The following is a 56,200-nucleotide window of genomic DNA, read 5'->3' as shown; positions in this document are numbered from 1 at the left end:
TCCGGATGGACACCACCAACCACGGACGGGGTGACGGAGTCGAGCGGCAGGCGGCCGAGTTCGTGGCCGAACGGCTCGCCGAGGCCGGTCTGGAGCCGGCCCTGCTGGAGAAGGCCCCGGACCGTACGAACGTCGTGGCGCGTATCTCGGGCACCGACTCGAGCGCCGACGCGCTGCTGGTGCACGGCCACCTCGACGTCGTCCCGGCCGACCCCAGCGAGTGGACCGTGCACCCGTTCTCCGGCGAGGTGCGGGATGGCGTGGTGTGGGGACGCGGCGCCATTGACATGAAGAACGCCGACGCGATGGTGCTTTCCGTGGTCCGGGCCTGGGCCCGGGCCGGGGTGCGGCCCCGGCGGGACATCGTGCTGGCGTTCACGGCGGACGAGGAGGACAGCGCCGACTACGGCTCCGGCTTCCTCACTGAGGAGCACGCCGACTTCTTCGAAGGCTGCACCGAGGGCATCAGCGAGTCGGGCGCGTTCACCTTCCACACCGACGAGGGGCTCCGGCTCTATCCGCTGGCCGCCGGGGAGCGCGGCACTGGCTGGCTGCGACTCACCGCGCGGGGCAGGGCGGGTCACGGTTCCAAGGTGAACCGCGCGAACGCCGTGAGTCGGCTCGCCGGCGCCGTCACCCGGATCAGCGAGCACGAGTGGCCGGTCCGCCTCACCCCGACCGTACGGGCCGCCCTCACCGAACTATCCGCGCTGCGGGGCCTGGAGCCCCCGAAGCTGGACGCCCCGGACTTCGACGTCGACGCGCTGCTGGTCAGGCTGGGGAGCGCGGCGGCGTTGGTCGAGCCGACAGTGCGGAACAGCGCGAACCCGACCATGCTGGACGCTGGATACAAGGTCAACGTCATTCCGGGCACCGCCACTGGTTTCGTCGACGGTCGGATGTTGCCCGGCGGCGAGGGGGAGTTCCGGGAGACCCTGGACCAACTGACCGGCCCGGACGTGGACTGGGACTTCCACCACCAGGAGGTCGCGCTCCAGTCGCCGGTGGACTCCCCGGCCTATGCCGCGATGCGGGAGGCCCTGGAGCACTTCGACCCGACCGCGCACGTCGTGCCGTACTGCATGTCCGGCGGCACCGACGCCAAACAGTTCTCCCGGCTGGGGATCAAGGGATACGGCTTCTCGCCACTCCAACTCCCCGCTGGATTCGACTACCAGGCCCTCTTCCACGGTGTGGACGAGCGGGTGCCGGTGGAAGCCCTCCATTTCGGCGTCCGTGTGCTGGATCGGGCGCTGCTCGCCCTGTAGTGCCACGCGCACCGGTTCCCGTCCTGGTCGCTTCGGCGACGCACCCCTCGAGGGGCGGGGTGGCGGCACGTCGCGGAGCGCCACCGACGACGACGGTACCGCGACCGGTATCCGCCGTGCGAGTTCGGCGGACACGACACAGGGACACAGGGACACAGGGACACGGCGACACGGCGACACGACGATGTAGCGACACGGCGACGCGAGAATCCGACACCAGCACCCCCACCCACACCTGACATCCGGCACCGGGAGGAACCCAGCCCATGGCGAACACCGAGGCTCCGTACGGCACCTGGCACTCACCCGTCGATGCGGCACTCGTCGCCGCACACGACGGCAGCCCGGAGTATCTGGGCGCGGTCGGCGCCGAGGTGTGGTGGACCGAGCCCCGGCCGCAGGAGGGCGGCCGGCGTGCGCTGATGCGGCTGCGGGAGGACCGTGAGCAACCGGCCGAGTCGGTGCTGCCCGCCCCGTGGAACGTCCGCAACCGGATGATCGAGTATGGCGGATTGCCGTGGGCCGGCGTCGAACGTCCCACGGGAGGACCGTTGGTGGTCTTCACACACTTCGCCGACCAGCGGCTCTACGCCTTCGCTCCGGACGACCCGGCGACCGAGCCCTGGCCACTGACCCCGCTCTCCGCCGTGGGGGAGGGGCTGCGCTGGTGCGACCCGGTCGTGCGGCCTGAGCAGGGTGACGTGACCTGCGTGCTGGAGGAGTTCACCGGCGAGGGCCCGACGGAGCTGCGCCGGCTCCCGGTGTCGGTGCCGCTGGACGGCTCGGCGGCCGAGGACCGCGGTGGTGTCCGTGAACTGACCCCGGCGACGCACCGGTTCCTCACCGGCCCGCGATTCTCGCCGGACGGTCGACAGGCGGCCTGGCTGGCCTGGGACCACCCCTCAATGCCCTGGGACGGCACACTGCTTCGACTCGCCGAGGTCGACGCGGACGGCGGTTTCCTTCGGGTGCGTACGGTGGCCGGCGGCACGGAGGAGTCCGTGGCGCAGGTGGAGTGGGCCGCGGACGGCTCGTTGCTGTTCGCCTCCGACCGCACGGGCTGGTGGAACCTGCACCGTCTCGAACCGGACGGTGACACGGCCGTCAATCTGTGCCCGTGTGCCGAGGAGTTCGCCGGCGGCCTGTGGCGGATCGGTTACCGCTGGTTCGTGCCGCTCCTCAGCGGTCTGGTCGCGGTGCTGCACGGCCAGGGCGGGATGGTCCTCGGAGTACTGGACCCGGACGGCGGCGAGGTCGTGGACATGCCCGGTCCCTGGACCGAGTGGTCCGCGTCCCTGGCGGTGTCCGGCAGCAGAGTCGTCGGAATCGCCGCCGGAGCGCAGCGCGGCCACGAGATCGTCGAGTTGGACACCAGGGACGGCCACGGTCGGGTGATCGCGCGCCCGCACCAGGACGCCGTGCACCCCGACTACTATCCGCAGCCGCAGGTCCGTGTCTTCCGCGGGCCGGACGGGCGGGAGGTGCACGGTAACCTCTACCCGCCCCGGCACCCGGAGCTTGTGGCGCCCGAGGGCGAGCTCCCGCCGTACGCCGTGTGGGTCCACGGTGGCCCGACCAGCCGTTCGCCGCTCGTACTCGACCTGGAGATCGCCTACTTCACCTCCCGCGGCATCGGCGTCGTCGAGGTGAACTACGGCGGCTCCACCGGGTACGGCCGGGAGTACCGCAACCGGCTGCGGGAACAGTGGGGAGTGGTGGACGTGATGGACTGCGCCACCGCGGCCCGTGCCCTGGCGGCCGAGGGTGTCGCCGACCCGGAGCGAATCGCGATCCGCGGCGGCAGCGCGGGCGGCTGGACCAGCGCTGCCTCCCTCACCTCCCCCGACACCGAGGGTGTGTACGCCTGCGGCACCATCTCCTACCCGATCCTCGACCTGGAGGGATGGGCGGAGGGCGAGACCCACGACTTCGAGTCCCAGTATCTGGAGTCCCTCGTCGGGCCGCTCGCCGAGCAGCGTGCGCGTTACCGTGACCGCTCACCCGCCGCACACGCGGAGCGGGTCAGTGTCCCGTTCCTCCTGTTGCAGGGGCTCGATGACGTCATCTGCCCGCCGGTCCAGTGCGAACGCTTCCTCGACAAGGTCACCACGGGCAGCGGTGCTCCGCACGCCTATCTGACCTTCGAGGGCGAAGGACACGGCTTCCGGCGGGCGGACAGCATCGTCCGCGCCGTGGAAGCGGAACTCGCGCTGTATGACAGGGTGTTCGGACTGAACCGGCAGGACGTACCAGCGTTGGAGCTGACGGAATGAGCACGCAGCCCCGGGACCTGCCAAGCTACGACCTCGCTGACCCCAAAGATCTGCTGGCCGCTCAGCTCGACTACTACCGCGCGACCCTGAGGGCGAAGACCGAGGGGCCGCCGGAGTCGGAGCTGCGCCGCAGCAGACTGCCCTCGCGCTGGTCGCCACTGGAGCTGGTGTGGCATCTGACGCACGTGGAGCGACGCTGGCTGGAGTGGGGCTTTGAGGCACGTCCCCTCACCGACCCGTGGGCGGACCACGGCCCTGACGGTCGTTGGCAGGTCCCGGCCGCGCTGTCCGTCCAGGAGGTGCTGGACCGCTTCGAGGCCCGGTGTGCCCGCTCCCGCACCATCGTGAACGGGGCGGAGTTGCTGGACCGGGCCGCGTGTGGTGGCCGGTTCCCCCCGGACCAGCAGCCGCCCACCCTCGGCTGGATTCTTTGTCACCTGCTACAGGAGTACGCACGCCATGTCGGCCAACTCGATGTCGTACGCGAGTTGGCCGACGGGGCGACAGGCGAGTGACGCTCGTCTGGGCGGAGGCCAACACTGCCGTGCATCGCCGAGCGGCAGCCGACGGTCAGGCGTACACCCCTTCCATGAAGCGGGCGCGTTGCTGATCGGACAGGTGCTGGGCGAGGTCGGCCTCGCTGATGATGCCCACCAGACGCTTGTTCTCGATCACCGGAAGTCGCCGAATCCGGTGGGTCTGCATCTCCTCTAGTACGGTGCCCACGTCGGCGGTGCTCTCGATCCACCGTGGGGTGCCCTTGGACAGGTCACCCGCGGTCATGTGGGACGGATCGTGTCCGTGCGCCACACAGCCGACCACGATGTCCCGGTCGGTGAGCATGCCGCACAGTCGCTCATCGCTGTCACTCACGGGCAGTGCCCCCACGTCGAGTCGTCGCATGAGCTGGGCGGCACGGTCCAGCGTCTCGGTGGCGGGTATCCACCGTGCGCCGGTGTGCATGATTTCTGCGGCCGTGGTCATGACGTACCTCCTGGTACGGGTGTGCTCTCAGGCCTGACACCATCGTCCCGCGCTGGTACGAGCCCGCAACCGGAGGACTGCCGCCCCGCCGCCGCGCGCGGCCGGATCAGAGCCCGGCGACGTCCGCCAGCACCCGGGACTGCCGCATCAGCGAGATGCTCCGGCGCATGTCGTCGTCCTCGACCACGGACCACAGGGCATGTTCCAGGTGCCGGACGACCGTCCAGGCGCGTAGCCGCGACACGTCCTGCCCGAGGAGTTCCGCCAGCATCGCAGTGCGTCGGAGCAGCACCCCGCGCGGCTCCGGGTAGGCGAACGGGGCGTCCACCTGCTCGATCAGCGGCCACGGGTCGAAGGCCGGGTCGCCGGTCATCGGCTTCGGGTCGATGGCCAGCCAGGGGCTGCGCCGCGCGGCCAGTACGTTTCCGGGATTGAAGTCGCCGTGCAACAGGACGGTGTGCTCCGCGGACTCCGGCAGCTTCCGCATGAGTTCGGCGGCCAGGGCGAACAGTCCGGGGTCGATTCCATCGGGCCAGACCCGGTGCGCTCGTTCTTCCGCGATGTCCGCCCACTCCGCGGTGATCCGGGCCAACGGCGGCACGCCGTACGGCGCGGTTGCCGGGGGCGCGGCTGTCGTACCTGGCGCGGCCGTTCTGCATGCCGCGCTCGTCGCGGCGGGAGTTGGCACCTCGGTGTACGTGTCCGCGCGCCCAGTCCCCGGCGGGAGGACGCTCCACAGGGTCCGTAGCACGTCGGCCGCGCAGGCCAGCCGCTCCTCGGCGGGCGTTCCATGGGTGCGTGCGAGGGGCGTACCAGGAGTGCAGCGCTCCAGCAGCAGGGCGTACCGCTCGGCGTCGTGCGCGAGTACGCGTACGGCACCGCGGCCCGACCAGTTCCGCAGGCTCATGCCCTCGCTCGTGGCCTCCGGATGCGGCCAGGTGATCTTGAACACCAGCGGTTCGGCCTCGTCGCGCCGCCAGGCCGGTGCCGCCCAGGAACAGCTCCCGCCGTGGAAGGGGAGACCCAGCCGCAGCTCCCAGCGCTCCACGAAGTCGGAGATCATCGCCGGCAGTTCGGCCAGCCACGCCCGGCCGCTGGCGTGCCGCCGCATGGTGGTCGCCACGGGGAGCGAGGCTGGTATCCGATCGTGCGCCATGCCGGTCATCCTGCCAGCTCGACGACCGTTCGGGTAATGGACTCGGACCTTTGTGTGATCGGCCTGCCGGGCTGTCCACAGGCTCTGTTCAACCAGCCGGCGACCGTGTTCCATGGTCATCGGGGACACCGGGCGGCGGTGGCCCGTGTGAGAGAGCGAGGCACCGTGGGCAGCACGACCGTACGCAGCAGCAGCCTGACCCTGCCCGGCGCGCCGGTGGGGCCGGAGAGTCCCCTTCCGCCCCTGCTTCCGTTGGACGAGATGCACACCATCGAGGACAGCGAACGCGCCCAGCTGCCGCGCGACATGGCGCGGCAGGTGGGATACGCACCGGTGCGGTCGGTGCTGCCCACCCGCCTCCAGGACGGGTACGGTCGGCAGCGTGCCGCCATGGAGCTGCCCACGCTGATCGTGGAGAGCGATCGCCTGCGCGTCACCGTGTTGCCTGGTCTCGGTGGCCGCGTCCACTCGCTCTACCACAAGCCCACCGAGCGGGAACTCCTCTATACGAACCCGGTGTTCCAGCCGGCGAACTTCGCCTTGAACGACGCCTGGTTCTCCGGCGGTATCGAGTGGAACATCGGCGCCACCGGACACACCACCCTCTCCTGCGCGCCCGTGCACGCCGCCGTGGTGCCCGCGCCAGACGGTGGCGAGATGCTGCGGCTGTGGGAGTGGGAGCGGCTCCGCGACACCCCGTTCCAGGTCGACCTGTGGTTGCCCGAGGGCTCCGACTTCCTCCATGTCGGTGCCCGGATTCGTAACCCGCACGATCACACCGTCCCGGTGTACTGGTGGTCGAACATCGCCGTCCCGGAACGGGAGACCACCCGCGTGCTGGTGCCGGCGGAGGAGACCTGGCACTTCGGCTACGAGCGCAGTCTGAGCCGGATCCCCGTGCCCTACTGGCGTGGCGCGGACCGCAGTTACCCGCTGCGCAGTGAGTATCCGGCCGACTACTTCTACGAGGTGCCGTTCGAGTCCCGCAAGTGGATCGCCTCGCTCGACGAACACGGTGAGGGTCTCGTGCAGACCTCGACCGACCTGCTGCGCGGGCGCAAGCTGTTCGTGTGGGGCCACGGCCCCGGGGGCCGTCGGTGGCAGCAATGGCTCACCGCGCCCGACACCGAGGGATACGCCGAGATTCAGGCGGGCCTCGCCCGCACCCAGCTCGAACACGTCCCCTTGGACGCGGGGGAGGAGTTCGCCTGGCTGGAGGCCTACGGTCCGCTGCGTGCCGATCCGGACGCGGTGCACGGAGACGACTGGAGCGCGGCCAGCACCCATGTCGCCGACCGACTCCAACGGGCACTGCCACGCGCCGATGTGCAGGCGGCGTACGACGCTTGGCTCTCGTGCGCGGACACCGGGCCGGGACCGCTCCTGGCCACGGGCTCCGGCTGGGGTGCCCTCGAAGCGGCACGGGGCGGCTATCAGTTGCCGGGCACGCCCTTCGGAGAGGAACTCCTGGGAGCGGAGCAGGAATCCTGGCTCACGCTTCTGACGACCGGACGGTTGCCGGTCGGTGACGCCGTGGGCTCCGTCCCACCGGGCCCCACCCTGGTTTCCGCCGCCTGGCGGGACCAGTTGGAGTGCGCGCCCTCCGGCACGCTGACCGACTATCACCTCGGAGTCGCCCAATGGCACGCTGGTGATCACGCCCAGGCGGTGCGCAGTTGGGAGCGCTCCTGTGCCGCCGGTGAGAACCCCTGGGCGCTGCGCTGTCTGGCTTTGGCGGACGCGTACGACGCGGCGACCGGCTTGTACCCACAGCGTGCCGCCGACCGGATCCTGGCCGCGCTGCGGTTGGTGAGCGACGGAGGGGCACGGGCCGCGATGGTGCGGGAGGCCGTGCCGATACTGCTCGCGGCGGAGCGTCCCGCCGAAGCACGGGAAGCCCTCGATCTGCTTCCCGCTGAGGAACGCTCCCGGGGGCGCTGCCGACTGTTGGACGCGCGGGTGCTGATAGCGGAGGGCGAGCCGCAGGCCGCACGGGCCGTTTTCGACGAGGGCTTCGAGGTGGATGACCTCCGGGAGGGCGACGAGATTCTGAACACCACCTGGGCGGAGCTGACCTCCGAACCGATACCGGAGCAGTACGAGTTTCGGATGCGTCCGGCCTGACTCAGGAGACTGGCCGGAGTATCAGACCGTCCGGCTTGGGCTGGCTCGGCTCGTACCGGCCAGGGCCTGGACCCGGCGCGGGACTGTGCTCCGGCGCGTGGACGATCCACTTCGGGCTGGGCCGGATCGGATGGTTCGGGGCCTCGTCCGTCAGGCAGCTGTACAGGTCAGAGGACCTACGTGCTCGGAGTTCGGCGGTTGGCCAGGTATCGGTCCTGCCAGCAGCCCGCTCCCCGCGTCGGTGACCGCTGACAGCGTGGCGGTCACCGAACGGTCATGCACCGGTCCGAAACGGGCCTCGGCGCCCCTCCGCGAAATCCTTCTCACCGCTATCAACTGCTTCCCTGGGGAGCCCGTGAACGGGCCCAACCGGGCACGATCAGTGGGCCCACGAGCCTATTCGCGGTGTTCCTCTGGATGTACAACTCTCCACACGGGCCCGTTCGGGCAAATCGGTGCCCGTACGGCAAGGAGGCGAGGCGGAGAATGAGCGCCGAGGAACGGCAGCGGGAGATCGTCAGCACGGCCCGTCGGGAAGGTACGGTCGACGTCAGCGAGCTTGCCGTCGAGCTGGGTGTCGCCCGGGAGACGGTCCGCCGCGATCTGCGGGTCCTGGAATCACACGGGCTGCTGCGGCGCACACACGGCGGTGCCTACCCGGTGGAGAGCGCCGGATTCGAGACCACGCTGGCGTTTCGTACGACCATGCACGTCCCGGAGAAACGTCGGATCGCGGCGGCCGCGGTAGGCCTCCTGGGAGAGGCCGAGACGGTGTTCATCGACGAGGGCTACACCCCACAGCTCATCGCGGAGGCACTACCGCGCGACCGCCAACTGACCATCGTGACCACCTCGCTGACCGCGGCGGGCGCGCTCGCGGAGACCGATGGTTTCACCGTGCTGCTGCTCGGCGGCCGGGTCCGGGGCGGGACGCTGGCTACCGTGGACCACTGGACCACCAAGATGCTCGCCGGGTTCGTCATCGATCTGGCCTTCATCGGAGCCAACGGCATCTCCCGGGAACACGGGCTGACGACCCCGGACCCGGCCGTGAGCGAGGTCAAGTCCCAGGCGCTACGGGCCGCGCGGCGCCGGGTGTTCGCCGGCATGCACACCAAGTTCGCCGCGGTGAGCTTCTGCCGGTTCGCTGACGTGGGGGACTTCGACGCGCTGGTGACCTCCACCGGGCTGCCCGCCACCGAAGCACACCGTTACTCGCTCCGCGGACCGCAGGTCATCCGGGCCTGAGCGGGCCGAGGTTCCCGGTCGTCGCCTACCTGACACCACACAGCCGGAGACGCCGCCGACATGGCCGAAGCGGTGCCGTAGCCGCACCGACCCCGCCCCGTTGACGCGCCGCACGCCCTCTCGTACCGAACACGAACATCCGAAAGATCACGAGCATTTCGAATATCCCGAACATTCGCAGTCCGACGTTGTCACACCGCACCTCATCCGCACACCACCCACGCTCAGCGCTTCGTTCCACGCACGACCTTCCCCTACCACACCGGGAGCGGCAGATGCCCCCTCAGAGCAGACATCCGACCCGCGCACTGATCGCGGTCGCCACGGTCGGCACCCTCCTGTCCGGGTGTGCCGGATTCGGCGGGGCCGGATCGGACAGTAACGCGATCAACGTACTCATGGTGAACAACCCTCAGATGGTCGATCTGCAGAAGTTGACCGCCCGGCACTTCACCAAGGAAACCGGAATCAAGGTGAACTTCACAGTGCTCCCGGAGAACGAGGTCCGGGACAAGATCAGCCAGGACTTCTCCAACCAGGCCGGACAGTACGACGTCGCCACGCTCAGCAACTACGAAACGCCGATCTACGCGGACAACGACTGGCTCCGGAAGCTGGACCCGCACATGGAGAAGGACAAGAAGTTCGACCAGCAGGACATACTTCAGCCCATCCGGCAGTCGCTGAAAGGCGGAGACGGCGGCACGTACGCCACCCCCTTCTACGGCGAGTCCTCCTTCCTGATGTATCGCAAGGACATCTTCCGCAAGCTCGGTCTGCGAATGCCCGAGAACCCGACCTGGCAGGAGGTCGCCGAGCTGGCCAAGAAGGCGGAGGGCGCGCGGAAGGGTATGGCCGGCATCTGCCTGCGCGGGCTGCCTGGTTGGGGCGAACTGATCGCGCCGTTGACGAGCATGGTGAACACCATGGGCGGCACCTGGTTCGACCAGAACTGGGAAGCCAGGCTGGATTCCGGCGGATTCGCCAAGGCCACCAAGTTCTACGTCAATCTGGTGCGTAAACACGGGGAGTCCGGTGCGGCACAGTCCGGATACGCCGAGTGCCTCAACAACATGACCCAGGGGAAGGCCGCGATGTGGTACGACGCGACGGCCGGGGCGGGGTCACTGGAGGCGGCGAAGTCGCCCGTCAAGGGCAAGATCGGCTATGTCCCCGCGCCCGTTGACAAGACCGAGAGTTCCGGCTGGCTGTACACCTGGGCCTGGGCCATGCAGAAGGCCTCCGACAAGTCGGACAAGGCGTGGAAGTTCATCTCCTGGGCGTCCGGAAAGGAATACGAGAAGCTGGTCGGTCAGAAGATGGGCTGGTCCAACGTGCCTGCCGGGAAGCGCGAGTCCACCTATCGGAATCCCGAATACCAGCAGGCGGCAAGTGCCTTTCACGAGGTGACCCACGAAGCGATCGACAACACCAAGCCGGATGACCCGGGCATACAGAAGAGGCCCGCCCCCGGCATTCAGTTCGTCGGTATCCCGGAGTTCACCGAACTCGGCTTGGAGGTGTCCCAGGAGATCAGTGCCGCGATCGCGGGACAGCAGTCGGTCGACGACGCGCTGGAGACCTCGCAGAAGCTGGCCGAGGAAGTGGCGGAGGAGTACCAGAAATGACGAGTACCCCGGACTCCACGACCCCAGAGCCCAGCACTCCGGACGCCCAGACCACGTCCACCACCACGAGCCGGCCGCCCGCCCCACGGTCGGCCGGCACGGACCAGACTGACCGTCCGGCACCGGCACGGAAGCCAGGGACCGAACCGGGAGCCAAAGAGCGGGGTCTCAAAGCGTGGGCCACCCGGGCCCCGCTGCTGCCCGCGCTGGTCTTCCTGATCGTCGTCACCCAACTGCCGTTCGCCGCGACGCTGGTGACCTCTCTCTTCGACTGGAACTCGCTGCACCCGGACAACCGTGCCTTCAGCGGCCTCGGCAACTACGCCACGGTGCTCGGTGATCCCGACGTACGCGAGTCGGTGGTGACAACCGCCGTGCTCACCGCGGCCGTCGTCCTCACCAGCCTGCTGCTCGGCCTGCTGCTGGCACTGCTGCTCGACCGCACCTTCCGGGGTCGCGGGATCGTACGCACCATGCTCATCGCGCCGTTCCTGATCGTGCCCGTCGCCGCCGCGTTGTTGTGGAAACACGCCCTCTTCAACCCCGAGTACGGCCTGTTCAACGGTCTTCTCAACTGGTTCGGCAGCCTGTTCGGCATCGCGGACCCGGCGCAGCCCGAGTGGACCTCGGAGATGCCGCTGCTGGCGGTGGAGGCGGCGTTGATCTGGCAGTGGACGCCGTTCATGATGCTGATCGTGCTCGCCGGGCTGCAGAGCCGCCCGCTCGAGCTGATCGAGGCGGCACACCTCGACGGTGCCAACAACTGGCAGGTCTTCCGCTACCTCACCCTGCCGCACCTGCGCCGCTACCTGGAACTCGGCGCGCTGCTCGGCTCCATCTACATCGTGCAGAACTTCGACGCGGTGTTCACCATCACCAAGGGCGGCCTTGGCACCGCCAACCTGCCGTACACCATCTACGAGACCTTCTACAAGGCGCACGAGTACGGCGAGGCATCCGCCACGGGCGTGCTCGTCGTGCTCGGGTCGATCGTCATAGCCACCTTCGTCCTCCGCGTCGTCTCGTCTCTCTTCAGTGAGGAGGTGTCGCGAGGATGACCGCGGCCCAGGTCCCCGATCCGAAACCCTCGTCCGCGACACGGACCGCCAGCAGTCCGGCCGCCACCACACGCCGCGCGTCCCGGCAGGCCGCGCCACCCCCGCCCCCGCTGCGCCGGGCCCGTCGCCGGAACGCCGCGCTGGGCCTGCTGGCGTGGCTGCTGGGGGTGCTCTTCTTCCTCCCCGTGGCGTGGATGGTCCTCACCTCACTGCACTCCGAACCGGACGCCGCCACGAACCCGCCCTCCCTGGGGGCGCCACTCACCCTGGACAGCTACCGCACGTTCTTCGGCGCGGACGGCGGCGCCAGCCCGTGGCCGTCGCTGGCCAACTCGATGTCCGCGTCCGTGCTCTCCACGGTGTTCGTGCTGTTGCTGGCCTTCCCGGCGGCGTACGCGCTGTCGATCCGGCCGGTCGCCAGGTGGCGGGACGTGCTTTTCTTCTTCCTGTCCACGAAGATGCTGCCGGTGGTGGCCGGCCTGTTGCCGGTCTACCTCTTCGCGAAGAACGTCGGCATGCTCGACAACATCTGGCTGCTGATCATCCTCTACACCTCGATGAACCTGCCGATCGCGGTGTGGATGCTGCAGTCCTTCCTCGCCGAGATACCGGTCTCGCTCATCGAGGCCGCGCAACTCGACGGCGCCCGGCTTCCGACCATCCTGCTTCGGGTGATCGCGCCGATCGCCGGCCCCGGCGTGGCCGCGACCGCGTTGATCTGTTTCATCTTCAGCTGGAACGAGATGCTTTTCGCGAAAGTTCTCACCGGTGTCGTCGCGCAGACCGCTCCGGTCTTCCTCACCGGATTCATCACCAGCCAGGGCCTGTTCCTGGCCAAGGTGTGCGCCGCCTCGCTCGCCATTTCCCTGCCGGTGCTCGCCGCCGGCTTCGCCGCCCAGGACAAACTCGTCCAGGGCCTGTCGCTAGGAGCAGTCAAATGAAGGCCGCACTCGTGGAATCGCCCGGCACGGTCGGCATCACCACCGTGCCGGACCCCTCACCCGGCCCACGCGAGGTCGTCGTCGATGTGGCGGCCTGCGGGCTGTGTGGTACGGACCTGCACATCCTGCAGGGCGAGTTCGCGCCCTCGCTGCCTCTGGTCCCCGGGCACGAGTTCGCCGGTGAGGTCGTCGGGATCGGTAGCGAGGTCACCGAACTGGCGGTGGGCGACCAGGTGGCTGTCGACCCCTCGCTGTACTGCTTCGAGTGCCGTTACTGCCGCACCGGGCACAACAACCTGTGCGACCGCTGGTCGGCGATCGGCGTCACCACCCAGGGCGGGGCGGCGGAGTACGCCGTGGCCCCGGTCGCCAACTGCGTGCGGCTGCCGGAGCACGTACGCACCCAGGACGCCGCGCTCATCGAGCCGCTGTCCTGCGCGGTGCGGGGTTACGACGTGCTCAACAGCCAACTCGGCGCGCACGTGCTGATCTACGGTTCCGGCACCATGGGCCTGATGATGCTCGAGCTGGCCAAGCGCACCGGCGCCGCGGCCGTCGACATGCTGGACCTCAACGCGGACCGTCTCGCCACCGCTCGCACGCTCGGCTGCTCCGCCGCGGCGGCCAGCGCGGACGAGCTGGACCGTCCGAAGGGCTGGGACCTGGTGGTGGACGCCACCGGTAACGCCGCCGCCATCCAGGACGGCCTCGGTCGGGTCGCGAAGGCGGGCACCTTCCTGCAGTTCGGGGTGTCCGACTACGCGACCCGGGCCACCATCGAGCCGTACAAGATCTATAACCAGGAGATCACCATCACCGGCTCCATGGCGGTCCTGCACAGCTACGAACGCGCCGCGGACCTCTTCGCGGCCGGCGTGCTCGATCCGGACGTCTTCATCAGTGACCGGATGCCACTGCAGAGTTACCCGGCCGCGTTGGAGCGCTTCGCGGCCGGGGAGGGGCGAAAGATCGTAGTGGTGCCGTGATCCTGCCCAGGGATCCGTCCGCGGCCTGAGGGTGTGGGGAGCACGACCGGCCGCTGGTCCTGTACCCCGCACCCACGGACGTACGACCGGGGCGTTGGTATCCGGCGCCCAGCTCGGACTGACGCTCCGGTCGTCCCCGTCCCCGTCCCGGTCCCCGTCCACCGGTCCGGCGGAATGTCCCGGCCCCGGCCGCACCAGCCGCTTGAGAAACCCCGTTCCTCAGGCCATCCCGCTCGCCCGGTCCAGGATCGTGGCCAGCTCGACGTCGGTCGGCAGCGTCCCGAACGCCCCGCCCCAGTCACCGCCGAGCCGGGAGGCGCAGAAGGCGTCCGCGACCGCGGGCGTGCTGTGCCGTACGAGCAACGCGCCCTGGAAGACCAGGGTGATCCGTTCGGCCAGCCGGCGCGCCCACAACTGCCCCGCCACCGGATCGGACAGCATCGTCACCTCCTTGCGCAGCGACGCCACCGCCGAGTCCAGCCGCCGGTCGGCGCCGGAGGCGCTCTCCACCTCGGCCCAGAACGCGTCCAGCAGCCCCGGGTCCTTCGCCAGCGCGCGCAGTACGTCCAGGGCGGCGACGTTCCCCGAGCCCTCCCAGATCGACAGCAGCGGCGCCTCCCGGAAAAGGCGCGGCATCCCGGACTCCTCCACGTAGCCGTTGCCGCCCAGGCACTCCAGCGCCTCGGCGGCGTGCGCGCTGCCCCGCTTGCACACCCAGTACTTGCCGGCCGCCAGCCCCAACCGACGCAGCGCCGCCTCCTGCTGGTCGCCGGCCTGCGCCCGGTCCAGCGCGGTGGCCAGACGCAGGCCCAGCGCGGTCGCGGCCTCCGACTCCAGCGCCAGATCCGCCAGTACGTTCCGCATCAGTGGCTGTTCACGGAGCACCGCGCCGAACGCCTCGCGATGGTTGGTGTGCTGAAGCGCGTGCCGCAGCCCGGCCCGCATCCCGGCGGCCGAACCGAGTACGCAGTCCAGCCTTGTCATGTTGACCATCTCGACGATGGTGCGTACCCCCCGCCCCGGCTCGCCGACCCGCCAACCCAGCGCGCCCTCGTACTCCAACTCGGCGGAGGCGTTGGAACGGTTGCCCAGCTTCTCCTTGAGCCGTTGCAGTCGCAGGCCGTTCCGGGCCCCGTCCGGCAACACCCGGGGGAGAAGGAAGCAGGTCGGCCCCTCTTCCAGGTTCGCCAGGGTGAGGAAGACGTCGCTCATCGGCGCGGAGGTGAACCACTTGTGGCCGGTGATCCGGTACGTGCCGTCGGCGTCCCCGACGGACACCGCGCGGGTGGTGTTGGCGCGTACGTCCGAGCCGCCCTGCTTCTCCGTCATCGACATGCCCGCGATCAGCCCGGACTTCGCCAGGGGCGGGCGCAGCCCGAAGTCGTAGCTGCGGGAGGCGAGCAGCGGTTCGTACGCCGCGGCCAGCTCGGGCTGGGCACGCAGGGCCGGCACGGCCGCGTACGTCATGGAGATCGGGCAGCCGTGGCCCGCCTCCGCCTGGGACCAGACGTAGAACCGGGCTGCCCGCAGCAGGTGGGCGCTCGGTCGTTGGTCCGTCCACGGTGCGGCGTGCAGACCGGCCCCGACCGCCGCGGTCATCAACTGGTGCCAGGCAGGGTGGAACTCCACCTCGTCGATACGGTGACCGAACCGGTCGTGCGTGCGCAGCCGCGGCGGGTTCTCCTCCGCCAGCCGGGCCTGTTCCAGCACCTCCGGGGAACCGGCACGCGCGCCCAGCTCGAGCAGTCGCCCCTCACCGTGGCCGGCACCGCCGTGGCGCACCGACTCGAGCAGGGCGAGATCGTCCGCCGCGGCGTTGTAGCCGGTCAGCGGTGGTGCCTGGTTGAAGACTTCGTGGGTGGTGGCCATACGGGAGACGGTACGCCCGTACTGCCCGTGCTGAGGAGAGCCGATCCCGCCCCCGGCGGTCACCGCGACGCGCGGGCCGGCGTCCGGCAGCGCACCCGACAGCGGCCGGACCGCCGCGGACTCTGCCAGAGCGCCGGACGTACCGTCGTGGCTCTCAGGTGCTTCGGAGGCTCAGCTCCCGGCACCCTGCCGGTCGACGTACTCGAACACCGAGCCGTCCGGGTGCCGGGCGACCAGGTTCCGGCCGGCGGGAGTCGGTTTGGGGCCGGCGATGATGTCGGCGCCGACGGCCTTCAGATCGGCGAGCGCCTCGTCCACGTCCTGCACCGCCAACGTGGCCGCGATCTTCCGCAGCACGTCGAGGTGTTCCTGTGGGCCGCTCATCAGGAAGAACGGTCCGACCGCGGCGACCGAGACAGGTCCGCTCTCGAAGCGTGCCGCTTCCGCGTCCGCCAGTTTCTCGTACACCGGCACGGCGGCGTCCAGATCGTCGACGCAGACCCGCAGCGAAGTCCCCAGAATGTCCATGTGGCGCAGCCTAGTTGACAGTTGTGGCGAGGTCAGCGCCGCGTTGGAAGTGGCTCGGCCGGCGCCTGTCGTGGCGGGCCGGGAGCGAAGTCACGGCGGCTCGGTCGCGGAGGTCGCGGTGTCTGGCATGAGGAGCCGCAGGAGCCCGGAACGCAGGGCCTGCTGCGCCTCCGCGGCGGGCATGCGGTCGGCGCGGACCTCCTCTCCGGTGGCGTGGCTGAGCGCGATGACGGCCGCGACCTGCCAGGAGAGCGGCGGTGTCGGGTCGAAGACGCCGTCGTCCCGGCCGCGCTGGAGCACCTGTGCGATGCGGTCGGCGATCGGCTGGTGGCGGGTCCGGTCCCGCTCGGTCAGTGTCGGATGGTCCCCGAGCTGGATCAGGGCCGGGTATGCCTCGGAGACGCGCCACGTCGCGTCCAGCAGTCGGAACAGCGCGTCCGGTGCCGGCCCTGCGTCGGCAGCAACGGCGTCCATCGCCTGGACCACCTTCTCCGTCATGTGGTCGACGACCGCCGTGACCAGGTCGTCCCGGGAGGAGAAGTGCGCGTAGACCGTCTGGCGGGTGACCCCGGCCGCGGCGGCGACGGCGGCCATTCCCGCGCTGGGGCGCTCGCCGAGAAGGTGGAGGGCCGCGTCGAGCACGGCGATTCGACTGCGTTCGGCGTCGGCGCGGCGGGCCGGAGGAGGAGTCAACTCTTACACCTTGTCAGTGTTGTCTGGCGGATATATCTTACAGAATGTAAGAGTTAGCGGAGTGGTGCCGCTCGGCCCGCTCCGATCGCAGCCTCCGGAGGGAGTGCCATGAGGTCACTGGTGCAGAGCACCCCTGAGCAGTTCATGACGAAATTCTTCACCACCTACCACGAGGAGGTGGTGCGGGGCTCCGGCGACCCGGCACCGGCGATGGCCCGCTTCTACACCCCGGACATCGTGATGATCAGCGACGGCGTCCGACTCAACTGGGACAAACTCGTCGCCCACATCCACCCCGTACGCAAGCACCTGGCCGAGGACGACGAGGCCCGCTTCGAGGTGCACGAGGCCCTCGCGGACGGCAACCGCATCGCGGCACGGCTCACCATCCACGCGGCGATGCGGAAGAAGCTGATCTCCACGGAGGTCATGCAGTTCTGCGAGTTCACGCCGGATGGCCGCATGCACCGCTCCTGCGGATTCACCCGCACGCTCAACGGTGGCTCTCATGAGTGAGACCGCGGGGACGTCCACCTATCAGGTCGTCGGCATGGCCTGCCGCAGCTGCGCGAGCACGGTCACGGAGGAGGTCGAACTCGTCGACGGGGTCACCTCGGCGGCCGTCGATGTCGCGAGCGGCTCGTTGACGGTGAACAGCGACCGGGACCTTCCACCGACGGCCGTGCGTGCCGCGGTGGAGGCGGCGGGCTACGATCTCGCCTCGCCCTAATTCACACTGACTCGCCCTGACCGGCGACCGAGCGCCCGGCACCGCCAGCGCCCGCCAGCCGCCCGCCCGCCACGGCGGCAGACCGCCAGGTGAACGACCCGGCCTACGCCCGCGGGTGGTGCCCGAGAGCGACCACGACCTCCTGCACGGTGCGGTACTCCTCCCCACCGTGCGGCAGTGTCCGTACGGTGTCCACCAAGTCGTCCGGGGCCTGGGTGGCGAGCAGCGTGCGCACCAGGGTCCGCCGGTCCGCGGGGAACGCCGTACGGCCGAGATGCCGCGCCAGATCCGACCGCAACTCCTCCGCCTCCGTCTCCGCTTCGCCACTCTCCGAGTCCCGGCCGCTGCCGGCCGACTGCGGGCGTTCGGCCAGCCAGGAGTCGTCGTCCGCGCCCGGCTCCGGGTCCTTCTCCTGCTGGGCGCGGGTCGGGTGCCCCGAGTGCAGTCGCCCGTGCATCTCCTTCTTGATCTCGTCGTCCAGATGGACGTTCACGCGATCACTGCCGCGCTGCATGTCCGCCATCGCGGCCGCCTCCTTCCCTGCGGTGAGTCGTCTCCGGGGCCGCGCCGTACGGCCAGCGAAGCAGCGCCCCGAGTCCCCCGGACGGCAGCCCGTCCGGGGTGCCCGGGGCCAACTCGTACGGGCGTACGCACAACACCTCCGCGCCGGAGGTGGCGGCCGAACGCACCAGCGCGTCGTCGGCACGGGCGGTCGCCGGCTGCTGGCCACCGAGCAGTTGGGCGTCGGTGGGCCGCACGGCCAACTGCTCCGGGTCCTGGCCGACCCACACCTCCCGATGCAGGTCGACGCCCTCCGGCCGCACGATCAGCGAGCCGATACGGTGCTGCCGCGCGGCGTCTATCAGCGCGGGCACGCCCTCGGCGGCGGCGATCCGCCCGTCGTCCGTCGGCAGCCGTCCGGACAGGAAGCACTCCATGGTGCTACGGGCGTGCCGGCGGCCGTGCGTGGCGCGGATCCGCGCGACCTCGGGGGCGATCGGGTCGGTCGTGCCACCCCGTTCGCCCGCCACCTGCGGCGGGCCGTCCGCCGTGCCGGTCCGCTCGTCGGCGTGCACGGTCCGGGAACGCAGCCCGGCCGGCAACCGCTCGAGCACGGCCATGCGTACGGCGCGGTCTCCGGCGAGTATCACCAGTTCGGGCCTGGTACGCGCGGCGCAGTTCCGGATACCGTCGGCCACCAACTCGGCGCCGCGGGTGTCGTCGTCCGGCTCGGTTGGGCGGAAGTGGCACACCGACCAGTCCGCCGGGCTGCTGCGGTGCACCGGCCAGTCGCCGCGCACCCGGCCCGCGTCGAGCACGCCGTACGGACCGTGCAGCTCGAACGTCGCCCCGTCCGGACGGACGCGGGCCACCACACAGGCCGGGTTCGTCTCGGCGAGCTCCAACAGTGGTCCGGTGTGCGGGAGGGCCTCCCAACAGGCGTGCGGCCCCCCGTCGGGTGCCGTGGCCAGCGGCGGCGCCAGCACCACCGTGCCGTCCGTGGCGAAGATCGCCCGGCCCGGCGGCGCGGGTGGTTCCGCTGGTGTCGTCATGGCCTCGTACACCGCCCGGCAGGTGCGTGGGTCGGCGCCCTGCCCGCGCAGCCGAGCGCAGGCGGCGTGAGCGGCGCGTTCCGCTCGCGGATGAGGGTCCGGACTGAGCGCCGTAGTGTCGAGATACACCGAGGCCCAGGGGCCGGGGCGGTCGAAGAGCGGACTGAGGAAGCCGACTTCCATGAGTTTCTCCTTGGCTCGCCAGGATCGGGTACCCAGACAGCGAGGAGCGACACGAGGAGGGCATGGGATGGGCATCGACCCGCGGGATCTGTCCGACGCACAGCTTGTCAAGGAACTGCAGACGATTCACCGCACCCGACACGACACCCTGCTGCACGGATCGAACGACGCGTTGGGAAGGCACAACGCTCGCATGGCGGAGCTGGAGGGCGAGTACCTCCGCCGGCATCCCCGACGCCCGGTGGCGCCGGGGCGTACGCGGGCGGGCGCGCGGGCGCGCGGTGCCTGACGCCGGGTGGCGGGCGCCGTCACTCAGGCTCCAGGCGGCGCGTGCCGGACGGTCCCCGTCACGAGACGGAAAACCGGGTGCCCGATCGAGGTCCGGTGCAGCACGCTGGTCGCATGGACGCGATGCTGACGGCCGGCGAGCCCGTGACGGTGATCCTCCGCAAGCACGGGCGGGCCGATGTGCGCTATCCGGCGACCGCGCTGGACGACGACGGCACACGGGCGGCCGTACGGGCGCCGTGGGCGGGCCCGCCCGTCCGGGACTTCGGTTTCGTGCGTTTCGAGCACGGCGACGTGTTCACCGAGCACTACTGGCGAGACCGCTGGTACGCCGTCAAGGAGGTACGGGCGGCCGACGGACGGCGTAAGGGCTGGTACTGCGACATGGCGCGGCCGGCGTGCGTCCGGGACGGCGAACTGACCAGCGTCGACCTGGAGCTGGACCTGTGGGTACCGGCCGACGGGAGCGCGGCGCTCCGGCTGGACGAGGACGAGTTCCTGGCCAGCGGTCTGCCCGAAACGGATCCGGAGGCCGCGGGACAGGCCCGTCAGGCACTGGACGAACTCGCCGCGCGCGCTCGCGCGGGCACCTTCACCGAACTGACCGCGGTGCCCTGACCTGACGCATCCCGTGGCCGGCGGGTCGCGCGGCTCCAGTGGCTTCCAGGGTTCCGAGTGCCACTCGGATACGCATCCGCTGGACAGCCGAGGTGCCGGGGCAGAGAGTGGACGCACGGGTCGCCGTGCGAGCGCGCGCGACGCGGTTCCGTCGCGACGTCGGTCAGGCGTGGGCAGTGACTGGTCGGGCGGTCGGGCACGGTTCGCGGGAGGCGGATACGGATGCGGCAGTCGGACACGGTGACGGCGGCTTGCGGCTACTGGCGTCGACGGGGTCTGAGCACCGAGCCGGAGCAGGTGGTCGCCGCTCCCGGTGCCGCGTTGCTGCTGCTGGCGCTACTGGCCGCGGTAGGAGACGGGACCCGGGATCAGGCCGATCCGGCGGACTCGGCGGACGCTCCGGCCACGCTCGGTCTCGCCGCACGCCACCCCCGAGTGCCCGCGCGTGGCGACGTGTTGCTGCCCTGCCCCACCGCCGACTGGCACGCGGCGCAGGCCGGGCTGCTCTCCCGGCAGGCGCACCCGGTTTCGGTGCCCGCCGAGTGCGGCGGAATTCCCGATCCGGTCGCACTGCGGGAGACCGTGCGCCGGGTCCGTGCCGGCGGCGGCGCTCCCCGGGTGCTGCTGCTCTCCGTGGCCGACGATCCCACGGGGACGATCGCCAGTCCCGAGCTCCTGCACGAGGTCTGCGAGGCCGCCGTGGACGAGGGCCTGTTGATCATCAGCGACGAGAGCTGGCGGGACACCGCCCATGACCCGCGGGAGACCGTGGTCGTCAGCCCGGCGGAGATGTTGGGCCACGGTGGACGTGACTCCGTGGTCGTGCTCGCGGGGCTTGAGGTGTCGTTGCTGCCCGATGGTCCGCAGGCGGGCATCGCGCGCTTTCCGGCCAGCCCGTACGGGCATCGGCTGAGCGCTCGGGTGCGCGAGATCCTGGAGACCCTGCACGCGGGCCCGCACGGCGCGGACGACGCGGCGATCGCCGCGGCGCTGACGGAGCCGGCGGCCGTACGGAAGCGGCTGGCCGCCGAGTCCGCGGTGTACGGCGCGCGTGCCGCGGCGCTGCACACCGTCCTGACGGAGGCGGGCGCGCTGTGTCGGCCACCGAGGGTGGGCTGGTTCCTGTACGCGGACCTGGAGCAGTGGCGCTCGCGGCTCGCGGCTCGCGGGGTGACGGACGCTCCGGGGCTGGAGGCGGAACTCGTACGCCGGCTGGGTCCGTATGTCAGCGGCGGTCACCGCTTCGGCGACGAACCGGGCGGGCTGCGGGTGCGGTTGTCGGCGGACGTGCTGGGTACGGAGCGTGCGGCAGGGCCAGAGCAGGTGCCGGAGCAGGTGCCGGAGGAGGCGGCGGTGCGCCGGGTGCGTACGGAGCTGGCCGAGCTGCTGGGAGACGGTGCCGGAACGGCGTGACCGGGCGGGATCGGACCGGTCGGAACGACCTGACCAGCGCGGGGTCAGCGCACCGTGTCCCGGTTCGTCCGCCGCAGGCGCCGCCCGATCGACGGAGCGGCGCTGACCAACACCGTCAGCGCGACCACCGCGACCAGGCCCTGCCAGGGCTGGGGGAAGAGCGAACCGCCGGTGACCCCGATCAACTGGTAGGTCGCCGTCCACGCCAGACAGGCCAGCGCGTCCGCCCGTACGAATCCGGTCAGCGGCATCCGGGCCAGCAGACAGGCCAGCATCACCGGAATCCGTCCCGCCGGCACCAGCCGGGACACCACCAGCACCGCCACACCGTGATCCGCCAGCTTCTCCCGCGCTTGCGCCAGCCGCTCGGGAGCGGCACGGGCCCGCAGTTGCTCCAGCCAGCGGGAGCCGTTCTGGGAGCGCAGCCCGCGCTGGCCGAGCCAGTACAGGCTCACATCGCCCAGGAAGGCGGCCAGCGCGGCCACCACGAAGACGGCCAGCAGGGACAGCGCCGGCGCGCTGTGATGCACCGCCACCACCGCCGCCCCGCTGACCAGCGCACCCGTGGGCACCACCGGCAGTAGCGCACCGAAGATCACCAGCAGGAACAGCGACGGATAGCCGAGCGCCGGCTGTGTCGACCCGGGCGGCAACAACCCCAGCACGGCGAGGAACTCCGGCGCCTGGGCGGTGCCGGCGTCGTACTGCCCCATGCCGCTGCTCATCGTCCCTCAGCCCAGCCGTAGCGTCTCGCCGTGCCCCAGCCGGCGCACCTCGACCCCCGGCGCCAGCTGGGCGGACAGCCGCACGAACTCGTCGCCGGGCGCGTGGAACTCGTGCGGGCGCACGGCGTCCATCCCGATCGGCCAGTACGTGCCGTAGTGCACCGGCACCGCCCAGCGCGGCGTCAGGCAGCGCAGCGCACGCGCCGCACGTCCGGCGTCCAGGTGCCCGTGGCCCAGGTACGGCCCCCAGCCGCCGACCGGCAGCAGCGCCGTATCGACCGGGCCGACCGCCCGCGCCATGCCGTCGAACAAGCCGGTGTCGCCGGCGAAGTACGTCCGGGCCTCGCCCTCCACCACGTAGCCCAACGCCGGAGCCTGCTGCGGCCCGTACGGCAGCCGCCGCCCGTCGTGCGCGGCCGGCACCGCGTGCACCCGCAACGCGCCGACCCGTAGGACATCGCCCGGTAGCACCTCGCGCAGCGCGAGGAACCTCCGCAATCGGCGCAGCCCCGGCACCGCCCTCGACGCCCCCTTCGGCAGCACCACCGGAGTGCCCGGCGCGAGCCGGGCGAGCGAGCCCAGGTGCAGGTGGTCGGCGTGCAGATGGGACACCAGCACCACGTCGGCCGCTGCCGCCGCCGAGGCGGGCGGCAGCGCGCCCCGCCGCCTGCGCAGGTGCGCCAGGCGGCGTACGAACAGCGGGTCGGTGAGCACGCTGAGGCCCGAGTCGCGCACTGTCGCGGTGGCGTGTCCCCACCAGGTGACCTGCACCGGCACACGTGCTCCTCTCCCGCGTGGGCGTCCGGCAACCGCGCTCGGCCGCGCCCCGCACGGGCCGGTCCGCGGGACCCCGCCCGGGCGAGCGCCGCTGCCTCGAGCGTACGGCGTGTGCCCGCCCCCGGGGGCCGACCGGGCAGCGCGTCACGCACGGTGTCCGGCGCTGTGCAAGAGTGGAGAGGGTCCGCGCGGCGGCACCGGCCGGTCTTCGCCGACACGAGTGACGCCGGGGGACGGACGCGGGGACGGACGCGGGTGAGGAGAACCAGGCGTGCGACTGCGAGTGCCCTCCTGGCGAGGTCTGGGCTCGGCGGTGCTCCGACTGCTCACGGTGTGGACGGTCAGCACCGTCACGATGCTGCTGCTGGCCGGCGGACTGCCGGAGTTCCGGCTGCAGTCGGCCGACGGGGACAGCGCCACCCGGCTCGCCTTCACCGCGGCCCTGTGCGCCGGCGGGTTCGGCCTGCTGAGCACGCTGGTGTGGCCGCTGATCGTACGGGCACTCCTGCTGGTCCCGGCGCTGGTGCTCGGGCTGTTGGTTTTCTTCCTGAACGGCTCGTTGCTCTGGTTCGCGCTGCTCATCGTCCCCGGCCCGGGCGAGGTGGACCCGCGGACCGCGGTCGTGGTGGCGGCGGTGATGTCCGCCGCGTCCTCGGCGGCGTACACCTTCCTCACGGTGTGGGACGACGGTGCCTACCGGCGCCGGTTCGCACGGCTCGCGGGACGTGGCCGCCGTCGTACGTACGGGGGCGCGAACTCCGAGGTCGAGGCGACGGGCCTGGTGTTCGTGCAACTCGACGGGGTCGGATACGACGTGCTCCGGGAGGCGACGGAGGGCGAGCGCCCGTTGATGCCGACCGTGGCCGCGCTCCGCGCCAGCACACACAGGCTCACCCGCTGGCGTACCGACTGGTCCAGCCAGACCGGGGCGAGTCAACTCGGCATCCTGCACGGCAGCAACGCCGACGTGCCGGCCTTCCGCTGGTACGAGAAGGAACGCGGCGCCGTGCTGGTGACCAACCGTCCCAGTGGCGCCGCCGAGCTGGAGCGGCGGGCCGTCGCCCGTACGGGCCCGCACGGGCTGCTGGGCCCGCACGGCGCCAGCCGGGGGAACCTCTTCAGCGGCGGCGCGCGCCAACTCGCCCTGGTGCTCTCGGTCTCGGCGCGGCGCGGCCGGGAGACACGGTCCCGCGCCGGGTACTTCGCCTACTTCTCCGACCCGGCGAACGCCACCCGCACGGCCGTCTCGTACCTCGCCGAGGTGGGCCGCGAGATCGGCCAGTCCTCCCGCGCTCTGCTGCGACGGGACACCCCGCGGGTGCGGCGCGGCGGGCTGTACCCCTTCCTGCGCGCCTTCGCCACCGTGGTGCAGCGTGACGTGGTGGTCGCCGCGGTGATCGGCGACCTGCTGGCCGGTCGTACCGCCGTCTACGCCGACCTGGTGGCTTACGACGAGGTGGCGCACCATTCCGGCCCGCGTTCCCGGGACACCCATCAGGTGCTGCGTGGCCTGGATCGGGCCATCCGGCTGATCAGCAAGGCCGCCGAGCACGCGCCGCGCCCGTACCGCCTGGTGCTGCTGTCCGACCACGGCCAGAGCGAGGGACAGACCTTCGCCGGACGGTACGGGCTGACCCTGGAGGACCTCGTACGCGCCGGGTCCGGGCTGCCCGTGTCCCGGCGAGCCCGGCGCTCCCGCAGTGGGGCGGAGGCGCGGGAGGCGGCGCGGGCGGCGCTGCGCCGGCCGGAGGAGCGAAGCAGCGATCCGCCGCCGGAGAAGGTCACGGACGGTACCGAGCCGGTGGTGCTGGCCTCCGGGAACCTCGCCCTGGTGTCCTTCCCGGACGTACCCGGGCGGATGTCACGCGAGGAGATCGAGGCACGGCATCCCGCGCTGCTTCGGGCCCTCGCCAACCATCCGGGCGTGGGTTTCCTGCTGGTGTGGAGCGAGAAGCACGGTTCGGTGGTGCTGGGCCCGGAGGCCAGCGAGCACCGGCTGGATTCCGGGGAGACGACCGGGGACCGCGATCCGCTCGCTCCGTTCGGTCCGGGCGCGGTGGCGACCGTACGGCGGGCCGCGGCGTTCCGGAACCACCTCGCCGACATCATGGTCAACTCCAGCGTCTGCCCGGAGACCGGCGCGGTACACGCCTTCGAGGAGCAGATCGGTTCGCACGGCGGGCTCGGTGGGGAGCAGAGCGCGGCGTTCCTGCTGTCGCCGCTGCGGCTGTCCGCGCCGGTGGACGACGGCGGCCCGGAGAGCTTGGAGGGCTCCGAGGGCGTGACGGGCGCAGGAGCCGGGGCGGGCTCCGAGGAGTACGAACTCATCGGAGCCGAGCAGGTCCACCGGGTGCTGCGGCGTTGGCTGCGGGAGATCGCGAGCCCGCCGACGACCGTACGGCACGGCTCGGCGCGTACCGGCGGCTGAGTCCGGGCCGGCCCTCAGCCGCCACCCGGGCTCACCCGCCGGTGTGCGGGACGGCTCAGCCCTCCGCCGGAGCGTTGCGGATCGGCACGCCCACCTCGTGCAGGTGCGACAGCGCCTCCCGCCAGGATTCGATCAGCCCCGTCTCGTGGTACGGGATGTCCAGCTCCGCGCAGTACTCGCGGACGATCTTCTGGGCGCGCGCCAGGTGCGGCGAGGGCATGTTCGGGAAGAGGTGGTGCTCGATCTGGAAGTTCAGGCCGCCCATGACGGTGTTGATCAGCCAACCGCCGCGTACGTTCCGCGAGGTGAGTACCTGCTTGCGCAGGAAGTCCGGCTTGGTGTCGCCGTTCAGCATCGGCATGCCCTTGTGGTTGGGCGCGAACACCGAGCCCAGGTACACGCCGAAGACCGCCTGGTGGACGAGCAGGAAGGCGAGGGCCATGCCGACCGGCAGCACGAGGAACAGCGCCACCAGGTAGCCGACGAAGTGCCCGTACAGCAGTACGCCCTCCAGCCAGCGCCGCTTCATGTGCGGCTCGCGGAGCGCCCGCGCGCTGGCGACGTGCAGGTTGAAGCCCTCGAGGGTGAGCAGCGGGAAGAACAGCCCCGCCTGGTGCCGACCCATGAAGCGCGGCAGCCCCTTCGCCTCGCGGGCCTGGTCCTGGGACCAGACGAGGATGTCGGGGGAGACGTCCGGGTCCAACTCCTCGTGGTTCGGGTTCGCGTGGTGGCGGGTGTGCTTGTTCATCCACCAGCCGTAGGACATGCCGATGCCGAGGTTCCCGACTATCCGACCGCCGACCTCGCTGGCCCGCCGCTTGCGGAACACCTGCCGGTGCGCGAGGTCGTGCGCGACCAGGGCGCACTGGCCGAAGACCAGCCCCATCGCCACCGCCAGTGCCAGTTGCCACCAGCTGTCACCGAGCAGGACGAACCCGGTCCAGGTCGCCGCCAGCGAGAGCCCGACCAGGGTGAAACGCACGGTGTAGTAGGCGGGCTTCCGTGCGAGCAGGCCGGCTTCGGTGATCCTGCGGGAGAGTCGGGCGAAGTCGCTGCCCTGCTGCGCCGGGACGGTTGTGGGCCCCGGTGGTGCCTCGGTCGGTGTCGTCATGGCGGACAGTCTGACCGCTGCGGAGTAGCAGGTGAAAGCCGTGTAGCCGCACTCTTCGGGCTGCGGACTGCCGCAGGGGAAATAGGGGTGCTGGCTACACCGTCGCAGGCCGGCCCGGTTGGGTAGACTCGCTGGCTTTCCCACGAAAAGAGAACGCTTGTTCGATAAAACGCCTCCGTTGGCCGCTACACCGTACGTAACCACGGGAACCGGTTCCGAAATTCCCACCGCTCAGGACGGTAGCCGCAAAGGGAGGCGTCATCGGCCCGGGGCGCCGGGGCGCCACGCGCGCTCGCCGGCACGCGGCCAGCCAGTGATCGACAACGCTCAACTCGTGTGCTGCGTGTTCTGCGTCACAGTGAAGAAGCCGCCGTCCGGATCGCGGAGCACCGCGGAGTGCCCGAACGGGGTGTCGCCGGGCTCGGTCGCGATACTGCCCCCCGCCGACGTCGCGGCCCGCACGGTCTCCGCCACATCGGCGACGGGGAACGCCACGTGCCAACGAGGCTGGATGCGTGGGTCCGGAGCCGCCTCCACCGCCCCGCCCCGCAGTGTCGCCACGACGTGTTCACCCACGAGTACGGTCACCGCGCCGTGCTCGTAGGCGACGTCGCAGCGCTGCTGGTCACCGGAGGCCCACTCGAAGACCTCGGCGTAGAAGATCGCCATCGCGAAGGCGTCCCGGGTGCGCAGTTCCAGCTGCGGTGCCGTGTCGCCCCTCGTGGGCCGTCCGCTCGGGAGCTCACCCTCCCAGAAGCCGAACGTCGCCCCGGCCGGATCGGACGCGAGAGAGGCACGCCCGGTGGCGAGCGTCAGCGGACCGACGGCCACGGTGGCGCTCCGCTCAGCGACCCGGGCGGCCGTCGTGTCCGCGCTGGGCACGAGGAAGTACGGAGTCCAGGCGACCGGCATGCCGAGGGTGGCCTGCATGGTGCCGATCCCGGCGACCGGCTCGTCGCCGACCATGGCGACGGAGAACTCCGGCCCCAACTCGCTCGTGGCGAACCGCCACCCGAGCGTCGCCGCGTAGAAGTCCTGGGCGGAGTCCAGATCGCGCGCCGCGAGGTGTACCCAGCACGGCGCGCCGTAGACCGGAGGCGTTGCGGACGACACTCGGCTTCGCCTCGCTTCCTGGCGCAGGGGGTCCCGATCCGTGGCGTGTCGACTTCCGGGCACCGCGTGAGCCCGCCGAGCACCTCGCTCACTCTGCCATGCCCGACCAGGCCCTGCCCGCTGGGACACGGCCGAAACGGGGCCGGCGTGACAGGGTGGCCGAGCGAGCGCTCACACCCCCGGTCCGGCCCAGGCCGGTCCAGTAGAAGGAGGTCCGCATGGCCCCCGAACCGTTGTCCGCACAGCAGACCGACGAAGCACTCAGCGAACTTCCCGGTTGGCGCGCCGAGGACGGCCGTCTCGCCCGGGACTACGCCTTCCGCGGCCACCTGCCGGCCGCCGCCATGGTCATCCATGTCGCCGCGATTCAGGAGGAGCTGGGGCACCACTCGGACCTGACCCTGAGCTACAACACCCTCTCCGTCACGGTGAACACCCACAGCGTGGGTGGCAGGATCACCGAACTCGATGTCGCGCTGGCCCGCCGTATCGAGGAGATCGCCGCCGGGCACGGAGTGCGCTGACGCGCGAGCACGGCACACCGACCAGCCAGCGGGGCGGCGGGTCGGCGCTTGCCGTACGCGAACGTGCTACGCGGCTGGCCGACCGCTTACTCGATCCGCCAGCCGCGTGCCTGGACCCTGTCGTCAGGGCGTCACTTCTCCGGCATCAGCACCGAGTCGACGAGGTACACCGTGGCGTTGGCGGTCGGGACGTTGCCGCAGACGACCTTCGACATGTCGTTGACCGTGTACTCCTTCCCGGAACCGGCGGTGCTCAGCTTGTCCTTCTGCATGGTCTCGTAGGACCCCTTCTCCAGGTCCTCGGGTGTGAGCCGCTCGCCCACCACGTGGTACGTGAGCAGGTCGGTGAGCTTCTTCTTGTCGCTCATCACCGCGTCCAGGTCCTTCTTCGGGATCTTCTCGAACGCCGCGTTGGTCGGCGCGAACACGGTGATGTCCTTCGCGTTGTTCAGCGTGTCGACCAGGCCCGCCTTCTTGACGGCTCCGGTGAGCGTGGACAGTTCGGGGTTGTTGGACGCGGCGGTCGCCACCGGGTCCTTCGCCATACCGTCGAAGCTGCCCTTGCCGGACTCCGGCACGGTCGCGCAGCCGGGCCCGAACGGCCCGTCCATCGCCTGGGCGTCCTCGCCCTTCTCCGACCCCGACGAGTCACCGGACTTCTCTGACTGGGACTTCTTGGAGTCCGAACCCTCGTTGGACGACGAGTCACCGTCGTCCGAGCAGGCGGACATGGAAACCGGCAACACCACGGCGGCGAGCACGGCCACGGTGGTGCGACGAAAACGCTTGTTCATCGGGACACTCCTCTGTTGCTACGGATACCTCTGGGATCGGGGTCGCGAGCGCGTGCCGCTCGCTCGCTGGTCACCGCACGTCGACCACCACCTGATGGCGTCCGGTGGCGCCGTCCGGCACGGTCCCGGCCCGACGCGCCGTCTGGGTGTTTCCATCCCGGTCCGTCGCCCGGACCTGGAGCGTGTGGGAGCCGGGCGTCGCGGGCCACTGCCAGACCCACTGACGCCAGGTGTCCTGGCTGGGTACCGGGGCGAGTTCGGCCCGTTGCCACGCCCCGTCGTCGACCCGCACCTCCACCCGTTCGATCCCGGTGTGCTGGGCCCAGGCCACACCGGCGACCGGCACCGTGCCGGCCTTGGGATTGTCGAAGGGCTTGGGCGTGTCGATGCGGGACTGGGTCTTCACGGGTGCCCGGGCCGCCCAGTCCCGCTTCGTCCAGTAGGTGTCGTAGTCCCGGAAGGTGGTCAGCTCCAGTTCCTGGAGCCACTTGCAGGCCGAGACGTAGCCGTACAGCCCCGGCACCAGCATCCGTACCGGGAAGCCGTGCCGGAAGGGCAGCGGTTGCCCGTTCATGCCCACGGCGAGCATCGCGTCACGGCCGTCCAGCACCACCTCGACGGGGCTGCCCAGGGTCATCCCGTCCACCGAGCGGGCCACGAGCTGGTCGGCGGGCCCGCCCTCGGACGGCGGCCGGACGCCCGCCGCACGCAGCAGCGGGCCGAGCGGTACGCCGAGCCAGCGCGCGGTGGACACGTACTCCCCGCCGACCTCGTTCGAGACGCAGGTCAGGGTGATGTCGCGCTCGATCAGGTCCCGTTCGAGCAACTCGCGGAAGCCGAACGTGCGCGGCTCGGACACGCCCTTGCCGTGCAGGCGCAGGCGCCACCCGTCCGGGTCCACCTTCGGGACCGCCAGGGCGGTGTCCACCCGGTAGAAGTCCCGGTTGGCGGTGAAGAACGGGCTCAGTCCACGCACCCTCGGATGCACACCGGACGGGACCGGTGCCGCGCGGGAGCCGGGCGCGGGAAGGGTCACCGCCTCGCGGGCGGCGACGGCGTCGGCGCTGGTGAGGTCCAGTCGACGGCCGAACCATCCGGAAGCGGCGGAGGCCACCCCGACCGCGCCGGCGGTCAGCACGAAACCGCGTCGGTCGAACGAGCCCGCGGCACCGTACGGCGGTGTCCCGGCCGTCGACTCCGTTCCGGCCGCGGTCGGTTGCGTGCCGACGGCGCCCGACTCGTCCTCGGCCGCAGCCGACGACGCCGGTCCCGCCGGACCTTCCGTCAGCGCTTCGGCTCCGGCTCCCAGGTGCCGCCCGCCACTGGTGAGTTGGCCGGTCAGGACGTACAACACAATGGCCCCGAGCGCCGCGGCGCCCAGCGAGGGCAGCACGTCGATCCACCGGGCCATCGGCCGGCTCGCCGCCGCTCCGGCTCCGATCAGCCCGAAGACCAGCACACCGGCCGCTCCCACCCGCCGGTGGCGCAGCGCGGTCATGCCCAGCGCCAGCGCGAACAGCGTCAGCGTCAGCAGGATGCCGAGTCGCAGCACGAGCTTGTCGTCGGTACCGAAGGTCTGGACCGCCCACACCTTCACCGGCGTCGGCGTACGGTCGATCACCGCGCCGCCGACCGCCGTGACAGGTCCCGCCTGCTCACCCACGAACGCCGCCGCCAGCTCCGCCACGCCCAGCGCGCAGCCTCCGGCGAGTACTCCGCTGAACCCGCCCAGGGTCAGCCGCAGGAGGCGGCCGGCCCGAGAGGGCATCGCCGTTGTCGTCCTTGCTCGTTCCGCTCGCACATCCGGCATTCGGCGGCGCACACCGGCGCGGATTGGTCCGTCACGCGAAAGAGTGAAATCAGCCCGCTATGGCGTCGGTCGGCAATCCGGGACGCCCGTGGCGCCGAACCCCCGACACGGGCCGGGTTCTTCGGCCCTACCGAAGGGAGGCGTATGCCCGAGGGACAGCACAGCACCGCCGTGGTGGGCAGCGGGATAGCGGGCCTGACCGCGGCCTACGTACTGCGGCGGGCGCACGAGGTGACGCTGTACGAAGCGGACGACCGACTCGGAGGACACGCGCACACGCACGAGTTGATGTCCCCGCACGGCCTCGTGCACCAGGTCGACTCCGGCTTCATCGTGCACAACGCCCGCACCTACCCGCTGTTGTGCCGGCTGCTGACGGAACTGCGCGTACCGACCCGGGAGTCGGAGATGAGCATGTCCGTACGCTGCGAGGGCTGCGGGCTGGAGTACGCGGGCGCGCGCGGCCCGCGGGGACTGTTCGCCCGGCCCCGCAACGCCGTCACCGGCGACTACCTGCGGATGCTCACCGAGGTGCCCGCCTTCCACCGGCAAGCCCGCAGGCTGCTCGAGACCGAGCCGGCGGACCCGGCCGACGGCGTGCTGCGCACCCTCGGCGACTTCCTCTCCGCCGGCAGGTTCTCGCGCTACTTCACGGCACACTTCGCGATACCGCTGGTCTCCGCCGTGTGGTCCTGCGCGCCCGGTACGGCGCTGCGCTACCCGGCCCGCTACCTCTTCCAGTTCCTCGCGCACCACGGCATGCTCGGCGTCCGCGGCTCCCCGACCTGGCGCACCGTACGCGGCGGCTCGCGCAGCTACGTCGAGCGGATCGGCAAGCAACTGCCCGTCGTTCACACCGGCGACCCGATCCGGGCGGTGCTCCGCCGGCCGCACGGCGCGGCGATCGTCACCGCGGACGGCACGACCCGCTCGTACGACTCCGTGGTGCTCGCCGTGCACCCCGACCAGGCACTCCGGCTGCTGGCCGAGCCCAGCGAGGCGGAGCGCCGGGTGCTGGGCGCGTTCCACTACTCCCGCAACGAGACCCTGCTGCACACCGACGACTCGCTACTGCCCCGCCGAGCCGCGGCACGGGCCGCCTGGAACTACCTGTTGCCCGACTGTCGTCCCTCGGCCGGCCCGGTCCAGGTGAGTTACGACATGCGCAGGCTCCAGGGACCGGACGCGCCCGAGCGGCATTACGTCACCCTCGGCGGGACCCCTCGCGTACGACGGGACCAGGTGCTGGCCCGTATGGTCTACGAACACCCGGTCTACACCCCGGAGTCGGTGCGCGCCCAGCGGGAACTCCCGGCCCTCAACAGTCCGGTCCTCGCCTTCGCCGGCGCCTACCACGGCTGGGGCTTCCACGAGGACGGCTGCCGCTCAGGCGTACACGCCGCCCGCGCTCTCGGAGTCCACTGGTGACCGGCCACCGACCGGGCGCCGCCGCGCGGGTGGCACGGGTGGCGCCGACCCCCGCCCTCTACCACTGCACCCTCACCCACCGGCGCGCCGGGCCCGTACGCTACGCCTTCCGGAGTCGTACGTACCTCTGGCTGGTCGATCCGGCACGGCCGCCGCGGCTGCCCCGGCCACTGCGCTGGCTGGCCCGATTCGACGCCCGGGACCACTTCGACGGCACCGCCCCGGACATCCGCGCCGGACTGGACCGGTTCCTGACCGCGCGGGGCGAACCGCCGCCCGACGGCCCGGTGCTGATGCTCGCGCACGCCCGGGTGGCCGGCCACGTCTTCAACCCGCTCACCGTCTTCTGGTGCCACCACGCCGACGGCACCCCGCACTGCGTGGTCGCCGAGGTGCACAACACCTACGGCCAGCGGCACTGCTATCTGCTGCACCCGGACGACACGGATGCGGCGCGCGCCGCCAAGGAGTTCTACGTCTCGCCGTTCTTCCCGGTGGACGGCCACTACGTGATGCGGTTGCCGGCACCCGGCGCGAGGCTGGCGTTGACCGTACGGCTGGAGCGGCAGGGCCGGCCGGCACTCACCGCGACGGTGCGAGGCTCTCGGCGGCCGGCCACGGTCCGCGGCCTGTGCCGGGCCGTCGCCCGGCACGGGTGGTCGACGGTGGCGGTGTCCGCGGGTATCCGCTGGCACGGCGTACGGCTGTACCTGCGCGGGCTGCCCGTACAGCCCCGCCCGTGGAGAGGCACCCGGAAAGCCCCTCGGCAAGCTCAGGAGGTCCCGCAGTGACCGCTTCCGCGCCCGGCGCCCCGCCGGGATCTGGCACCCGGCGGCCGGATCCGGAGCGCTGGCCCGACGTCGCCGAGGTCCCGCGCTGTGGCCGCGCTCGGGCGGCACTCGCCCAGTCGTTCGTACGGCGCGCCGTGGCCCGGCTGCCGCTGTGCGTGACGCTGCCCGACGGCCGGACCTGGGGGCGGGGCGGGCCACGGCTGGAACTCCGCGACCCGGTCGCCTTCCACCGACGGATCGCCGTGGACGGCCTGATCGGCTTCGGCGAGTCGTACCAGGCGGGCGAGTGGGAGGCGCCCGACCTGGTCGCGGTGCTGACCGTGCTGGCGGCCGAGGTGCGTACGCTCGTGCCGCAGCCCCTACAGCGGCTGCGCGGGATGTACGTACGCCGGCGGCCCGCCGCCCAGCGCAACACCACCCGGGGCGCGCGGGACAACATCCACCGGCACTACGACCTGTCCAACGACCTGTTCGCGAGCTTCCTCGACCCCGGCATGTCGTACTCCGCCGCGGTGTTCCGCACCCTGCCGGCGAACCCGTCACACCTGTGGGCGGCGCAACAGCGCAAGGTCGATCGCCTGTTGGACCTGGCCGGGGTGGGCCCCGGCAGCAGACTGCTGGAGATCGGCACCGGCTGGGGCGAGTTGGCGCTGCGCGCGGCGGAACGCGGCGCCGAGGTCGTCACGATCACACTCTCCGAGGAACAGCGTCGGTACGCCCAGCGCCGTGTGGCGGAGGCGGATCCGCCCGGCCGGGTGGACGTACTACTGCGGGACTACCGGGAGGTGACGGGACACTACGACGCCATCGTGAGCGTCGAGATGATCGAGGCGGTCGGCGCGGAGTTCTGGCCGGAGTTCCTCCGAGTGCTGGACCGGCGGCTCGCCCCCGACGGTCGGGTCGCGCTGCAGGCGATCACGATGCCGCACGACCGGATGCTGGCCACCCGGGACACGTACACCTGGATTCAGAAGTACGTCTTCCCCGGCGGCATGCTGCCCTCCGAGGAGGCGGTGGCCCGGATCAGCGCGGAGCGGACCAGCCTGCGACTGACGCGTTCGGACGGCTTCGGACCGCACTACGCGGAGACCCTCCGACTGTGGCGGGAACGCTTCACCGCCCGGACCAGACACGTTCGACGGCTCGGCTTCGACGAGACCTTCCAACGGATGTGGACCTTCTATCTCGGCTACTCGGAAGCCGGCTTCCGCTCCGGCTACCTCGACGTCCGGCAACTGCTCCTGGAGAAACCACCGCTCCAGGAGGGAGGAGAGAGCAGCACGTGAACAACACGGCCCGACACCTGCACGGCACCCTTGAGCGGCTGCTGGGTGGACCGCTGCCCATAAGGCTCCGCGCCTGGGACGGAAGCGAGTCCGGACCCGCCGACGCCCCCGTCGTCGAACTGCGCTCCCGTCGCGCGCTGCGCCGCCTGTTGTGGCAACCGAACCAACTCGGGCTCGTCGAGGCGTACGTCGCGGGGGAACTCGAGGCGGCCGGCGAACTCACGCCCGTCCTACGCGCCCTGCGTGCCGCCGTCCCGGCACGTCCCGGGACGAGGTCGCGACCGCGACCCACTCTTCCGCAGGCCGCCGACGCGGCCGTGCTGCTGCTGCGGCTCGGTGCTGTCGGCCCCCGCCCGCCGCGTCCCGGCGCGCCCCGTGCCGCCGTGCGGGGCGTACGCCACAGTAGGGCCCGGGACCGGGCGGCGATCAGTCACCACTACGATCTGTCGAACGACTTCTACGCCCGGCTGCTCGGTCACCCGATGGCCTACTCCTGCGGCTACTGGACCCGCCCCGGCGACCCCGCCTACGACGTCACGGACGCGCAGCGCGACAAGCTGACGCTGGTCTGCCGCAAGCTCGGACTGGGGCCGGACGACCGACTGTTGGACGTCGGCTGCGGCTGGGGCGCCCTGGCGGAGCACGCCGCCGCGGAGTACGGCGCGCGGGTCACGGCCGTCACGCTGTCCGAGCGGCAGGCGGCGTACGCCCGCACCCGGGTACGGCAACGGGGATTGGCGGACCGGGTGGACGTACAGCTGCGGGACTACCGGGACATCCGGCAGGAGCGGTACGACGCGGTCTCCGCGATCGAGATGGGCGAACACGTCGGAGACACGGAGTACCCGGGATTCGCCCGCCGCTTGCACGCGCTGCTCCGGCCCAGCGGGCGGCTGCTGGTCCAGCAGATGTCTCGGGGTCAACACGCTCCGGGCGGCGGCGCGTTCATTGAGGCGTACATCGCGCCCGACATGCACATGCGCCCGCTGGGCCGGACTCTCTCGTTGCTCGAGACAGCCGGCCTGGAGGTGCGGTCCACCGAGTCGATCCGGGAGCACTACGTCGCCACGGTCCGCGCGTGGCTGCGCACCCTGGAGCGGCGGTGGCCCGAGTTCGTGGAGCTGGTCGGCGAACCGACCGCGCGGGTGTGGCGGCTCTACCTCACCGGCGGGGCGCTCGCCTTCGAGACCGGCGGGATGGGCGTGGACCAGGTCCTCGCGGTGCGCCCCGGTGAGCGGGGCGCCAGCGGCATGCCCGCAGTGCAGCCCGCCTGGCACGGCACGTCCCGGCCGCATGGTGTGGCTGAACCATACGGTGGCGCCGAACCATACGGTGGCGCCGAACCGGACGGGACCGCCGGATCGGACGTCGCCGGGCCGGACGGGGGAGACGCGAGGTGAACGGTCTCGTGTGGTCCGAACTCGCCCGTGTCCTACCGGCCACGGCCGGTGCCGCGCTGATCGTCCTGCTGGTCACCTACGCCCGAGCGCTCGCCAAGGGTGTGCACCGGATCGTCGATGTCGCCTGGGGACTCGCCTTCACCGCCGTGGCGGTGGTGACGTACCTCCTGTCGGCCGACGAGGGCGGCGACCACTGGCGACGGCTGCTGCTGACCGCCTGCACGGCGCTTTGGGGCCTGCGGCTGGCCGCCCACATCGCGCGGCGCGGGAGCAGGCATGGTGGCCGCGAGGACCCGCGGTACGCACGCCTGCTGAGCAGGGCGCCCGGCAACCAGGCGCTGTACGCCCTGTGGAAGGTGTACCTGGCGCAGGCGGCGCTGGTCTGGCTGGTCTCGCTGCCGGTGCAGGCCGGCCAGTACGTCCCCGCGCCGGTCGGCCCGGTCGCGCTGGCCGGGGTCGTGCTGTGGGCGACCGGGCTGTTCTTCGAGGCGGTCGGCGACGCGCAACTCGCCCGCTTCCAGGCCGACTCCGCGAACCGCGGCAGGATCATGGACCGGGGGCTGTGGGCCTGGACTCGGCACCCGAACTACTTCGGTGACTGCTGCGTGTGGTGGGGCCTCTTCCTCCTGGCCGCGGGTAGTTGGTCGGTGGCGGGCGCCACGGTGATCGCGCCGCTGGTGATGACCGCGCTGCTCACGGTGGGCAGCGGGAAGCGGCTGCTGGAGCGGGATCTGGCGGACCGGCCGGGATTCGCCGAGTACGCCGCCCGCACCAGCGGCTTCCTCCCGCTGCCACCGCGGCGGGGCCGCCCTCCCCGTACGGGTTGAGCACGTCGTACGGGTGGGGCGTACCCAGAGGCCGGGCCCGGCCCGACATCTGCCGCGCTCACGCCTGGCCGCTGGCGCCGGTGAGCCTCAGCAACGTCAGCGGTTCGGAGGTGGGTTGTGGCGATCCGCCGTCCGGCTCCACGGTGAGACCCATCGCCGAGGCGTCCCGTACGGGGCCGTCCATCAGCACCGTCGCGCCCCGCTCAGCGGCACTCAGCAGACCGGCCGGGCGCATGGTGCCGCCCTCGCTGAACCACAGTTGGTACACCTTGCCCTCCGGAGCCCTGGGCAGGTCGGCGGCGAAGAACGCCGCGCGGTCGGCGTCCCGGGACACCACCACGGACGCCGTGCCACCCTCCGGCAGCGCGCCGCTCCTGACCCGCGCGTCCGGCGCGGACAACACCCGGGCCAGCGTCTCGGCCCGTTCCTCGCGCTGTTCGGCGTGCTGCCGGGCGTCCTGCGCCGACTCGTACTGCCACACGGCCACGCCACCGAACAGCGCGGCGGCCAGCGAGGCGGCCAACGCGAACATGGGCAGCGCGCGAGCGCCCGGCCGGAGCCGAGAGCCAAGCCGACGGGTGCGGGAGACGGGTGGCGGCTCCTGCCGCACCTCGGCGATCTCCCGCAGTACCTGCCGCCGCAGCTGCGACGGTGGTGGCGCGGCAGCCGCCAGCGCCAACCGCTCCGCCGTGGCGGTCAGCTCGCGCACCTCCACGGCGCACGACTCGCAGCGCGCCAAGTGTCGTTCGAACTCGCGGCGTTCGGCCTCCGGAAGGGCGTCCATGCTGTAGGCGCCGGTCAGGGTGTGTGGATCGGTGCTGGTCACGCGCTCACCCCCAGGCAGTCCCGCAGACGAATGAGTCCGTCCCGCAGCCGGGTCTTCACAGTGCCCAACGGCAGCGTCAGCAACTCGGCGACCTCGCGGTAGGTCAGCCCACGGTAGTAGGCCAGCGTGATGGACTGTCGTTGCACCTCGGTGAGAGTGCGCATGCAGCGCCGCACCTGTTCCCGCTCGAGCCGGGCCTCCACCTGCTCGGTGACGTCGTCGAAGGCGGGCGCCTGGTCCAGCAGCGCGGCGCGGTGCTCGCGATCGCTGGCGGCCTGCGCGGACCGCACCCGGTCCACGGCACGCCGATGCGCCAACGTCATCACCCAGGACATCGCGCTGCCGCGCTCCGGCCGGAAGCGGGGAGCACTGCGCCACACCTCGACCAACACCTCCTGGGCGACCTCCTCCGACTGCGCGGGGTCCCGCAGGACGCCGCGTACAAGGCCGAACAGAGGCTCGGCGACGATGTCGTACACGGCGGCGAACGCCTCCTGGTCACCTCTGGCGACCCGCTCCAGCAGCCCGTCCAGGCCGGGTCCCGGCTGGGCCGTACGGGCGGCGCGGGCGGACTCCCTCATGCCCGCCCGTCCATGCCACGTACCGGGTGGCGACACCCGGTCACGGCGGCTGTCCGTACGGGTTCCGGGCCTGTCGGGCGGGCACTGCTGGGGACGGCGCTGATCATGTACTCCTCCGGGGACCGGCGGCTGTCGCCGCACTCCATCCTGCACCTGGACACCCGTGCTTCGTTGCCCGAGGCGCGGCGGATTGGTCCCGGGGTGGTGCTCTTCCGTCAAGCATCCCTGCTGGGCGAGGGTGCTCGGTCGTGGGTCACCGAGTAGCCCAACGCTCCTGTCGAGCCAGCGTGCTGCCGGGCTCACCTCTCATGTTGCGTTGCCCTCCACCAGTTTCAGGTGTGCGTTCACGATCAGGTTCGATCGGTACGTTTCGTTCCCGTCGTCCCAGTCAGCGCAGGTCAGGAGCGTGAGTCGGGGTTCCGGCGTGGGTCCGTAGACGCGCTGGGAAGGGAAGTCGTCCTTGGGCCAGATCGTCATGCTGTCGACCACGTAGGTGGCGGTTCGTCCGTCCGCGCGGTCGATGGTGATGCGATCTCCCTCCTCCACGGCCCCGAGACCGTAGAACGCCGCGGGCCCGCTGCGGGAGTCGAGGTGGCCCACCAGGATCGAGTTGCCCTGGCTTCCGGGAGAAGGGGAGCCGGTGTACCACCCGGTATGGTCGGCGTCACTGGGCATGGCGATCGCCCCGGCCGTGTTCAGCGCGACGCGTTTGACGTCTGTCCCAAGCCCGATGGCTGGGATCTCGACACGGGTGGGGGGCGACTGGGTCAGCGTGCCGCGCTCCCCGCGTGGCCGCTCGCCAACCGACGGGTTGGACGGGCGTGCGGGGGCACGTACGGCGTCCTTCGGTACGGGGGGCGGTTCGGAGCTCGACGTGAGATCGAGCGTGAGCAGCGTGGTGCCGAGGAGGGCACAGGCGGTGGTCGCCGCGGTGAGAACACCGCGGCGACCCCGGGGCCCGAGCGTGGGCTTCCCGTACATCTGCCTGCTCAGCGGTCAGTTGGAGCGGATGCTGCGGCGGCGCAGGTAGAACCCGGCGCCGGCGGCCAGCAGACCGGCGCCGGCCAGACCGGCCGGACCCGCCTCGAAGCCGTCGCCCTGCGTCCCGCCGAGCCCGCCGGAGATGCCTCCGGTCGGGGTCTTCTTCAGAGTCCCGCACAGAGCGGGTGCGGTCGCCTCGAGCGGGAGTTTCGGGTCGAGCAGGCTCTTGCCGAGGTTGAAGTCGTACTTGCCGTTCTTGTTGTAGTCGATGCCGTGCACCACGACCACCGCGGTGCCCTCACGCAGCGACTTGGCGGTCTCCTTGCTGACCGTGAAGCTGCGCTTGTAGTGGTACTGCGAGCCGGTGGGGAACCGGTCGACCGCGAGCGCCGACTTCGGGCTGGTGTCGCCCTTGGTCGTCAACGAGGCGCCGATCCTGCCGTAGAACGGTTGGCCATCCACGGTGGAGAGGGACAGCTTGCCGTTGTGTTCCTGGGCGGCCGACTCTGGCGGGCACACCCCCTTGGCGGCGATGTGGAAGTGCTGTGCGTGCGGGGCGTTGAGGAGGCCCTGGGCTTTCACCCGTACTGTCACGTGACGGTCTTGGAGGCGTACCTCGGCCGATCCGTGTCCGTCGACCTTGTTGACCTTGAACGGGTCGAGTGTGGCGTGCAGCGCCACCTTGCCGTGTTGCTCGGGGGCGGGCTTGCCACCGGCGGTGGCGGCCGGCGCGAGGGCCATGAGTGGAGCCAGGGCCACCGCGGCGGCACAAGTGGCGGTGAGGGACTTCTTCACGTGTGTCATCTCCAGCCGACTGGGAGGGATACGATCCGGTCCCCGAGCGGTCACACCATGACCTGGCGTACACATCGGACTACCGGCCTCGACGTGATCGACTCTGCACAGCTGTCGCACGGCGCCGCCACCGCAACGGTCACCCAAGGGCGGTTGTAAAGGCGCCGTAAGGAACAGGAAATCCCTGGTCACGCCGTACTCTCCAGCCGTCTAGTCGGGATACGACCAATGGAGCAGGCGAAGACGTTCATGGCCTGCGAAAGCCCCGCCCGGTGGCGTGTGGGCTCACGTGACGGTTCGCGTCGTGGACCGGCTGCCGAGGGCGTCCAGGGCGGCCAGGTCCTCCCGCAGCCATTCCGGGGCGAGGGGCGAGCGGGCGTAGACGCGGGCGCAGGGCACGCAGGCGTACGTGGACCAGCCGGGTCCGGAGTTGCCCTGTACCAGGGCGACGGTCATGCGCTCCTCCGCTTGGGCACGGCAGCGACAGCACTCCCCGGGTGTGGCGAGGTAGCCGTTCTCGGCGTTCACCTCTCCACCGCCACGTACGTCAGCAGGACCTCGCAGTCCCGGGCCAGGCGGCGTACCTGGGCGACGGCGGACAACAGGCCGTCACCGAGCCCGTGGGTCAGGTGGTCGCGTACGTCCCGCAACCGGGCGTCGCGCTCCTCCCAGTCCGGGGAGTCGCGCCACTGGCTGTCGTTAGCGGACTCGGCGAGCGGCAACAGCAGGATGGTGTGGCCATGCAACAAGCGCTCCAGGTCCACCAGTTCCTCATAACGGGGAGAGGGACCTCGTACCAGAGCACGGTCGATCGCGGCACGGATCGTGGGCACGTCCACCGACCCGGTGTCAGCCGTCGCTTGGCCTGGCCCGGCGGGCTCGGGCGGTCTGGTTGTAGCGTGCATGGTCGCTCCTTCGTCACGGTAAGCCGTTGTGTCGCAACATAGAGCGAGGTACGACTAGGGTGAGCACGCAAAGTGCGTGCTTCGTTCCGGGAGTCGCGGTGGACACTGAGAGCATCGGTCGGCGCATCGCCTATTGGCGAGAGTTGCGCGGTTTCACCCAAGGCTTCGGACGCCTCATGGGCAAGTCCCGACGCTGGGTACAGGACCTTGAAGGGGGTCAACGGCAGAGCGATCCCAGGGTTTCGGTGCTCCAGGGCGGCCGATGTCTTCCGAATCCCCCTGGAACGCCTCCTGGCCGACGACACCACCCCCGAACCCAGCCGCGTCTTCAAGCTTCCAACCGAGGTCGCCGCACTGGTCGACTCTCTCTATGCCTCCGCCCACGACGGAAACATCGTTGACCTCGCCGAACTCCGACGGCGCATCACGTTCTGTTGTCAGGCTTGGGCTTCGTGCCACTACGCTGCTGCGGCACGGGACCTTCCCGGTGTCCTGGCAGACGCACACCGATCCGCGGTATCGAGAGGCGAAGCCTCTGCTTTGCTGTCCCGCGCCTACCAACTCGTTGCCAGCCTGCTCTTCAAGTACGGGGAGTTGGCCCGCACTCCGGCGGTACTGGCCGCAGACCGGGCCCTCAGAGCAGCCGAGGCTTCTGGCGATCCGATCGCGATGGCCGCCGCTGCACGGAGAGTTGCCCGCGGCCTCATACATCAGCAGCGGCACACCACCGCCGCCGACTACGCCACGGCCACCGCCGCTGACCTCAGGCCCCATCTGGAGCGGTCCGGTGTGGCTGGACTGTCCGCGCTCGGCATGCTGTATCTCGTGGCCGCCGTTGGTGCGACCGGTGAGGGCAGGTCGCGGCAGGCCGTAGCAGCCGCCACGGAAAGCTTGGGCGAAGCCACGCAGGTGGCAGAGCAGCAGGGTGGAGAAGGGGCTGACTTCACTTCGTTCGGGCCGACCAACGTGGAACTGCACGAGGTGGACGTGCTGCTGAGGCTGGATGATGCTTGGTCCGCGATCGAGGCTGCGCAGCGCATTGATACCGGTGCGATTTCCGCGTTGGGACGGGAGCGGCAGGCCCGGCACTTGGTGACGACTGCACGCGCTTCGGCCTTGACTCGGAGCCGTGAGGACGCTGTCAGGGACTTGCTGGAGGCTGAGCGGCTCGCGCCCGAAGAGATGCGGCGGCCGTCCGTTACCCGGCTCATCGGCGAGCTGACGGAACTGGTGTCCGCCCCCGGACCGGAGTTGACCGGCCTGGCCCGGCGGTGTGGACTCCGCGCATGACCCCAGTGCTCTACCTCATCGCCTGCGCGGCCGGGCCGTCCCAGTACCTGGACCTGGGTGTACGGCTTGCTCAAGGGCGCGGCTGGAATGTATGCGCCATTCTCAGTCCCTCCGCCGCGACGTGGTGGGAGCCGCGGATGAGTGAGTTGGAAGACCTGACAGGTCATCCAGTCCGGTCCCAGTACAAGCTGCCGTGGCAGTCTGATGTGCTGCCGAAAGCGGACGCCATGTTGGTGGCGCCGCTGTCGTGCACGAGCTTGAACAAATGGGGGGCGGGAATCGCGGACACCGTGGCGTTGGGAATCCCGTCAGAAGCCGTGCACATGGGGGTGCCCGTGGCTGTGATGCCGTTCTTCAACCAGGCACAGGCCGCCCAACCTGCGGTGCTCCGTAGCGTGGAGGCGTTGCGTGTGCAGGGCGTGCGGGTGCTGCTCGGTGAGGACGGATATGAGCCGCATCCGCCGAAGACGGGGCGGGCGGCTGAATTCCCCTGGGCCCGCGCGCTGGATGCTGTGAGGGACATGTTCGCTCGCCAGGAGGCGGACTCAGAGCGGTAGTTGGCGATGTGCACGGGCGTACGCGCCGGCCCCCGGCCGGGGACCGGCGCGTAGGCGGCCCGTGGGTCAGCCGAGGAAGTTCATCGTCTCCGGGTCGGCGCCCAGCCGGGTGTCGGTGTTGAGCCCGCCGATGGTCGCCAGGTCGGCGGCGTCCAGCTCGAAGTCGAAGACGTCGAGGTTCTCCCGAATCCGCGAGGGTGTCACGGACTTGGGAATCGCGACGTTTCCGATCTGCAGGTGCCAGCGCAGCACGACCTGGGCGACGGTCTTGCCGTGCTTCTGGGCGAGGGTGCCCAACTGCGGGTCGTCGAGCAGGTCCTTGCCCTGGCCGAGCGGTGACCACGCCTCGGTGACGATGCCGTGGTCGGCGTGGTACGCGCGCGGGATACTCTGCTGGAGCCGGGGGTGCAGCTCGATCTGGTTCACCGCCGGCACGATGCCGTGCTCGTCCAACAGCCGCTGGAGGTGCGCGGGATGGAAGTTGGAGACGCCGATCGCCCGGGCACGGCCGTCGGCGAGGATCTTCTCGAACGCCTTCCAGGTCTGGGTGTACGTGTCGACCGCCGGCATCGGCCAGTGGATGAGGTAGAGGTCGACGTAGTCCAGGCCGAGCCGCTCCAAGGAGGCGTCCACGGCGGCCAGCGCGGTGTCGTGCCCCTGATCGCTGTTCCAGAGCTTGGTCGTGATGAAGAGTTCCTCGCGGGGAATCCCGGCCGTACCGAGGGCACGGCCGGTGCCGCGCTCGTTCTCGTAGACCGTGGCCGTGTCGATGCTGCGGTAGCCGGCCTCAAGCGCGCTGCCCACGGCGCGTTCCGCCTCGTCGTCCGGCACCTGCCAGACACCGAAGCCGAGCTGCGGCATGGCGACGCCGTTGTTGAGGGTGAGGGTGGGGACGCTGCTCACTGGCAATCGGTCCTTACGTGCTTGGCTCTTCTGGGTACGCACGAACAACGCTCGGGGCGCCCGGAACATTCCCGCCACGGACCGCCACCGTGCCTCCGCCCCAGGTCACTGCTGGTACAACGCCTCGATCTCGGTCGCGTACGCCTCCTCGATCGCCCTGCGTTTCAGCTTCAGCGAGGGCGTCAGCAGGCCGTGCTCCTCGGTGAACTGGGCGGCCAGTATCCGGAAGGTCCGGACGGACTCCGCCTGTGAGACATGCGTGTTGGCCGCCACCACCGCGCGCCGTATCTCCGTCTCCAGGTCCGGGTCACTGACCAGTTCGCCCACCGCGAGTTCGGGCTTCGCCCGCATCGTCAACCAGTGCGAGACGGCCTCCGGGTCCAGGGTGACGAGCGCGGCCACGTACGGGCGGTCGTCGCCCACCACGAGACACTGGGACACCAGCGGATGCGCCCGTACGCGATCCTCCAGCGCGCCCGGAGCGACGGTCTTCCCGCTGGACGTCACCAGGATCTCCTTCTTGCGCCCGGTGATCGTCAGGTATCCGTCCTCGTCCAGTACGCCGAGGTCGCCGGTGGTGAGCCAGCCGTCCCGCAGTGTCTCGTCGGTGGCCTGGGGGCTGTTGAGGTAGCCCTGGAAGATCTGGCCGCCCCGCAGCCACACCTCGCCGTCCTCGGCCACCCGCACCGTCGTGCCCGGGATGGGGCGGCCAACGGTGCCGAACCGGGTCTGTTCCGGCGGATTGGCGGTGGCCGCCGCGGTCGCCTCGGTCAGCCCGTAACCCTCGAAGATCCGCATGCCGGCCCCGTCGAAGAAGAGGCCCAGCCAGCGCTCCATGGCGCTGCCGCCGGACACCGCGTGCCGGCATCGGCCGCCGAGCGCCGCCCGCAACTTGGAGTACACCAGCCGGTCGTACACCTGGTGCTGCACTCGAAGCGCCGCCCCGGGGCCGGGACCGGTGCCGAACGCCTTGTGCTCCGCCGCCTCCGCGTACCGCGTCGCGGTCTCGACGGCCTTGTCGAACGGGCCGAGCCGGCCTTCCGTCTCCGCTTTGCGGCGCGCGGCGGCGAAGACCCGCTCGAAGATGTACGGCACCGCCAGGATGAAGCTGGGGCGGAAGGAGGCCAGGTCGGGCAGCAGTACCGCGGCGTTGAGCTGCGGCTGGTGGCCGATCGTGACCCGGCCGCGCAGCATCGCGACCTCCACCATCCTGCCGAAGACGTGCGCGAGGGGGAGGAAGAGCAGCGTGGAGGGCTGGTCGCCGGGCTTGGCATGGAAGACCGGCTCGTAGCGCGCGACGATGTTGTCCGTCTCCGCCATGAAGTTGGCGTGGGTGAGGACGCAGCCCTTCGGGCGGCCGGTCGTACCGGAGGTGTAGATGACCGTGGCGACGGTGTCCGGAGTGAGGGCCAGTCGGTGTCGGTGCACGACGTCGTCGGCGAGGTGCGCGCCCGCGCGCCGCAGTTCTTCCTCGGCGTCCGCGTCCAGTTGCCAAAGGCGCTTCAGGAGCGGGAGCCGGTCGATGACCGAGCCGACGGTCATGGCGTGGTCCTCGTGCTCGACGACGGCCGCGCTGACCCCGGCGTCGTGCAGCATCCAGAGGACCTGCTCGGCTGAGGAGGTCGGATACAGCGGTACGGACTGCGCGCCGACGGACCAGAGCGCGAAGTCGAACAGAGTCCACTCGTAGCGTGTACGGGACATGATCGCGACCCGGTCGCCGAACCGCACGCCCTCGGCGAGCAGGCCCTTCGCCAGCGCCAGGACCTCGTCGCGGAAGTCCGCGGCGCTGATATCACGCCACTGGCCCGCGGCGTCCTTACGTGCCAGCGCGACCCGGTCCGGGTCCGTGGCGGCGTGTTCGAAGACGACGTCCGCCAGTCCGCCCACCTGAGGTGCCGTCGCCGCGGCGGGGACGGTGAACTCCTGCAATGGTCCTGCCTCTCCACGCTGGATACAGCGTCGTGACCGTATCTAATCCGGCCCGTGGGCGGGAGAGGGGCCGAGGCGGCTCCGCTGGTCATTGTGGACACTTCGGGAAGTGAGCGGGGGTTTTGTTGCAGCACGCTTCCGGGATCTCCACGAAACCTACGCTGCCCTGGCGTGACCGGGACGGCGGACCCCGGGGCGGGCGATGGCTGGAAAGCATCGTCCATCGGCGGCTCCCGGCGGCTCCCGGCGGCTCCCGGCGGCTCCCGGCGGTCCCAGCGGTTCCGGCGGTCCCAGCGGTCGCCAACGGGCACCGCGGGTTTCGCGAGCGGGGCGACGACCGGACGGACCACCCGGGGAAACCCCCGCGCCGCCTGCCGGACACCTGCCGTTCGGTCCGCTCCGGTGGTGTGGTCACTGTCGCCGGGCAGCGTCGGACGCGGCGACTCGTACGGACGGGGAACCGGGGGCCCGGTGCCGACGGACACCCTGCCGTACGCCCGTCCACCACACCGCGAGACCGCGAGACCGAGAGGGCGCCCGATGCCGGACCCGCGTACCCAGACCGTGAGCAAGGGCCTGCGCCGCAGAGGCCGGCTGATCGCCGAGGCGTTGCGCCCCCCGGCCGGCACGACGTACGCCGGTACCGGCGCCCCGGTGGGGGTGGCCGCGGCGGCCGAGGACGCGGCCACGCCGGAGTACGTCGCCCCGCTCGCGACCCGGCTGGTCGAGTCGCCGGTGTTCCTGCTCTCCCCCGTGCGTTCCGGCTCCACCCTGCTGCGGGTGCTGCTCAACAGCCACCCGGCGATCCGCGCCCCGCACGAGATGCACCTGCGCACCGTGCACGTACGCCTGGGGCGGGACTTCACGCCGGGCGCGATGCGCGAACTCGAGCTGGACAAGGACGAGCTGGAGCATCTGCTGTGGGACCGCGTGATGCATCTGGAGCTGGAGCGCAGCGGCAAGCGGATCATCGTCGACAAGACCCCGCCGAACACCCTGATCTGGCCCCGGCTGCGGCGTGCCTGGCCGCAGGCGCGCTACCTCTTCCTGCTGCGGCACCCCGCCGCCGTCGTCAGCTCGCTGGTCAACCGTCGCCGGGACCCGGACCCGGGGCAGATCCACGCCGAGGTGCTGAAGTACTGCGAGCGTCTGGAGGAGGCCCGGCAGACGCTCACGGGGCACACCGTGCGCTACGAGGAGCTGACCGCGAACCCGGAGCGGGAGACCCGCGCGATCTGCCATTACCTGGGTGTGGACTGGGACCCGACGATGCTCGACTACGGACAGCAGGACCACGGTGCGTTCCGCCCGCACATCGGGGACTGGAGCAACAAGATCAAGTCCGGCCGGATCCAACCCGCTCGGAAGCGTGAGGCCGGGGGGCCGCTGCCGCCGAGGCTGGCGCGTATCGCGGAGAGCTGGGGATACGACGACGAGGTGGCCGCGGCGGAGGCGGACTGAGGGGCCGGGCCCATGGGACAGAGCGGCCCCCACAGTGCCGACGGGATGGCCTCAACGATCCGCGGCGGCCGTGCTCTCGGCGGTCTCCGCGGGCTCCGCGATCCCGGTGAGCCGGCGCGCGCCGGCGTACACGTTCATCGAGCTGCCACGCAGGAAGCCGACCAGCGTCATACCGGTCTCGGCCGCCAGGTCCACCGCGAGGGAGGAGGGCGCCGAGACCGCCGCCAGCGCTGGTATCCCGGCCATCACGGCCTTCTGCACCAGCTCGAAGGAGGCCCGCCCGGACACCATCAGCAGGGCGTCGGTGTGTGGCAACTGGCCCTCGCGTAGCGCGTGCCCGACCAGCTTGTCGACGGCGTTGTGCCGGCCGACGTCCTCGCGGACGCCGAGCATCTCACCGTCCGGGGTGAACAGCGCCGCCGCGTGCAGGCCGCCCGTACGGTCGAAGACCCGTTGTGCCGCGCGGAGCCGGTCCGGCAGCAGGGCCAGCACCGAGGGGTCGAGCGAGGGGGTCGTCGGGCCGTCCTCCGGGAGCGGCCAGCGGGTGCGCGTGCGGACGGCGTCCAGGCTCGTCTTGCCGCAGAGGCCGCAGGACGAGGTGGTGTAGACGCTGCGCTCCAGGCTGATGTCCGGTTCGGGGACCTCGGGGGCGAGCCGTACGTCGACGATGTTGTACGTGTTCGAGCCGTCCTCGCCCGTCCCCGCGCAGTACGCGATGCTGGTCACGTCGCTGGCCTTGGCCAGCACCCCCTCGCTGACCAGGAAGCCCACGGCGAGTGCGAAGTCCTCACCGGGCGTACGCATGGTGATGGCGAGCGGTCGGCCGTTCAGCCGGATCTCCAGCGGTTCCTCGCCGGCCAGCGTGTCCGGGCGCTCGGACACGGCGCCGTCCCGGATGCGCACGACGCGGCGGCGTTCGGTGACCCGGCCCATCACAGTCCCTTCTCACGACGGGGAGACCGGCTGCCGCCGGTGAGCGATCTGTCGCGACGTGATCACTCATCGTGGCGCGATGGTGGGACGTCGCTCGGCCATGGTGCCACTGTCGGAGGTGGTTCGGGCCAGCGGTCCGTGCCCGCGCGCGGTCCTCCCAGAGCAGCTACCAGTACCTCCCGCCGGGCTCCTCCGTCTGATGGCGGCGTCCCGGCGGCGCCGCCTCACGGCAGCAGGCGCTCCCGGTTGGCGGCCGCCACCGCCCCGGCCCGGGTGTGGACGCCGAGCTTGGTGTAGATGCGGCCGAGGTGCGTCTTGACCGTGGCCTCGCTCAGGAACAACGAGCGGGCGATCTCCCGGTTGCCGAGGCCCTCGCCGAGCCGGGCGAGGATGTCGCGTTCTCGGGCGGTCAACGCGGGGGCGGGGGAGCGCAGTCGGGAGAGGACGCGGTCCGCGATCGAGCCCGAGAGGGCGGTGCGGCCGGCCGCCGCGTCCTGGATTGCGGCGAAGAGCCGTTCCGGCTGCTCGGCCTTGAGGAGGTAGCCGGTCGCTCCCGCCTCCACGGCCCGGGCGATGTCCGCGTCGGTGTCGAACATGGTCAGGACCAGCACCGCCGGGCCGTCCTCCGCGACTGAGGCCGAGGCCGAGGCCGCGGCCGGGTCCGTCTGGCCGCCGGTCAGCGCGCGGGTGGCCGCGACGCCGTCCATGCCCGGCCCCAATTGCAGGTCCATCAGCACCACGTCCGGCCGCAGCGCCGCCGCCATGGTCAGCGACTCCTCGCCGCTCGCCGCCTCCCCGACGACGTCGATCCCCTCGGTGCTGGAGAGCAGGGCACGCAGCCCGGCCCGGATGACGGCGTGGTCGTCGCAGAGCAGCACCCGGACGACAGAGGAGGTCACGACGCCCGCTCTTCGGCGGCTCGGACGGCCGCGGGGACGGACACCGTCACCACGGTTCCCGCGCCCGGGGCCGTCTCGACGGTGAGCGTCCCGCCGACCTTCCGGGCACGTCTCCGCATGCCGGTGAGGCCCTGCCCGCGACCCGCCGGCCTGTTACGGGACGACGGCTGCCGGGTGTCGAAGCCGCGTCCGTCGTCGGCGATGTCCACGGTGCTGCCGTCCTCCAGACAGGTAAGGGTGATGACGACGCGCGTCGCCTGGGCGTGTTCGCGGGCGTTGGCCAGCGCCTGTTGGGCCACGCGCAGCAACGCCGTCTCGACGGGGTCCGGCAGCGTACGCGGGCCGCCGTGTTCGGCGTCGAGCCGGAACTCCACCAACGGGCGCCGCCCGCCCTCGGATGCGGCGAGGTTCCGAAGCGCCTGCACGAGGGAGTCCTCGGCGAGGTCGAGCGGGGTGAGGTCCCGGACGAACCGCCGGACCTCGGTGAGCGCGCGTTCCGCCGAGGCGGCGGCTTCGTCGACGTAGGTGTGCGCGGTCTGCGGTGCCTCCCGTCGGTGGCGTCGCGCGGCCTGAAGGAGCATCTGCTGGCTGGAGAGGCTCTGGGCGAGCAGATCGTGGATCTCGGTGGAGAGCCGCTCACGCTCGGCGAGGACGCCCGCGTGTCGTTCGGAAGCCGCCAACTCGCCGCGGGTGCGTACCAGATCGGCGACGAGGCGGCGTTGTCGCTCGGTCTGCCGGCGACTGTGCACGAGGACGGCCGTGGCCACCGTGCCGAGCCCGATCGGCGCGATCACCAGGTTCGGGTTGAACCCCTCCGTCGCGATGCGTACTTCGGAGACCACCACCAGGACGACCAGCAGCCCCGCGAGCGGCACCGCGAGCCGTACCGGCAGCCGGTGCAGCCCGGTGAACAGCAGCGGCATGGCGCACCAGGTGGCGCTCGGCTCGACGGCGAGCAGCACCATCCAGAGGGCGAGGACCGTGCCGAGCCACCACAGGTGGCGTGCGGTGGGACGCTCTCCCGCCCCGGGCGGCGCGGCCCACAACTGCCCCACGAGGTAGAGGAGTCCGAAGCTGAGGAACAGCGCGAGGACCCACCACGTGCGGGCTCCCTCGTACGGTTCGTGGGTCAGCAGGCGGGCGACCGCGCCGCCCAGCAGCAGCACGAAGGCCGAGTGCAGCCCGAGGGCGAGCCAGCGCGCGTCGGGGTCCGACTCCGTCCCGTCCCGCCGCACTGTTCTCCCTCCCCCGCTCACGTCCGGCCTTCAGCTATACCGCCACGGGCCGGGCGGAACATCAACCGATCGGTTGACACCACATGGCCCGTACCGGCTCCCACGTGCGGCTGATCGCCCGATGCCGGTACGGGGCCGCTCGCCAAGACTCGGAGGTCAACCGCATCACACGCTATCGAGCCGGAGCTACGCCATGCCCAAGAACCTCACGGCCAACCGCTCCTCCCTCAGCCACCGCCTCTCGTACGCGCTACGGCACCCCGGCCGGGTGCCGCGACACCTGCGCCGTACCAGTCGGGACGCCTGGCTGCGCTACCGGTCTCCGGACCATGTCGCCTACTACCGGGCGGTCATGCGCTCGGACACCCGGCGTGACCCGGACCTGGCCGTGGGCGGGCGCGGCCGCGAGCGCTGGCTGGCGCTCGGGAAGATGCAGTTCGACTACCTGCTCGAGCACGGACTGCGCCCCGAACACCGGATGCTGGAGATCGGCTGCGGGAACCTGCGGGCCGGCTGGCGGTTCATCGACTACCTGGAGCCGGGCCACTACCACGGCGTGGACATCTCGCCCGACATCCTCTTCGCCGCCCAGGACACGCTGCGGGAGCGCGCTCTCCAAGGCCGGCTGCCCGTCCTGACGCCGGTGCGCGACCTCACCCTCGGGTTCCTTCCGGAGCAATGGTTCGACGTGATCCACGCCCACAGCGTCTTCTCGCACTCCCCGTTGTCGGTGATCGACGAGTGCTTCGCCCACGTCGGCCGTGTCCTGGCGCCCGACGGCTGGTTCGACTTCACCTTCGACCGTACGGAGGGTGAGGAGCACCACGCCCTGCGCGAGGACTTCTACTACCGCACCCGGACCCTGCTCGACCTCGCCCGCCAGCACGGCCTCACCGCACGCTTCATGGACGACTGGGAGGCCCTGCCGCACGGGCAGTCGAAGATCCGCGTCGCCCGGCGCGGTTGACGGTCCGCGAGCCCTGCGGGCTGTCCCGGCGTAGCCTGACGGCATGGCACTGACGAAGCCCGCCGGGCCGGGGAACTGAGATGTCCTCGCGTCCGCTGGCGGTGTTCGACCTGGACGGCACCCTCTCCGACACCCGGCACCGGCTGTACCTGGTGGAGTCCGCGCCGCGCGACTGGAACGCCTTCTTCCGCGCCGCCGGCGACGATCCGCCGCTGCCCGCCGGCATCGCGCTCGCCCGGGAGTGGGCGGAGAGCTGCGACCTGGGCTATGTCACCGGTCGTCCGGAGCGGTGCCGTAAGGCCACCGAGCGCTGGCTCCGCGAGCAGCGGCTGCCGACCGGCGAACTGTGGATGCGCGGTGCCAGCGACCGACGGCCCGCCCGGGTGACCAAGCCGCAGCTGCTGCGGCGGCTCGCGGCCAACCGGCGGATCGCCGTGGTGGTGGACGACGACGAGCAGGTCTGTGACGCGTACCGGCGTGCCGGATTCCGGGTGCTGCGGGCCGACTGGATGCCCGGCTCCCAGACGCTCGACCAGGCGCAGGAGGGGCAGGGCCGTACGTGATCCAGGCCCACGGGCGTACGTGATCCACGCGCCCGGTCGTACGCGTCCGGGGCCGGGCGGGAAGCGGCGCTCAGTCGCCCCGCCGCACGCAGGTGTAGCTGCCGAACGCGCTGGCATGGAAGGCGGTGTGCGTGATCTCGAAGCCGGCGGCGTCCAGCATCGGCTCCAGCAGCCAACGGAAGGTGCTGAACTCCGTCCGCAGGTGCGCCGCGTAGTCCGCCCGGGTGTAGCCGCGCGTACGGTCGTGGGCCGCGCCGTCCAGCCAGCGGTTCACCACGGTGTCCACGTCGGACGGCGCGCAGTCGAAGACCAGGTCGTGCAGGCGCAGCACGCCGCCGGGCCGCAGCATTCCGGCGATCCGGTCCAGCGCCACCACCTTCCAGAGGTCCGGCAGTTGGTGTAGCGCGTTGCGGGTGTGCACGGCGTCCGCCGGCGGCCCCTGGTGCGCGTAACTGAGGAAGCCGGCGGACACGCAGCGCACCCGCTCCGCGTCGGGCGCGGTGAGGCGGGAGCGCAGCGCGTCCAGCATCGCGGGCGACACGTCCACGGCGACCACTTCTCCGAACTCCCGTGCCGCGGGCAGGGTGAACTGTCCCGTGCCGGCGGCGAGGTCGACGACGGTGGACGACTCGCCGAGACCGTGCGCCCGTAGGGCGGCCAGGTCGGCGGTGGCGTCCGGGTGGCCCTGCTTGCGGTCGTACCCGGACACGAAGTCCGGGTCGAGGTGTTCGGGGCCGGCATGGGCGGTCTCGTCGAGGTACCAGTCGGGCGTGCTCTCGGTGCTCATCGGGGGAGGTTTGCAGAGCGCGCGGCTCGCCGCAGCGGGTTTTCGCCGGAGTAGCCGCGTCCCGCCGAGCGTCGGCGTCCCCGGCTCGTCTTTGTCCCGTAACAGGAAGAAGTACGACTGAGTTGTGCACAACTTCTTCCAAGTGTCGCGCCTCACTGCTACGTTCTGTGGGTAATCCCGGAGGCGTACAAGCCGCTTCTCCGGGTCATCCAGGCCGGGTTTCCCCTGGCCGGGCGGGAAGGAGGGACAGCGTGCGACGTATGACAGCTCGTCCGGCCAACGCGCACCAGGCGCGGTTGCTGCGGGCGTTGCGAGACAGCGGTCCCAACTCCCGCGCGCAGCTGGGCGACGAGACGGAGCTGTCCCGCTCGAAGCTCGCCGTCGAGGTGGACCGGCTGCTGGAGACCGGACTGGTGGTCGCCGACGGGCTGGCAGCCTCCCGCGGCGGGCGGCGTTCGCACAACATCCGGCTGGCCCCCGGCCTGCGTTTCCTCGGCGTGGACATCGGCGCCACCTCGGTCGATGTCGCGGTGACCAACGCCGAGTTGGAGATCCTCGGACACCTCACCCACCCGATGGACGTACGGGAGGGGCCGGTCGCGGTCTTCGAGCAGGTCCTGAACATGGTGCAGAAGCTGCGGGACTCCGGTGTCGCCGACGGTTTCGACGGCGCCGGCATCGGGGTGCCGGGTCCGGTGCGCTTCCCGGAGGGGGTGCCGGTGGCGCCGCCCATCATGCCGGGCTGGGACGGCTTTCCCGTACGGGAAGCGCTCAGCCAGGAGCTGGGCTGCCCGGTGATGGTGGACAACGACGTCAACCTGATGGCGATGGGCGAGCAGCAGGCCGGGGTCGCCCGCTCCGTACGGGACTTCTTCTGCGTGAAGATCGGCACCGGCATCGGCTGCGGCGTCGTCGTGGGCGGCGTGGTGCATCGCGGCATGACCGGCAGCGCGGGCGACATCGGGCACATCCAGGTGGACCCGGAGGGCCGCCAGTGCGCCTGCGGCAATCGCGGCTGCCTGGAAGCACACTTCAGCGGTGCCGCGCTGGCCCGGGACGCGGAGGCCGCCGCCCGGGAGGACCGGTCGGTGGAGCTGGCCGGTCGGCTCGAGGCGGCTGGTCGGCTCAGCGCCGCGGACGTCGCCGCCGCCGCGGCGGCGGGGGACGGCGTGGCGCTCGACCTCATCCAGGAGGGCGGCGCGCGCACCGGCCAGGTCATCGCCGGACTGGTCAGCTTCTTCAACCCCGGGCTGGTGGTGATCGGAGGCGGTGTGACCGGCCTCGGGCACCACCTGCTCGCCAGTATCCGTACGCAGGTGTACCGCCGGTCCCTCCCGTTGGCCACCGGCAACCTGCCCATCGTGCCGGCCGAGTTGGGGCCGGCCGCCGGGGTCACCGGAGCGGTCCGGCTGATCAGCGACCACCTCTTCTCGCCCGCCTGACTCCGACCGCCTGACGGCCCGGACGGCCCTGACCAACCCGACGGCCTCTCACGTACGTGCGCATCCGGTACCGCCGCCGACGGTTACCGGCGACCGACCGGCACGACCACATCCTTAGCCGACCGCGGTGGCGTGGCGGCAGCGTCTCCCGGCAGCCCGGCTGCCCGTAGGAAACGCGCTCGCCACCGCCCGGCGCACCTCGCGTCGTACGTACGGAGCGACCCGCACCGAGCACCGACACCGTCCGCATCGCCAGTACCGCCCCGTACCGCCAGTACCGCCCGCACTGCCCCGCACTGTCCGCACGCACGGAGGGCACCGCCATGGCGCCACTGCTCACGATGACCGGCATCACCAAGTCCTTCCCGGGCGTACGCGCACTCGACGGCGTCGACCTGGCGGTCGAGGCCGGCGAAGTGCACTGCCTCCTGGGTCAGAACGGCGCGGGGAAGTCCACCCTGATCAAGGTGCTCGCCGGGGCGCACCAACCGGACGAGGGCCGGATCGAGTGGCGGGAGGAGCCCGTACGGCTGTCGAACCCGGTGGCCGCCATGCGGCTGGGTATCTCCACCATCTACCAGGAACTCGACCTGGTGGAACACCTGTCGGTGGCCGAGAACATCTTCCTCGGCCACGAGATCGCCCGACACGGCCTCGTCCGGCCCCAGGAGGCGCGTCACCGCTCGACCGAACTGCTGGGCCGGCTCGGTCACCCGGAGATCGACCCGGAAGTGCTGGTCGGACGGCTCTCCGCGGCCCACCAGCAGGTGGTGTCGATGGCGCGGGCCCTGTCCCACGACGTACGGCTGCTCGTCATGGACGAGCCCTCGGCGGCGCTGGACCCGGATGAAGTGGACAACCTCTTCCGTATCGTCGCCGACCTGACCTCGCGGGAGGTCGCGGTCGTCTACATCTCCCACCGGCTGGAGGAGATCCGGCGGATCGGGGACCGGGTCTCCGTGCTCAAGGACGGCCGGGTCGCCGCCGGCGGCCTGGCGGCGCGTACGACGGACACGAAGCAGGTCGTCGCGCTGATGACCGGCCGCGAGATCGAGCGCCCCTTCCCGCCGAGGCGGCACGAGGAACCAGCGCCGACGACCCCCGCTCCAGGCTCAGGGCCAGCCCCACCCCCGACTCCCGTCCTGCGGACCGAAGGTCTCGCCCGCCAGGGCGAGTTCAGCCCCCTCGACCTGACACTCCACGCGGGCGAGGTCGTCGGTCTCGCCGGGCTCGTCGGCTCCGGCCGCTCGGAGATCCTGGAGACCGTCTACGGCGCCCGTCGTCCCACCGCCGGCCGCGTACTGGTCGACGGGCGGCCGCTGCGCCCCGGCTCGGTGCCGGCGGCCGTACGCGCCGGCATCGGCCTCGCCCCGGAGGAACGCAAGGCCCAGGCGCTGCTCATGCTGGAGTCCGTCACCCGCAACGTCTCGGTCTCCACACTGGCCCGGTTCGCCACCGGCGGCTGGCTGGACCGTACGCGGGAGCGGCAGGCGGCACACGCCGGCACCCGCGACCTCTCGCTCAGCCCCGACGACCCGGACCGCCCCGTACGCACCCTCTCCGGCGGCAACCAACAGAAGGTGGTCCTCGCCCGCTGGCTGCTGCGCGAGTGCCGGGTGCTGCTGCTCGACGAACCGACCCGCGGCGTCGACGTCGGCGCCCGGGCCGAGCTGTACGCCCTCGTCCGCCGCCTGGCCGAGGAGGGCGTGGCCGTCCTGCTGGTCTCCAGCGAAGTGCCCGAGGTGCTCGGCCTCGCCGATCGGGTGCTGGTGCTGCGGGAGGGCCAGGTCGTTCACACCGCCCCCGCCCAGGAACTGGACGAGCACCGGGTCCTGGACCTCGTCATGGAAGGAAGCGCGTCGTGTTGAGCACCACGACCAGCCCGGAGACGGGGCGTGCGCCGCGGTCTCCGGACAAGCGAAGGCGCGGGATTCCCCTCGCCCATCTCGACCTGCACCATGTCTCGCTGCTCGCCGTCCTCGGGGTCCTCGCCCTGATCGGTGGGTTGACCCAACCCAGTCAGTTCCTGAGCACCGACAATCTCCAACTGATCCTCACCCAGGCGTCCGTGATCGGCGTGGTCACCGTCGGCGTCACCTTCGTCATCATCGGCGGCGGCATCGACCTGTCGGTTGGCGCCATCGTCGCGCTGGCGTCCGTGTGGTGTACGACGGTGGCCACCCAGGAGTTCGGCCTCGCCGGCATGCTGCTCTGCTCGCTGCTGGTCGGACTCGCCTGCGGGCTGGTGAACGGGGTACTGATCGCGTACGGCCCGATGGTGCCGTTCATCGCGACGCTGGCCATGCTCGCCTCCGCCCGCGGCCTCGCGCTCCAGATCAGCGACGGCAAGACCCAGGTGGTCACCGTGCAGCCGGTGCTCGACCTGGGGCTGCCGGACGCGTACGTGCTGGGAATACCGCCCCTGGTGCTGGTCTTCGCCGTCGTGGCGGTGCTCGGCTGGCTGGTGCTGAACCGCACCACCTTCGGCCGCCGCACGGTCGCCGTCGGCGGCAACCCCGAGGCGTCCAGGCTCGCCGGCATCGCGGTCAAACGCCAGCGGCTGCTGCTCTACCTGGTCTCCGGGCTCT

At 71.3% G+C, this 56,200-nt stretch carries 55 protein-coding genes (2 of these 55 only partly in view); 30 read left to right on the top strand and 25 right to left on the bottom strand.

Annotation, left to right across the window (positions count from 1 at the left end; translation table 11 throughout):
• From AN216_RS08305 to AN216_RS08295, 3 genes are all read left to right on the top strand, one after another.
• Positions 1–1,268, top strand: partial view of a M20/M25/M40 family metallo-hydrolase gene (locus AN216_RS08305; RefSeq protein ID WP_070195948.1) — the 3' portion only. It extends 64 nt beyond the left edge of the window; the window shows 1,268 of its 1,332 coding nt (coding positions 65–1,332); its start codon lies beyond the left edge, outside the window; it ends in the stop codon at positions 1,266–1,268.
• 266 nt (positions 1,269–1,534) lie between these two features.
• Positions 1,535–3,541 carry a prolyl oligopeptidase family serine peptidase gene (locus AN216_RS08300; RefSeq protein WP_070195947.1) on the top strand — a complete coding sequence of 669 codons (2,007 nt, stop codon included), beginning with the start codon at positions 1,535–1,537 and terminating at the stop codon, positions 3,539–3,541.
• Positions 3,538–4,056 carry a DinB family protein gene (locus tag AN216_RS08295; protein WP_070195946.1) on the top strand — a complete coding sequence of 173 codons (519 nt, stop codon included), beginning with the start codon at positions 3,538–3,540 and terminating at the stop codon, positions 4,054–4,056. Before AN216_RS08300 ends, AN216_RS08295 begins: the two co-directional genes overlap by 4 nt.
• Positions 4,057–4,111: 55 nt before the next feature.
• Here the strand turns inward: AN216_RS08295 and AN216_RS08290 are convergent, their stop codons facing one another.
• Both AN216_RS08290 and AN216_RS08285 read right to left on the bottom strand, forming a co-directional pair.
• Complete coding sequence (locus tag AN216_RS08290) at positions 4,112–4,525, bottom strand: CBS domain-containing protein (protein ID WP_070195945.1); 414 nt, start codon at positions 4,523–4,525, stop codon at positions 4,112–4,114.
• Positions 4,526–4,631: 106 nt separating this feature from the next.
• Positions 4,632–5,681, bottom strand: coding sequence for an aminoglycoside phosphotransferase family protein (locus tag AN216_RS08285; RefSeq protein ID WP_070195944.1), 1,050 nt, complete (start codon positions 5,679–5,681; stop codon positions 4,632–4,634).
• A gap of 165 nt (positions 5,682–5,846) precedes the next feature.
• Between AN216_RS08285 and AN216_RS08280 the strand changes: the two genes are divergently transcribed.
• The 6 genes from AN216_RS08280 (at position 5,847) to AN216_RS08255 (ending at position 13,666) form a co-directional block, all read left to right on the top strand.
• Complete coding sequence (locus AN216_RS08280) at positions 5,847–7,805, top strand: DUF5107 domain-containing protein (protein WP_070196117.1); 1,959 nt, start codon at positions 5,847–5,849, stop codon at positions 7,803–7,805.
• A 486-nt stretch (positions 7,806–8,291) separates the two neighbouring features.
• A complete protein-coding gene (locus tag AN216_RS08275) occupies positions 8,292–9,053 on the top strand; it encodes a DeoR/GlpR family DNA-binding transcription regulator (RefSeq protein WP_070195943.1) in 762 nt (253 codons plus the stop codon).
• A gap of 275 nt (positions 9,054–9,328) precedes the next feature.
• Positions 9,329–10,681, top strand: a complete 1,353-nt coding sequence (locus tag AN216_RS08270; protein ID WP_070195942.1) for an ABC transporter substrate-binding protein — start codon at positions 9,329–9,331, stop codon at positions 10,679–10,681.
• The gene (locus AN216_RS08265; protein WP_070195941.1) at positions 10,678–11,739 is read left to right on the top strand and encodes a carbohydrate ABC transporter permease; all 1,062 of its coding nucleotides are present in this window, start codon (positions 10,678–10,680) and stop codon (positions 11,737–11,739) included. Before AN216_RS08270 ends, AN216_RS08265 begins: the two co-directional genes overlap by 4 nt.
• Positions 11,736–12,680, top strand: coding sequence for a carbohydrate ABC transporter permease (locus tag AN216_RS08260; RefSeq protein ID WP_079166389.1), 945 nt, complete (start codon positions 11,736–11,738; stop codon positions 12,678–12,680). Before AN216_RS08265 ends, AN216_RS08260 begins: the two co-directional genes overlap by 4 nt.
• Positions 12,677–13,666 carry a zinc-dependent alcohol dehydrogenase family protein gene (locus tag AN216_RS08255; RefSeq protein WP_070195940.1) on the top strand — a complete coding sequence of 330 codons (990 nt, stop codon included), beginning with the start codon at positions 12,677–12,679 and terminating at the stop codon, positions 13,664–13,666. The genes AN216_RS08260 and AN216_RS08255 overlap by 4 nt, the downstream gene beginning before the upstream one ends.
• A gap of 219 nt (positions 13,667–13,885) precedes the next feature.
• Here the strand turns inward: AN216_RS08255 and AN216_RS08250 are convergent, their stop codons facing one another.
• The 3 genes from AN216_RS08250 to AN216_RS08240 all read right to left on the bottom strand — a co-directional run bounded on the left by AN216_RS08250 (position 13,886) and on the right by AN216_RS08240 (position 16,756).
• On the bottom strand, positions 13,886–15,535 hold the full coding sequence (locus tag AN216_RS08250) for an acyl-CoA dehydrogenase family protein (protein WP_070196115.1): 1,650 nt from the start codon (positions 15,533–15,535) through the stop codon (positions 13,886–13,888).
• A gap of 171 nt (positions 15,536–15,706) precedes the next feature.
• Positions 15,707–16,063: a VOC family protein gene (locus AN216_RS08245; protein ID WP_070195939.1), complete on the bottom strand. Its 357-nt coding sequence runs from the start codon at positions 16,061–16,063 to the stop codon at positions 15,707–15,709.
• 90 nt (positions 16,064–16,153) lie between these two features.
• Positions 16,154–16,756, bottom strand: a complete 603-nt coding sequence (locus tag AN216_RS08240; protein ID WP_070195938.1) for a TetR/AcrR family transcriptional regulator — start codon at positions 16,754–16,756, stop codon at positions 16,154–16,156.
• 108 nt (positions 16,757–16,864) lie between these two features.
• On the opposite strand from AN216_RS08240, the gene AN216_RS08235 reads away from it, so the two are divergent.
• Both AN216_RS08235 and AN216_RS08230 read left to right on the top strand, forming a co-directional pair.
• Positions 16,865–17,272, top strand: coding sequence for a nuclear transport factor 2 family protein (locus AN216_RS08235; protein WP_070195937.1), 408 nt, complete (start codon positions 16,865–16,867; stop codon positions 17,270–17,272).
• Positions 17,265–17,486: a heavy-metal-associated domain-containing protein gene (locus AN216_RS08230; RefSeq protein ID WP_070195936.1), complete on the top strand. Its 222-nt coding sequence runs from the start codon at positions 17,265–17,267 to the stop codon at positions 17,484–17,486. The genes AN216_RS08235 and AN216_RS08230 overlap by 8 nt, the downstream gene beginning before the upstream one ends.
• Before the next feature lie 103 nt (positions 17,487–17,589).
• Here AN216_RS08230 and AN216_RS08225 read toward each other — a convergent pair whose 3' ends face one another.
• Together AN216_RS08225 and AN216_RS08220 are read right to left on the bottom strand one after the other, a co-directional pair.
• A complete protein-coding gene (locus AN216_RS08225; RefSeq protein WP_244502368.1) occupies positions 17,590–18,009 on the bottom strand; it encodes a DUF2795 domain-containing protein in 420 nt (139 codons plus the stop codon).
• The gene (locus AN216_RS08220) at positions 17,984–19,222 is read right to left on the bottom strand and encodes a baeRF2 domain-containing protein (RefSeq protein ID WP_070195935.1); all 1,239 of its coding nucleotides are present in this window, start codon (positions 19,220–19,222) and stop codon (positions 17,984–17,986) included. Before AN216_RS08220 ends, AN216_RS08225 begins: the two co-directional genes overlap by 26 nt.
• Before the next feature lie 67 nt (positions 19,223–19,289).
• On the opposite strand from AN216_RS08220, the gene AN216_RS08215 reads away from it, so the two are divergent.
• The 3 genes from AN216_RS08215 to AN216_RS08205 all read left to right on the top strand — a co-directional run bounded on the left by AN216_RS08215 (position 19,290) and on the right by AN216_RS08205 (position 21,541).
• The gene (locus AN216_RS08215) at positions 19,290–19,511 is read left to right on the top strand and encodes a DUF6158 family protein (protein WP_070195934.1); all 222 of its coding nucleotides are present in this window, start codon (positions 19,290–19,292) and stop codon (positions 19,509–19,511) included.
• A gap of 113 nt (positions 19,512–19,624) precedes the next feature.
• Entirely contained in the window at positions 19,625–20,128 is a 504-nt protein-coding gene (locus AN216_RS08210) for a ribonuclease FAU-1 family protein (protein ID WP_070194544.1), read from the top strand.
• 222 nt (positions 20,129–20,350) lie between these two features.
• Positions 20,351–21,541, top strand: coding sequence for an aminotransferase class I/II-fold pyridoxal phosphate-dependent enzyme (locus AN216_RS08205; protein WP_070195933.1), 1,191 nt, complete (start codon positions 20,351–20,353; stop codon positions 21,539–21,541).
• Positions 21,542–21,585: 44 nt separating this feature from the next.
• On the opposite strand, the gene AN216_RS08200 is transcribed toward AN216_RS08205, so the two are convergent.
• Positions 21,586–22,254, bottom strand: coding sequence for a DedA family protein (locus tag AN216_RS08200; protein ID WP_070195932.1), 669 nt, complete (start codon positions 22,252–22,254; stop codon positions 21,586–21,588).
• A gap of 18 nt (positions 22,255–22,272) precedes the next feature.
• Positions 22,273–23,043: an MBL fold metallo-hydrolase gene (locus AN216_RS08195; protein WP_070195931.1), complete on the bottom strand. Its 771-nt coding sequence runs from the start codon at positions 23,041–23,043 to the stop codon at positions 22,273–22,275.
• Positions 23,044–23,314: 271 nt separating this feature from the next.
• Between AN216_RS08195 and AN216_RS08190 the strand changes: the two genes are divergently transcribed.
• Positions 23,315–25,471 carry a phage holin family protein gene (locus AN216_RS08190; RefSeq protein ID WP_070195930.1) on the top strand — a complete coding sequence of 719 codons (2,157 nt, stop codon included), beginning with the start codon at positions 23,315–23,317 and terminating at the stop codon, positions 25,469–25,471.
• Between the two features lie 55 nt (positions 25,472–25,526).
• Here AN216_RS08190 and AN216_RS08185 read toward each other — a convergent pair whose 3' ends face one another.
• On the bottom strand, positions 25,527–26,582 hold the full coding sequence (locus AN216_RS08185) for a fatty acid desaturase family protein (protein WP_070195929.1): 1,056 nt from the start codon (positions 26,580–26,582) through the stop codon (positions 25,527–25,529).
• Positions 26,583–26,909: 327 nt separating this feature from the next.
• On the bottom strand, positions 26,910–27,695 hold the full coding sequence (locus AN216_RS08180) for a VOC family protein (protein WP_070195928.1): 786 nt from the start codon (positions 27,693–27,695) through the stop codon (positions 26,910–26,912).
• A gap of 218 nt (positions 27,696–27,913) precedes the next feature.
• Here AN216_RS08180 and AN216_RS08175 point away from each other — a divergent pair, with 218 nt between their 5' ends.
• Complete coding sequence (locus AN216_RS08175) at positions 27,914–28,219, top strand: 4a-hydroxytetrahydrobiopterin dehydratase (protein WP_070195927.1); 306 nt, start codon at positions 27,914–27,916, stop codon at positions 28,217–28,219.
• A 131-nt stretch (positions 28,220–28,350) separates the two neighbouring features.
• Here the strand turns inward: AN216_RS08175 and AN216_RS08170 are convergent, their stop codons facing one another.
• Positions 28,351–29,013, bottom strand: coding sequence for a fasciclin domain-containing protein (locus tag AN216_RS08170; protein ID WP_070195926.1), 663 nt, complete (start codon positions 29,011–29,013; stop codon positions 28,351–28,353).
• A 70-nt stretch (positions 29,014–29,083) separates the two neighbouring features.
• A complete protein-coding gene (locus AN216_RS08165; RefSeq protein ID WP_070195925.1) occupies positions 29,084–30,781 on the bottom strand; it encodes a molybdopterin-dependent oxidoreductase in 1,698 nt (565 codons plus the stop codon).
• 186 nt (positions 30,782–30,967) lie between these two features.
• Between AN216_RS08165 and AN216_RS08160 the strand changes: the two genes are divergently transcribed.
• From AN216_RS08160 to AN216_RS08140, 5 genes are read left to right on the top strand one after another with little or no spacing between them, the layout of a single operon-like run.
• Positions 30,968–32,251: an NAD(P)/FAD-dependent oxidoreductase gene (locus tag AN216_RS08160; RefSeq protein WP_070195924.1), complete on the top strand. Its 1,284-nt coding sequence runs from the start codon at positions 30,968–30,970 to the stop codon at positions 32,249–32,251.
• Entirely contained in the window at positions 32,248–33,042 is a 795-nt protein-coding gene (locus tag AN216_RS08155) for a DUF1365 domain-containing protein (protein WP_244502367.1), read from the top strand. Before AN216_RS08160 ends, AN216_RS08155 begins: the two co-directional genes overlap by 4 nt.
• A complete protein-coding gene (locus AN216_RS08150; protein WP_070195923.1) occupies positions 33,039–34,328 on the top strand; it encodes an SAM-dependent methyltransferase in 1,290 nt (429 codons plus the stop codon). Before AN216_RS08155 ends, AN216_RS08150 begins: the two co-directional genes overlap by 4 nt.
• Positions 34,325–35,728, top strand: coding sequence for an SAM-dependent methyltransferase (locus AN216_RS08145; RefSeq protein ID WP_070195922.1), 1,404 nt, complete (start codon positions 34,325–34,327; stop codon positions 35,726–35,728). Before AN216_RS08150 ends, AN216_RS08145 begins: the two co-directional genes overlap by 4 nt.
• Complete coding sequence (locus AN216_RS08140; protein WP_070195921.1) at positions 35,725–36,555, top strand: DUF1295 domain-containing protein; 831 nt, start codon at positions 35,725–35,727, stop codon at positions 36,553–36,555. The genes AN216_RS08145 and AN216_RS08140 overlap by 4 nt, the downstream gene beginning before the upstream one ends.
• 58 nt (positions 36,556–36,613) lie before the next feature.
• On the opposite strand, the gene AN216_RS08135 is transcribed toward AN216_RS08140, so the two are convergent.
• Together AN216_RS08135 and AN216_RS08130 are read right to left on the bottom strand one after the other, a co-directional pair.
• On the bottom strand, positions 36,614–37,381 hold the full coding sequence (locus AN216_RS08135; protein WP_070195920.1) for an anti-sigma factor: 768 nt from the start codon (positions 37,379–37,381) through the stop codon (positions 36,614–36,616).
• On the bottom strand, positions 37,378–37,962 hold the full coding sequence (locus AN216_RS08130; RefSeq protein ID WP_070195919.1) for a sigma-70 family RNA polymerase sigma factor: 585 nt from the start codon (positions 37,960–37,962) through the stop codon (positions 37,378–37,380). Before AN216_RS08130 ends, AN216_RS08135 begins: the two co-directional genes overlap by 4 nt.
• 12 nt (positions 37,963–37,974) lie before the next feature.
• Here AN216_RS08130 and AN216_RS08125 point away from each other — a divergent pair, with 12 nt between their 5' ends.
• Positions 37,975–38,226 carry a hypothetical protein gene (locus tag AN216_RS08125; RefSeq protein WP_070195918.1) on the top strand — a complete coding sequence of 84 codons (252 nt, stop codon included), beginning with the start codon at positions 37,975–37,977 and terminating at the stop codon, positions 38,224–38,226.
• 42 nt (positions 38,227–38,268) lie between these two features.
• Here the strand turns inward: AN216_RS08125 and AN216_RS08120 are convergent, their stop codons facing one another.
• The 4 genes from AN216_RS08120 to AN216_RS08105 all read right to left on the bottom strand — a co-directional run bounded on the left by AN216_RS08120 (position 38,269) and on the right by AN216_RS08105 (position 40,643).
• Entirely contained in the window at positions 38,269–38,943 is a 675-nt protein-coding gene (locus AN216_RS08120) for a sortase domain-containing protein (protein WP_070195917.1), read from the bottom strand.
• Between the two features lie 15 nt (positions 38,944–38,958).
• Positions 38,959–39,747: a hypothetical protein gene (locus tag AN216_RS08115; RefSeq protein ID WP_079166385.1), complete on the bottom strand. Its 789-nt coding sequence runs from the start codon at positions 39,745–39,747 to the stop codon at positions 38,959–38,961.
• Positions 39,748–40,023: 276 nt separating this feature from the next.
• Complete coding sequence (locus tag AN216_RS08110) at positions 40,024–40,266, bottom strand: hypothetical protein (RefSeq protein ID WP_070195915.1); 243 nt, start codon at positions 40,264–40,266, stop codon at positions 40,024–40,026.
• Positions 40,263–40,643, bottom strand: a complete 381-nt coding sequence (locus AN216_RS08105; protein ID WP_139140876.1) for a DUF6415 family natural product biosynthesis protein — start codon at positions 40,641–40,643, stop codon at positions 40,263–40,265. Before AN216_RS08105 ends, AN216_RS08110 begins: the two co-directional genes overlap by 4 nt.
• 207 nt (positions 40,644–40,850) lie before the next feature.
• Here AN216_RS08105 and AN216_RS08100 point away from each other — a divergent pair, with 207 nt between their 5' ends.
• Positions 40,851–41,933, top strand: a complete 1,083-nt coding sequence (locus AN216_RS08100; RefSeq protein WP_244502366.1) for a DNA-binding protein — start codon at positions 40,851–40,853, stop codon at positions 41,931–41,933.
• A complete protein-coding gene (locus tag AN216_RS08095; RefSeq protein ID WP_070195913.1) occupies positions 41,930–42,490 on the top strand; it encodes a flavoprotein in 561 nt (186 codons plus the stop codon). The genes AN216_RS08100 and AN216_RS08095 overlap by 4 nt, the downstream gene beginning before the upstream one ends.
• Positions 42,491–42,556: 66 nt before the next feature.
• Here AN216_RS08095 and AN216_RS08090 read toward each other — a convergent pair whose 3' ends face one another.
• On the bottom strand, positions 42,557–43,393 hold the full coding sequence (locus AN216_RS08090; protein ID WP_070195912.1) for an aldo/keto reductase: 837 nt from the start codon (positions 43,391–43,393) through the stop codon (positions 42,557–42,559).
• 105 nt (positions 43,394–43,498) lie between these two features.
• Positions 43,499–45,325, bottom strand: coding sequence for an AMP-dependent synthetase/ligase (locus tag AN216_RS08085; protein WP_070195911.1), 1,827 nt, complete (start codon positions 45,323–45,325; stop codon positions 43,499–43,501).
• A 540-nt stretch (positions 45,326–45,865) separates the two neighbouring features.
• Between AN216_RS08085 and AN216_RS08080 the strand changes: the two genes are divergently transcribed.
• The gene (locus tag AN216_RS08080) at positions 45,866–46,786 is read left to right on the top strand and encodes a sulfotransferase family protein (protein ID WP_070195910.1); all 921 of its coding nucleotides are present in this window, start codon (positions 45,866–45,868) and stop codon (positions 46,784–46,786) included.
• Positions 46,787–46,837: 51 nt separating this feature from the next.
• Here the strand turns inward: AN216_RS08080 and fdhD are convergent, their stop codons facing one another.
• The 3 genes from fdhD to AN216_RS08065 form a co-directional block, all read right to left on the bottom strand.
• Complete coding sequence (gene fdhD / locus AN216_RS08075) at positions 46,838–47,719, bottom strand: formate dehydrogenase accessory sulfurtransferase FdhD (protein WP_070195909.1); 882 nt, start codon at positions 47,717–47,719, stop codon at positions 46,838–46,840.
• A 224-nt stretch (positions 47,720–47,943) separates the two neighbouring features.
• Positions 47,944–48,618: a response regulator gene (locus AN216_RS08070; protein ID WP_070195908.1), complete on the bottom strand. Its 675-nt coding sequence runs from the start codon at positions 48,616–48,618 to the stop codon at positions 47,944–47,946.
• Entirely contained in the window at positions 48,615–49,853 is a 1,239-nt protein-coding gene (locus tag AN216_RS08065) for a sensor histidine kinase (protein ID WP_070195907.1), read from the bottom strand. Before AN216_RS08065 ends, AN216_RS08070 begins: the two co-directional genes overlap by 4 nt.
• Before the next feature lie 193 nt (positions 49,854–50,046).
• Between AN216_RS08065 and AN216_RS08060 the strand changes: the two genes are divergently transcribed.
• Together AN216_RS08060 and AN216_RS08055 are read left to right on the top strand one after the other, a co-directional pair.
• Positions 50,047–50,820: a class I SAM-dependent methyltransferase gene (locus AN216_RS08060; RefSeq protein WP_070195906.1), complete on the top strand. Its 774-nt coding sequence runs from the start codon at positions 50,047–50,049 to the stop codon at positions 50,818–50,820.
• 80 nt (positions 50,821–50,900) lie between these two features.
• A complete protein-coding gene (locus AN216_RS08055) occupies positions 50,901–51,383 on the top strand; it encodes a phosphatase domain-containing protein (protein WP_170843061.1) in 483 nt (160 codons plus the stop codon).
• Positions 51,384–51,453: 70 nt separating this feature from the next.
• Here the strand turns inward: AN216_RS08055 and AN216_RS08050 are convergent, their stop codons facing one another.
• Positions 51,454–52,170, bottom strand: coding sequence for a class I SAM-dependent methyltransferase (locus AN216_RS08050; protein ID WP_070195905.1), 717 nt, complete (start codon positions 52,168–52,170; stop codon positions 51,454–51,456).
• Positions 52,171–52,430: 260 nt separating this feature from the next.
• Between AN216_RS08050 and AN216_RS08045 the strand changes: the two genes are divergently transcribed.
• From AN216_RS08045 to AN216_RS08035, 3 genes are all read left to right on the top strand, one after another.
• Positions 52,431–53,612 (top strand): ROK family transcriptional regulator, encoded by a 1,182-nt coding sequence (locus tag AN216_RS08045; RefSeq protein ID WP_070195904.1) that lies wholly within the window; start codon positions 52,431–52,433, stop codon positions 53,610–53,612.
• Between the two features lie 323 nt (positions 53,613–53,935).
• Entirely contained in the window at positions 53,936–55,480 is a 1,545-nt protein-coding gene (locus AN216_RS08040) for a sugar ABC transporter ATP-binding protein (RefSeq protein WP_070195903.1), read from the top strand.
• Positions 55,474–56,200, top strand: the 5' portion of a protein-coding gene (locus tag AN216_RS08035; RefSeq protein ID WP_079166384.1) for an ABC transporter permease. Its footprint extends 284 nt past the window's final position; only the first 727 of its 1,011 coding nucleotides appear in the window; its start codon is at positions 55,474–55,476; its stop codon lies off the right edge, out of view. Before AN216_RS08040 ends, AN216_RS08035 begins: the two co-directional genes overlap by 7 nt.

It is taken from the genome of Streptomyces oceani (genome assembly GCF_001751245.1).
GTDB classification, from domain to species: Bacteria; Actinomycetota; Actinomycetes; order Streptomycetales; family Streptomycetaceae; genus Streptomyces; species Streptomyces oceani.
The sequence above is the reverse complement of the archived record's forward strand: the minus strand, read 5'-3'. Positions and strand labels throughout refer to the sequence as shown.

Bases quoted from the DNA above. Each gene is read 5' to 3' on its own strand.
- AN216_RS08300 (WP_070195947.1), top strand. From the start codon at position 1,535: ATGGCGAACACCGAGGCTCCGTACGGCACCTGGCACTCACCCGTCGAT.
- AN216_RS08295 (WP_070195946.1), top strand. From the start codon at position 3,538: ATGAGCACGCAGCCCCGGGACCTGCCAAGCTACGACCTCGCTGACCCC.
- AN216_RS08290 (WP_070195945.1), bottom strand. From the start codon at position 4,525: ATGACCACGGCCGCAGAAATCATGCACACCGGCGCACGGTGGATACCC.
- AN216_RS08285 (WP_070195944.1), bottom strand. From the start codon at position 5,681: ATGGCGCACGATCGGATACCAGCCTCGCTCCCCGTGGCGACCACCATG.
- AN216_RS08275 (WP_070195943.1), top strand. From the start codon at position 8,292: ATGAGCGCCGAGGAACGGCAGCGGGAGATCGTCAGCACGGCCCGTCGG.
- AN216_RS08270 (WP_070195942.1), top strand. From the start codon at position 9,329: ATGCCCCCTCAGAGCAGACATCCGACCCGCGCACTGATCGCGGTCGCC.
- AN216_RS08265 (WP_070195941.1), top strand. From the start codon at position 10,678: ATGACGAGTACCCCGGACTCCACGACCCCAGAGCCCAGCACTCCGGAC.
- AN216_RS08260 (WP_079166389.1), top strand. From the start codon at position 11,736: ATGACCGCGGCCCAGGTCCCCGATCCGAAACCCTCGTCCGCGACACGG.
- AN216_RS08255 (WP_070195940.1), top strand. From the start codon at position 12,677: ATGAAGGCCGCACTCGTGGAATCGCCCGGCACGGTCGGCATCACCACC.
- AN216_RS08250 (WP_070196115.1), bottom strand. From the start codon at position 15,535: ATGGCCACCACCCACGAAGTCTTCAACCAGGCACCACCGCTGACCGGC.
- AN216_RS08245 (WP_070195939.1), bottom strand. From the start codon at position 16,063: ATGGACATTCTGGGGACTTCGCTGCGGGTCTGCGTCGACGATCTGGAC.
- AN216_RS08235 (WP_070195937.1), top strand. From the start codon at position 16,865: ATGAGGTCACTGGTGCAGAGCACCCCTGAGCAGTTCATGACGAAATTC.
- AN216_RS08230 (WP_070195936.1), top strand. From the start codon at position 17,265: ATGAGTGAGACCGCGGGGACGTCCACCTATCAGGTCGTCGGCATGGCC.
- AN216_RS08225 (WP_244502368.1), bottom strand. From the start codon at position 18,009: ATGGCGGACATGCAGCGCGGCAGTGATCGCGTGAACGTCCATCTGGAC.
- AN216_RS08220 (WP_070195935.1), bottom strand. From the start codon at position 19,222: ATGGAAGTCGGCTTCCTCAGTCCGCTCTTCGACCGCCCCGGCCCCTGG.
- AN216_RS08215 (WP_070195934.1), top strand. From the start codon at position 19,290: ATGGGCATCGACCCGCGGGATCTGTCCGACGCACAGCTTGTCAAGGAA.
- AN216_RS08210 (WP_070194544.1), top strand. From the start codon at position 19,625: ATGGACGCGATGCTGACGGCCGGCGAGCCCGTGACGGTGATCCTCCGC.
- AN216_RS08205 (WP_070195933.1), top strand. From the start codon at position 20,351: ATGCGGCAGTCGGACACGGTGACGGCGGCTTGCGGCTACTGGCGTCGA.
- AN216_RS08200 (WP_070195932.1), bottom strand. From the start codon at position 22,254: ATGGGGCAGTACGACGCCGGCACCGCCCAGGCGCCGGAGTTCCTCGCC.
- AN216_RS08185 (WP_070195929.1), bottom strand. From the start codon at position 26,582: ATGACGACACCGACCGAGGCACCACCGGGGCCCACAACCGTCCCGGCG.
- AN216_RS08175 (WP_070195927.1), top strand. From the start codon at position 27,914: ATGGCCCCCGAACCGTTGTCCGCACAGCAGACCGACGAAGCACTCAGC.
- AN216_RS08170 (WP_070195926.1), bottom strand. From the start codon at position 29,013: ATGAACAAGCGTTTTCGTCGCACCACCGTGGCCGTGCTCGCCGCCGTG.
- AN216_RS08165 (WP_070195925.1), bottom strand. From the start codon at position 30,781: ATGCCCTCTCGGGCCGGCCGCCTCCTGCGGCTGACCCTGGGCGGGTTC.
- AN216_RS08160 (WP_070195924.1), top strand. From the start codon at position 30,968: ATGCCCGAGGGACAGCACAGCACCGCCGTGGTGGGCAGCGGGATAGCG.
- AN216_RS08130 (WP_070195919.1), bottom strand. From the start codon at position 37,962: ATGAGGGAGTCCGCCCGCGCCGCCCGTACGGCCCAGCCGGGACCCGGC.
- AN216_RS08125 (WP_070195918.1), top strand. From the start codon at position 37,975: ATGCCACGTACCGGGTGGCGACACCCGGTCACGGCGGCTGTCCGTACG.
- AN216_RS08120 (WP_070195917.1), bottom strand. From the start codon at position 38,943: ATGTACGGGAAGCCCACGCTCGGGCCCCGGGGTCGCCGCGGTGTTCTC.
- AN216_RS08115 (WP_079166385.1), bottom strand. From the start codon at position 39,747: ATGACACACGTGAAGAAGTCCCTCACCGCCACTTGTGCCGCCGCGGTG.
- AN216_RS08105 (WP_139140876.1), bottom strand. From the start codon at position 40,643: ATGCACGCTACAACCAGACCGCCCGAGCCCGCCGGGCCAGGCCAAGCG.
- AN216_RS08095 (WP_070195913.1), top strand. From the start codon at position 41,930: ATGACCCCAGTGCTCTACCTCATCGCCTGCGCGGCCGGGCCGTCCCAG.
- AN216_RS08080 (WP_070195910.1), top strand. From the start codon at position 45,866: ATGCCGGACCCGCGTACCCAGACCGTGAGCAAGGGCCTGCGCCGCAGA.
- fdhD (WP_070195909.1), bottom strand. From the start codon at position 47,719: ATGGGCCGGGTCACCGAACGCCGCCGCGTCGTGCGCATCCGGGACGGC.
- AN216_RS08060 (WP_070195906.1), top strand. From the start codon at position 50,047: ATGCCCAAGAACCTCACGGCCAACCGCTCCTCCCTCAGCCACCGCCTC.
- AN216_RS08055 (WP_170843061.1), top strand. From the start codon at position 50,901: ATGTCCTCGCGTCCGCTGGCGGTGTTCGACCTGGACGGCACCCTCTCC.
- AN216_RS08050 (WP_070195905.1), bottom strand. From the start codon at position 52,170: ATGAGCACCGAGAGCACGCCCGACTGGTACCTCGACGAGACCGCCCAT.
- AN216_RS08045 (WP_070195904.1), top strand. From the start codon at position 52,431: ATGACAGCTCGTCCGGCCAACGCGCACCAGGCGCGGTTGCTGCGGGCG.
- AN216_RS08040 (WP_070195903.1), top strand. From the start codon at position 53,936: ATGGCGCCACTGCTCACGATGACCGGCATCACCAAGTCCTTCCCGGGC.